Annotated in this window: 18 protein-coding genes (1 of these 18 only partly in view); 6 read left to right on the forward strand and 12 right to left on the reverse strand. The window is 56.2% G+C overall.

All coding sequences use genetic code 11. From position 1 onward, the window contains the following. The 6 genes from ABEA92_RS16140 to ABEA92_RS16165 form a co-directional block, all read right to left on the reverse strand. On the reverse strand, window positions 1-1,495 hold the 5' portion of the coding sequence (locus ABEA92_RS16140; RefSeq protein WP_345684873.1) for a methyl-accepting chemotaxis protein. It extends 1,016 nt beyond the left edge of the window; only the first 1,495 of its 2,511 coding nucleotides appear in the window; it begins with the start codon at window positions 1,493-1,495; its stop codon lies off the left edge, out of view. 347 nt (window positions 1,496-1,842) lie between these two features. Beyond that, window positions 1,843-3,372, reverse strand: coding sequence for a Y4yA family PLP-dependent enzyme (locus ABEA92_RS16145; RefSeq protein ID WP_345684874.1), 1,530 nt, complete (start codon window positions 3,370-3,372; stop codon window positions 1,843-1,845). Continuing rightward, window positions 3,372-5,114 carry an FAD/NAD(P)-binding protein gene (locus ABEA92_RS16150; protein ID WP_345684875.1) on the reverse strand — a complete coding sequence of 581 codons (1,743 nt, stop codon included), beginning with the start codon at window positions 5,112-5,114 and terminating at the stop codon, window positions 3,372-3,374. Before ABEA92_RS16150 ends, ABEA92_RS16145 begins: the two co-directional genes overlap by 1 nt. Then, the gene (sbnA, locus tag ABEA92_RS16155) at window positions 5,111-6,136 is read right to left on the reverse strand and encodes a 2,3-diaminopropionate biosynthesis protein SbnA (protein WP_345684876.1); all 1,026 of its coding nucleotides are present in this window, start codon (window positions 6,134-6,136) and stop codon (window positions 5,111-5,113) included. Before sbnA ends, ABEA92_RS16150 begins: the two co-directional genes overlap by 4 nt. 965 nt (window positions 6,137-7,101) lie before the next feature. Continuing rightward, the gene (locus ABEA92_RS16160; protein WP_345684877.1) at window positions 7,102-7,992 is read right to left on the reverse strand and encodes an SDR family oxidoreductase; all 891 of its coding nucleotides are present in this window, start codon (window positions 7,990-7,992) and stop codon (window positions 7,102-7,104) included. Between the two features lie 45 nt (window positions 7,993-8,037). After that, on the reverse strand, window positions 8,038-9,537 hold the full coding sequence (locus ABEA92_RS16165; RefSeq protein ID WP_345684878.1) for an FAD-dependent oxidoreductase: 1,500 nt from the start codon (window positions 9,535-9,537) through the stop codon (window positions 8,038-8,040). A 413-nt stretch (window positions 9,538-9,950) separates the two neighbouring features. Here ABEA92_RS16165 and ABEA92_RS16170 point away from each other — a divergent pair, with 413 nt between their 5' ends. Continuing rightward, on the forward strand, window positions 9,951-12,866 hold the full coding sequence (locus ABEA92_RS16170; protein ID WP_345684879.1) for a DUF1592 domain-containing protein: 2,916 nt from the start codon (window positions 9,951-9,953) through the stop codon (window positions 12,864-12,866). Then, window positions 12,866-14,248 carry a DUF1552 domain-containing protein gene (locus tag ABEA92_RS16175; RefSeq protein ID WP_425572445.1) on the forward strand — a complete coding sequence of 461 codons (1,383 nt, stop codon included), beginning with the start codon at window positions 12,866-12,868 and terminating at the stop codon, window positions 14,246-14,248. Before ABEA92_RS16170 ends, ABEA92_RS16175 begins: the two co-directional genes overlap by 1 nt. A gap of 211 nt (window positions 14,249-14,459) precedes the next feature. On the opposite strand, the gene ABEA92_RS16180 is transcribed toward ABEA92_RS16175, so the two are convergent. After that, entirely contained in the window at window positions 14,460-15,206 is a 747-nt protein-coding gene (locus ABEA92_RS16180; RefSeq protein WP_345684880.1) for a hypothetical protein, read from the reverse strand. 124 nt (window positions 15,207-15,330) lie between these two features. Next, window positions 15,331-17,994, reverse strand: coding sequence for a dockerin type I domain-containing protein (locus ABEA92_RS16185; RefSeq protein ID WP_345684881.1), 2,664 nt, complete (start codon window positions 17,992-17,994; stop codon window positions 15,331-15,333). Between the two features lie 307 nt (window positions 17,995-18,301). Here ABEA92_RS16185 and ABEA92_RS16190 point away from each other — a divergent pair, with 307 nt between their 5' ends. Both ABEA92_RS16190 and ABEA92_RS16195 read left to right on the forward strand, forming a co-directional pair. Further along, on the forward strand, window positions 18,302-20,488 hold the full coding sequence (locus ABEA92_RS16190; protein WP_345684882.1) for a hypothetical protein: 2,187 nt from the start codon (window positions 18,302-18,304) through the stop codon (window positions 20,486-20,488). A gap of 38 nt (window positions 20,489-20,526) precedes the next feature. Next, a complete protein-coding gene (locus ABEA92_RS16195) occupies window positions 20,527-24,747 on the forward strand; it encodes a hypothetical protein (protein ID WP_345684883.1) in 4,221 nt (1,406 codons plus the stop codon). 763 nt (window positions 24,748-25,510) lie between these two features. Here the strand turns inward: ABEA92_RS16195 and ABEA92_RS16200 are convergent. Further along, a complete protein-coding gene (locus tag ABEA92_RS16200) occupies window positions 25,511-27,394 on the reverse strand; it encodes an adenylate/guanylate cyclase domain-containing protein (protein ID WP_345684884.1) in 1,884 nt (627 codons plus the stop codon). A 166-nt stretch (window positions 27,395-27,560) separates the two neighbouring features. Here ABEA92_RS16200 and ABEA92_RS16205 point away from each other — a divergent pair, with 166 nt between their 5' ends. Further along, window positions 27,561-31,970 (forward strand): FG-GAP-like repeat-containing protein, encoded by a 4,410-nt coding sequence (locus ABEA92_RS16205; RefSeq protein WP_345684885.1) that lies wholly within the window; start codon window positions 27,561-27,563, stop codon window positions 31,968-31,970. Between the two features lie 9 nt (window positions 31,971-31,979). Here the strand turns inward: ABEA92_RS16205 and ABEA92_RS16210 are convergent, their stop codons facing one another. The 3 genes from ABEA92_RS16210 to ABEA92_RS16220 form a co-directional block, all read right to left on the reverse strand. Then, the gene (locus tag ABEA92_RS16210) at window positions 31,980-33,695 is read right to left on the reverse strand and encodes a hypothetical protein (RefSeq protein ID WP_345684886.1); all 1,716 of its coding nucleotides are present in this window, start codon (window positions 33,693-33,695) and stop codon (window positions 31,980-31,982) included. A 129-nt stretch (window positions 33,696-33,824) separates the two neighbouring features. Then, window positions 33,825-35,507: a hypothetical protein gene (locus ABEA92_RS16215; RefSeq protein WP_345684887.1), complete on the reverse strand. Its 1,683-nt coding sequence runs from the start codon at window positions 35,505-35,507 to the stop codon at window positions 33,825-33,827. A gap of 360 nt (window positions 35,508-35,867) precedes the next feature. Continuing rightward, window positions 35,868-39,587, reverse strand: a complete 3,720-nt coding sequence (locus ABEA92_RS16220) for a caspase family protein (RefSeq protein WP_345684888.1) — start codon at window positions 39,585-39,587, stop codon at window positions 35,868-35,870. Between the two features lie 178 nt (window positions 39,588-39,765). Here ABEA92_RS16220 and ABEA92_RS16225 point away from each other — a divergent pair, with 178 nt between their 5' ends. Beyond that, window positions 39,766-41,907, forward strand: a complete 2,142-nt coding sequence (locus tag ABEA92_RS16225) for a VWA domain-containing protein (protein WP_345684889.1) — start codon at window positions 39,766-39,768, stop codon at window positions 41,905-41,907. Window positions 41,908-42,390: the final 483 nt, after the last annotated feature.

The following is a 42,390-nucleotide window of genomic DNA, read 5'->3' on the forward strand; positions in this document are numbered from 1 at the left end:
AGTTCCCACCGCCGAGCAAGTCATTTGCGGCGTTACTGAGGTCCGAGGCGGCCGAGGACTCGTCGCGATCGCGGCCTGGCAGTCGCAAGCTTCCACGGGCATCCGCATTCGCTTGGGCATTGGCGTTGCTATTGTTGCCGTCGACGTTTGCGTCGGTATTGACCGAAGCATCCGCATTGGCAGAGGAGCCTTCGAGATTCAGACGGTCACGGCTGAGTTCTCGTAGCGGGTCAAGCGACTGACGAATACGGTCAATCTCGTTGTTATCGATTCGTCGCAGATTCAGATCCGAATTTTGGTTATTCGCCAGAACGTCGAGCGATTCGCCGAGCGAGGTCAGACGCAGTACAGTGGAATCGATCTCCGTATTTTGATTCGATCGCAGGAAATTGCGTTGATCGGCAATCGTGCGTGCAGGGCGATAGCGATCGTTTCTAGCAAATACCTGGTATTGGTTGGTGATCCAGCCCAACAGGTTGTTGCTGCCACCACGTCCGTTGCGGTTGTGGAAACTGGCATAAAACGGATCGTAGTACTGGTAGCCTTGGTAGCGTGTTGCCCATGGGTAATAGTTGTTCGAATATCGCGATCCGTAGTAGTCACCAAAGTAGTAATGGCGGTGACTTGGGCGGACGAACAGATGGACGAACAAGCCAACGCTCGTATCGATCGTGTAGCGTGGTCGATACGAATAGCCTGCGTTTCGGTAGACCGGTTGCGAGTAGTAGACCGGAGTAAACAAGACGCCGCGATGGGCAACATCATGGTCCCAGTAACCGGCTTGGTAAACGCATCCGCGTGGCGTCCAAACGTATTGTGCGGGGACCCAGACCCAGTCGGCATGGGCTGCGGACCAGAATCCTGGTTGCCACTGGTAGTCGTTGTTTTCGTAGACCCAGTTGCCTGGGACGTAGAAGTGGTCTTCGCCGGGTGCGGGAGACGAAGGGCCTTGTTCGAGCGATTTAGGAGGTTCGGGCAAGTACTGGACTTCCGACACATCGTTGCTGGTCCAGAACCCTCCGATGTAACGGTATCCATCGTTCGCGCGGTCCCAATAACCAGGAACCCATTGTTGACCAGGCGGCAGGTCACGCCACACGCCACTGACCCAAATGAAATCTTCGCGTTCGTCGTCCCAAGACCAATAACCTGGGATCCAGGTCACATTTTTACCATCCGGCCGATACTCTGGCGGCATTTCGTCGATCGGTTCGGGTGGTTGCTGTTGCACCACTGGACTCGGTTCCGGGTTCGCGTCGTACGGTTCGGCGAAGGCTTCGTGCAAAGGGCCACGTGTCAAATATTCGACGCCTTCGGCTTGGTCGTCCAATGAACGATCCGACGTTTGTTCGTTCGTGGTTGAACGATTGTCAATCACTTCAGAACGTGGATTGGGGGGCTGCGAAAACGCTGTATTGGCCATCGCAAGCGGAACGATCAAACCCGTTGCCGACGCCGTGATCCGCCAATAGCGGCTCAGTTTTGTGTATCTCATGCTGCATCCGTCACTGTTTTAGAGAGGGGGAATTGGGTCCGCCATTACAAGTTGCAAAACCCAGTCATCATGGGCGGATTTACGATGCAAAGCCTGTGCCCGCGCGGGGGCAGGCAATCTGTTGGCATGCAATGAATGCATTTAGAAACGGACGTGCTCACGCCCAACGTCACCAGCGGTGCAAAACAACCCCTGACGTAGTGGATCTTGCTAAAGATCCCACCCACGACTGGAAGCACGCGATATCATTTTCTCGTGGCTACGTTCGCCAGAAGGTGGTGATTCGTGTTGACCGGCAACCGTCCACGCTCTGGTGAGCGTAGCTGCTAATAACCCTCGCCACACCGCTACAAGACGGACGTTTGCTCAGCGTCGATTTTGTCCAGCATCCATGGCGTTTGCGAACGCGAGTCGTAGACAAGGTTTTTGGCAAGCGGAAATTGATGCGAACGACTTTCTAGAAAGTGCATCAAATAGCCGGCTGTGTTAGGGAACGCGACCAAGTCGCCTCGACGGATTCCCGCGGGGAATCGCAGTTTACGCAAGCAAATCAGCTCGGACTCGGTACAGTAGGCGCCGACCAAAAAGCCTTCCATCGGCTCGGTTTTGTGCTCATTGGGGCGACCGTCTTCCGAATAGTCGGTCTGGGGAATCACGATCGGGTCGACTAAAAAATCATCGCTGCTGGTTCGGCACTGAGTCCGGTTCATCGACAATCCGATCAACCAATCACCCTCCGCATTTTGTTTGCGAAACTCAACTCGGGCAATCGTCATCCCACAGCCATCCAAGATGCTGCGTCCTGGTTCGCAGCGAAGTTGCAGGTTGTGGTCACGGACTTGGTCCGCAACCGTGCTGTCGGCAACCGGCGAATCCAAAATCTGGGCCAACCAAGCGGAACGCGTGGGCGTTTGGTAGTAGGGATAGCTGTTCGGTTGACCAACGATCTTGTCATCCACCGCCATCAAACCGAGGCCATGCCCTCGATAGGTCAACGGCGGTCGCTGCTGCAGTAACCCGCGACGATGCTCGTTCCAAAATGTTTCCCACTGCTCGCCGCTGGACAGGTAGCTGATCGGAAACCCACCACCGATGTCGAGGAATTCAATTGGATGCCCCTGTTGCCTTAACGGTGGCACGACCGCCAATGACTGAGCGATCGCGGAGACGCGTTGCTGTCCGCAATAACCGTCAAGATGGAAATGCAAACCGGTGACGCGAGCATGGTCGGCCGCGATTCCTTTGGCAAACGACTCGCAGTGCTCGATGTCGACACCAAACCGCGAGTGCAATTTGTTGCCACCATGAATAAATCCGCTCAACCGAATCGCAACGAAAGCAGGTTTCGCTAGCTTCTTGGCGGTGTGGGTGATCAACGACAACTCGTCGTCGTTGTCGATCGTCAGTGTGATTTCATTGCGAACGCAAACCTCGACTAGGTTCGCGTTCTTTATTGCCGCAGTGCAGATGATGTCGTTTGAGGTGATACCGGATTGGAGTGTTTGCTCAAGCTCATTCAGACTGGCGACGTCAATTCCTGAGCCCGCCAGCGGTGCGGCGTTGACGAACGTCAAGCACTTGTTCGCTTTGCGGGCAAAGAAAACGCGGAAGTCCAACGATCGTGCCTCCGCGACTGCATTCAGTTCTCGAACGTTGCCCAGCATCGGGTCTGCAGTCACCACGTTTAGCGGCGATCCATATTGCTGCAGCAGCGATCCCAACGCGGGATCATGCAGCAGCGAATTCATCCACGGTTCGCGTCGAGCGGTCAACGGTGTGACCCCGACACAGCCGCGATCAAGTGAACCGGATGACGGTAGTTGTCGTCGGACGTCAGCACTCAAATCGACGGTCGTTCCATTTGGCGACCCCGTCATCAAGCTGCCGTCCTTGATCTCGATCGGACCAGACTTTCGGTCCAGCGATCCAGATGAGTGTGAAGGGTGCGGCTGAGCGTGTCGTTGCCGAGCACACTGCCTTCGGTGACCCGGCCAAACACGGCGATGCCTGGCAATGCTTTGCTGTTTCGCTGTACCAGCCGGCCAGAATCGTTGACACACAGCCCGGTATTGTTGTGATGCACGAATGCATCGCTGGCCAATCGATCGAGAATGCCTCCTTGTTCATTCTGATGCGGACCCGGAATGGTGGCGTCAATGATGCGGTCGACTTCGATCACACGGTGACCACACTGCAGCGTTTTGCGGCCATCTGCGTCGCGATTCGGGGTTCCATCGGCGAGAAAACGCAAGTCGATCAATCCAGCATCGTAAATGGCCAAAATGCGGCCGATATTTTCCGCTGGCGGACCAAAGGCAATGCGTTCCATCTCAGTAGCAATTCGCTGGAACCCGTCGACGCTCTCGGCGGCGAGTCCACCTTGGCTGACCAGTTCCACCAGCGCGGGGTAGAGTTGACGCCACGCCAACCCCAATGCCCAGGCTTCGTCGACGGGTTTGCGGTCGGTCGCAACGTCGTAGGAGTGTCGCAATTGGGCGATGACTTCCTTGTCCACCACTCGCCAACGCGACCAGTCACGGAACCATTGGCGGACGTTAAACCGTTCCACCTCTGGCCGAAGCTTGTGCAGGGCGTCGGTGGCTGCGTTGATGATGATCGGCCAAGCATCGCTGCGAAAATTCGGCTTCTCATTTTCATCTTCGCTGGTGCGAGTGAGTTTGGCGGTAGAAGCGAGAATCCGCAGCTGTTTGGTATAGCGATTCCAGATCGGAGCCAATTGCTGTTGGTGGATGTCAGCCGATTTCGGCAACATCGGTCGTCCCGAACGCGAAAACGGCACGATTGCTTTGGGTTCGAGGCCCGATCGTTGATAGCTCCAGCGGCCATCGACCTCTGTAAACTTGCCACCGCGACCTTCGGTCAATGAAAGGGCGGCATCGATCCACGTCAATCCGAAACCTCGAATCGCGACCACCGAATCCGCTGGCACCGCGTCGGTCGACAGTCGTGTTTCGGTTGGGAACACGCATGGGATATCGGCGATCACGTCACCAATGCGATACGATTCGGCCGATCGCCATCCCTCATGTCCCACCGCTAAAACCACTTCGTCGTAAGTCGCGTCGTCATCCGCTGTGCTCAAGATCCAGCGGTCGTCGGCGTATTCGATATCAACGACTTTCGCCGGATACAGATTGACTGTGGCCAGCGGCCGCAACCGTTTGAGGACTTGCTGAAAACAGTCGTGCAAATATTCACCCACGATGGCTCGCGGTGCATAGCCGTCGGGCTCGGACCACTGTGGACGATTGCGTTTAGCCCACTCGAGAAACGACATCGAGATGACGTTGTGACTCGATACAGGGTGATTGCGCTGGTCGGGATGCCGTGTATCAATCTGACGGCTGGTGAAATTCATTCTTAGATGTTCCGGTTGGCGTGGATCGTAGACCATGCCTGCGCCGGGATAAGCCGCTGGTTCGTAGATGTCAATCTGAACGGGACCGTTAAGTTTTTGTTGTTCGATCGCATGCGTGAGACGCTCGAGACAATACATTCCCCGTGGTCCACAACCCACAATGGCCAATCGAAACGTCGAGTCCACCGACGAATCTGCTGACGTTGTAAAACGTTCGCTTGATTTAAATCCAATGCTCATGACATCACCGCCTTTTTCTCCGTTGCGTTTGTGATTCCCGCCAATTGGCGAAGGGCATCAGGGCCACAGTCAAGTTCGTTTGCGACCCAATCATCATTAAAAATGGTTTCTAAGTAGCGTGTTCCTGAATCGTGCAGGATTGCGACGCATGTTTTGTGTTCGAGTTGGTGTTGCATTCGACGCACTGTTTCGAGAACGCCGCCTGCCGATCCGCCCACCAACAAGGCTTCGCGGTCCGCCATCCGTCGACATCCGACGACGCAGTCGAGGTCGCGAACGCGAGCGACGTGGTCAAAGGTTTGGTTGCGTGCCAGCGGGGGCACCCGGCCGGCGCCGAGTCCAGGGATCTGCCGCGGTCCGGCGGTGCCGCCAAACAGAACGCTGCCTTCCGAGTCGACTGCCACAACCTTGGTCGAGCGATTCATCGAACGTAGATAATTGCGACATCCTTGCGCCGCGCCGGTGCTACTGGTAGCGACAAAAAGATAGTCCAATTCTCCATCAAGAGCTTGATCGATCTCGCGGATGGTGCCGTTGCAATGGGAGGACGGATTGGCGGGGTTGGAGTACTGGTTGGGCCAATAGGAATTGGCCGTGGTTTCGAGCAAGTAGCAAACGCGAGCCAGACGAGCGGATAGAAAGTCGCCTTCCAGTGGTTGGTCCACCTGATCAATCTCGGCCCCCAACGCTTTCATGATCGCGATATTCTGTGATTGGGCTCGAGGATCGACGACACAGATAAACCGCATTCCATAGTAGCGACACACCTGCGCCAACCCAATTCCCATGTTGCCCGACGAGGATTCGATGATCGTCGTGTTGGCATCGATTTCACCTCGGTCGATGGCTTGTCGGATCATCTCATGGGCTGGTCGATCCTTGGCGCTGCCGCCTGGATTGCCGGATTCAAGCTTGGCGAACAATTTGACGTTGGGGGTGTCCAAGTAGCGATTCAGTTGAATCAATGGCGTATTGCCAATCGCATCAAGCACATTTTTAGCAGGTTTAACAACCGGATACACGAATGGACACTCCAGGGGGCGGCTGGCACTTTGCCAACCTGCTTTTTCGCAGACGGCCATTTGGGAATCGCACGTTCTGCTGCTAGTGTTGGTAGGGATTTGATATTGAAAGGAATTCTGTAAGCATTCGTCGTGCCAAAACCGCACAGTGCGGCTTCTTTGGCGATGCTGTGCTGGCCATCGCGAAGCACGATTCTGCAGTCGATTCCGCGAGCAATTCATCCGTCCATCACACGCGATGACGCGAGAATTTGGGCATGATCATTGATGGAGTGGTGAGGGGAGTGCGTGGGAAAAACCTGCAAATTGCTAGTGAAAACTTGCTCCAATCGTCCGGTTTGCTGGCAAGCATGCTGATCAAATTGAAGTCAGATGCTGCAAAGAATCGTAGAGCGATTGTCGCACGGCTTTCCAAGCCGTTAGCGTGCGTCAGTTTCGGACGTCGCTCTTGCGTCACGGCGTCGAGGCGAGAGCGACAGCGGTCAGTCGGATCACAAATTCACCGAAACGGTTCCAGCTTGGAAAGCTGGCCTACAATGCTTTGCAAGCCGTTAACGTGCGTCGCGGTTCGACGTTGCCTTGCTTCACAGCGTCGAGGCGAGAGCGACAGCGATCGGTCGGATCACGAATCCACCGAAACGGCTCCAGCTTGGAAAGCTGGCCGACAATGTCTTCCAAGCCGTTGGCGTGCGTCGCGGTTCGGCGTTGCCTTGCTTCACGGCGTCAAGGCGAGAACGACAGTGGTCAGTCGGATCACGAATCCACCGAAACGGCTCCAGCTTGGAAAGCTGGCCGACAATGCTTTCCAAGCCGTTGGCGTGCGTCGAGTTTCGGACGTCGCCTTGTTTCACGGCGTCAAGGCGAGAACGATAGTGATCGGTCGGATCACGAATCCACCGAAACGGCTCCAGCTTGGAAAGCTGGCCGACAATGCTTTGCAAGCCGTTAACGTGCGTCGCGGTTGATTAACCGTTGATGACTTCGCCACCGTTGGGATGCAGCACCTGGCCGGTGATGTAAGAAGCATCCTGCGAAGCAAGAAAAACGTAACAGCTGCCGCATTCATCAGGCTGTCCCGCCCGACCCATTGGCGTGTCGTTGCCAAACTTGCTGACCTTCTCTTTGTCAAAGGTCGCGGGGATCAGCGGAGTCCAGATTGGCCCTGGTGCGACCGCGTTGACGCGAATCCCGTCATCCACCAATTTCTGTGATAGCGAACGAGTGTAGGCCACGATGGCGCCTTTGGTGGCAGCGTAGTCCAACAGTCCCGGGCTGCCGCGATACGCGGTTACCGAGGTCGTGTTGATGATCGAGCTTCCGGCATGCTTTTTCAAATGCGGCAGCGCCGCTTGGGTCAAGTAGAACATCGGAAAGACGTTGGTGCGGAAGGTCGCGAGCAGTTGTTTTTCGGTGATCGCGTCAATATCCTCTTGCGGGTGTTGTTCCGCCGCATTGTTGACCAGGATATCGAGGCGACCAAACTTTTTGATCGTCTTCTCAACCGCGGATGTACATGAAGCGGCCTTGCCGATGTCAGCCTTGATGGGCAAACAGCTTCGCCCTTCGGCCTCGACTAGCGACCGCGTTTGTTCGGCGTCTTCTTTTTCATTCAGATAAACAAAGGCGATGTCCGCACCTTCGCGAGCGAACATCACGGCGACGGATCGACCAATCCCGCTGTCGCCCCCGGTGATCAATGCAACCTTGTCTTTCAATTTGCCACTGCCAACGTAATCCTCGCGGATCGTACGTGGCTGCGGTTCCATTTCAGCCTGGATGCCGGGTTGTCGATCTTGCGATTGCGGTGGTCGACTTTTTTTCGAGTTGGCGTTTCCCCGTGTCTTTGATTTGTTCATGCAATCGATCCTCAGGCGATTTTCTCAGTGCGTTTTTAAAAGGGTTTATTGCTTTCCTGTTTTGGGTGATTGCAAGTCTTGTTCCGGGGGGCCGTAAAGCCGTTTCCCGCAGTTGGTAAATCGGCCGCCATGCACGGGGCAGTCCCATGTTTGTTCGGCTTCGTTCCACGAAACCGTGCCGCCCATATGAGTGCAAACGGGATCACATCGATGCAGCACGCCGCTTTTGTCGCGGCAAATTGCGGTATGAACGCCGTCGACGTCACCTACCGCACCTTCGCCAGGCCGCAGGGTGACAGGATCGATCTTTTTCGCGGGTAGGATTCGCTGAGCCATCCCTTTGACCGGAGCTGCCATCTCGGTGACCGCTCCGGTGATCGCCGAAACGCTTAGTCGCGAGGGTGACAAGGCATCTTGCAGCGTCGATGATCCGCGAAAAATTTGGTCGGCAATCAACCATCCCGCCGCCGTGCCCCACGTCAATCCAACGCCGCTCAATCCGGTCGCGATCCAGGCGTTTTTCTTGCCAGGAACCTTGCCAATCATCGGCAATCCGTCGGTCGGTTCAAACAGCTCGGCGCTCCATCGCGACTCGATCGAGCGGACGTCAAAGCGTTGGCGAACATATTCTTCGAGATCTGCTTGCGCTTGTTTGGTGTCGCCATCGCCAGTGCGGTGGTCACAGCCGCCCACGATGATTTTATTCGGCGACGCACTTCCCCAGCGGCGTGTGTAGAAATAGGGATCCGAGTTGTCCCAGAACAATCCATCCTCTGGCGGATTGGTCACTTCGGCCAGTAGTGCATAGGATTGATACGCCGGTGTCTCGATGTCCAACAGCATCGAATCGGATTTGTTGCAGTGGGCTGCCAGCACCAAATGGTCAAAGTGGGCGGTCCCGTCGCCGACGGACAGCTCGCGAGTTTCTTCTTCGAGCGAGACGCGAGCGATCGATTTTTCGAAAATCTTACCCCCGGCTTCGACCACCAAATCTGTCAATCGTCGCAAGTAGGCCATCGAGTCCATTCGGGCCATCGAGTCGATGCGAAAGCCGACGGTTGCGAATCGTAGCGGAGGCTTGTCACACCATTCGACCGGCAACCCTAGCTGGGCAGCGGCCTCGCATTCGTCGCGAAGCGATGAGGCATCGTCGGCATGTTCGGAATAGTAGTAGCCTGGGACGCGAGTGAAATCGCAATAGTTGGCCGCTCGGTGTTCAATCGCGGCGATCGCGGCTTGGCGAAGTTGTACGTACGCGCGGCTTGCCGTTTCACCCAATTTCGAAAGCAACTCGCCGCAGCCGATTTCCGGATGCGCGTCCAGGTGCCCGGTGCTGCCGCCGGTGGTTCCTCCGCCGATAATCGCTGCCTCGTAAACCGCCACACTGAATCCGCGATGCAGTAATTCCAAGGCCGTCGAAAGTCCGGTGATTCCGCCGCCCACCACGGCAACGTCGCTGGTGTGGGTGGATGACAATCGATCAAATCGCTGTGTCAGCGGATTGGAATGAACCCAACACGAATGATGAATCGCGTTTGCATTCATGATGAACCTCGGGGGATGAATGTTTTGGTAGCTTTTGGGATCAACAAGCACACCGTGTGCCGTTGGTTCGGTTTGCGACCTCGTCAAAAACAACTTTGCAAACGACCGGAAATCCGGCAGCTGGCGTCGCCAAGATTTCCGAAGAAGCGGTACCGCCGGGGGAACTCATCGATCAATTCGCTCTCGAGAGCCGATTTTCCTGCTCAATTCCGGTTTTCTCGCCTGGCGGGACGAATTCAGGTGACCATCATCAGGGGATAGTCTGTAGACTGTGGTGGCATTCTCGATGCATCGTTCCTTTCCCACCTGGCTGCCTTTTTTAGCCCCCCTGCCCTGCCCCGCATTGGTCCAACGCACCTATGAAAACGTTGCGTTTTGTTGTTGCTTGCTTGTTCGTAATAGATACGGTCACCGTGATCGCTGAACAACCATTGGCGGTCACGTTTCGTGACACCGTCACGCCGCTGCTGCAGTCGCACTGTGCCGATTGTCATAACGACGTGACTCGCGAAGGCGACTTGGATCTAAGCGTTGACCAGGACGTGGCATCGGTCGTCAAGAATTTTCGCCGCTGGATGGTCGTGCTCGAGCGACTCGAGGCGGGCGACATGCCTCCCGAGGATGCGGACGAGCAGCCGACACAGCAGCAGCGGGAATCGGTAGTCCGCTGGATCAAAGCGGTCCGCGACGCCGAAGCCGAACGCACCGCTGGGGATCCCGGCGTCGTGTTGGCCCGTCGGCTGAGCAATGCCGAGTACAACTACACGATTCGTGATTTGACGGGCGTGGATATCCAACCGGCCAACGCGTTTCCGATTGATCCGGCCAACGAAGCGGGATTCGACAACTCGGGGGAATCGCTGACGATGTCCCCTGCCCTGTTGAAAAAATACCTCGCGGCCGCTCGGTTCGTGTCAGAGCATTTGGCGTTAACACCGACGGGATTCGAATTCGCGCCCCATCCAGTGATCACCCCTACCGATCGCGACAAGTTTTGTGTCAATCGAATCATCGATTTCTACAAGCGGCAACGGACGGATTACGACGCCTACTTCGTACTGCTTTGGCAGTTTCGAAATCGAGACGCGCTGGGACGCTCGGGCGTAACGCTGGCGGAGCTGGCTCGCCAGCAAGGTTTGAGTGCTCGCTATGCCGAGACGTTGTGGACCATGTTGACGGGCGACGCGGAATCGGTGGGCGTGATCGCCGCGCTACAAGCGATGTGGCGTGAGTTGCCAGCCGGAGCGACGGAGCAACATCAGGCCGATGCGATGACGCAGTGCAAGCAGATGGCTGAGTTTGTCACGACGCTACGCGAAAGCTTGGTTCCCGATGTACCAAACTTGACCTCACCCGAAATGAACAATGGCTCGCAACCATTGGTGCTGTGGAAGAACCGGCAATTTGTAGAGAATCGTCGACGTTACTCGGGCACGCCATTGCCCGAAGGGGATCTCCGTTTGCCCGAGGGATCGTCCGCCGCCAAGGCAATGACGGTATCGGAGGATGCGGAACAGGAACTCATGCACGAATCGCTTGAGCGGTTCTGCAGCATTTTTCCCGACGCCTTTTACATCTCCGAACGTGCTCGAGTGTACCTGGATGCGAAATCGGAAAAGAAGTTGACGGGACGATTTCTGAGCGCGGGATTCCATAGCCAAATGGGATACTTTCGCGATGATGCCCCGCTTTATGATTTGATGCTCGATGAATCGCAGCAGCGGCAGATCGATCGATTGTGGACCGAGCTTGATTTCGTCACCTCCGCACCGATGCGGCAATACAGTGGATTCATTTGGTTTGATCGCACAGATTCGAAGTTCATGCGAGACCGTGAATTCGACCGTTATCGTGCCGAGGACAAAGATGCGACATCCGCTGAAAAAGTCCAAGGACTGGCAGAGGTTTACATTGCCAAAGCCCGCCGATTGGGATCGAGCGAGCGGGCATTGACGGCGATTCGCCGCTACTTTGACGATATGTCCGCGACATTCCGGCGACTGGAGCAGCTGCAAATTCAGTCCGAACCGGTCCACGTTCAGGCGTTAGTCGAATTCACCGAGCGTGCCTTTCGCCGCCCGCTGTCGAGTCAAGAACGTGACGACGTGGTCGCGTTTTATGAAACGCTGCGTGACGTCGATGGGCTGAGTCACGAAGATGCGATCCGCGACAGCGTGATTCGCGTGTTGATGTCACCTCACTTTTGTTATCGCGTCGATCTGCCCGGTGACGGCGGTGGCGAAACGATTGCGTCGCAGCGAACGCCGGGCGTGCAGCCGCTCGCTGATGTGGCGCTGGCGAACCGGCTGAGCTATTTTTTATGGTCCAGCATGCCCGATTCGGCGTTGATGGAACTTGCCACATCGGGGCGTTTGCACGATCCCGGCGTGCTGGTCGAACAAGTTCGCCGCATGCTGCGGGACGAACGGGGGCATGGATTGGCGACGGAGTTTACAGGCAACTGGCTCGATTTCCGGCGGTTCGAACAGCACAACGGAGTCGATCGCGGCCGTTTCCCTCAGTTCACTGACGAGCTGCGGCAAGCCATGTACGAGGAACCCATTCGCTTCTTCTTGGACTTGATCGCTCGCGACGCCTCGGTGCTTGAGTGTTTGTATGCGGACTACACGTTTGTGAATCACGAGTTGGCGAGCCATTATGGCGTGCCCGCCGAACCGATTGCGGATTCCATTGAAGGTTGGAGCAAACTCGAACAGGCAAGTCGCTGGGGACGAGGCGGAATGTTGCCGATGGCTGTCTTTTTGACGTACAACTCGCCGGGACTGCGTACCAGTCCGGTCAAACGCGGCAATTGGGTGGTCAAACGGATGCTCGGCGAGAATGTACCCGCGCCGCCGGCGACCGTTCCCGAATTGCCCGAGGACGAATCGAAACTCGGTGATCTGACACTTCGCGAGGCCTTGGCGCGTCATCGTGCCGATTCCAGTTGTGCTGGCTGTCACGAGCGAATCGACTCGTTTGGTTTAGCGTTCGAAGGCTATGGACCGGTGGGCGAATCACGCGATGCCGATCTCGGCGGCCGCGCCGTGGATGACACCGCGGTGTTTCCGGACAAGAGCGAAGGCAGCGGACTGGCGGGGCTGCTGCAATACATTCGCAACCAACGACAAGACGACTTTGTTGACAATTTGTGCCGCAATCTGTTGGCGTATGGACTTGGGCGAACACTGCAGCTTTCCGACGAGGCAACGATTGCTCAAATGCGGTCAACGCTGGCGGAACAGGATTACCGTTTCAGCAGCATGATCGAAGTGGTTGTGACGAGCCCGGCGTTTCTAAATAAACGAACCCAATTGGAACTCGAGTGATGAAGACTAGCATGGATCGATCTCAACAAAAAACACCTGCCGCGGCCTCTTCGTCTGCGGCTTCCCATCGGTTGTCTCGCCGCACGCTGCTGCGAGGAACCGGTGTCGCGATGGCGCTGCCGTGGTTGGAATCGATTCCGGTTTGGGGAAGCGAAACCGTGGCCGGCAACGATCCCACCGATTCCCCCAAACGTTTTGCAGCCGTCTTTATGGGGTGCGGGATCAACAGCAACCATTGGTGGGCCAAGGGAAGTGGCGACCAGATGGAATTGGGCAAAAGTTTGCAGCCGATGGAACCACTGAAACACAAGATGAATTTTATCACCGGGCTGTTCAACGAAAATGCAACGGGCGTTGGCATTCACCCAGGGCAAACCGGGAACATCTTGTCAGGGGCACCCCTGCAAAAGGGATCCGAGCTGCGTGGCGACATCAGCATGGATCAAAAGCTGGCGAACCATTTTCAAGAGCAGACGGCGGTCCCCAGTATGGTTTTGGGCTGTGAGCAACCGGTGACCGGTTATCACGAAACCAATTTTTCGATGGCCTACAGTTCGCACATTTCTTGGCAAAACTCGACGTCCCCGGTGCCGATGGAGGTCTATCCGTCGCTCGCCTTTGACGCGTTGTTTGACAATCACGGCAGCCGTCGCAACGAGAGCATCCTGGACCGTGTTCGCGAAGACGCCGTGTCGCTGAGTCACCGCGTCAGCTCGGCGGACAAAGCCAAGCTCGAAGAGTACTTGAGCAGCGTTCGTGAAGTCGAAAAGCGAGCCGCGTCGATGCGAGCAGCTCGCGACAAGGCCGCATCGCGGGCCAAGGATCATGGCAAAACGATCGCGATGATGAAACGGCCCGACGATGGATTGCCCGAAGACATTCGCGAACACATGCGGTTGATGTGCGACATCGTCGCGCTCGGTTTCCAGACCGACAAATCTCGCGTCGCCACGCTGTTATTAAACCGTGACCTGTCAGGATTGTTTTATCCGTTTCTGGATGTGCAAAGCACGCATCACTCGGCATCTCACCGCGACAAGTCGGACGAGTATGAACGGATCTCGCGGTACTACTGCAGCCAATACGCTTACTTGGCCAGCAAGTTGGATGCGATGCCCGAGGGGGACGGCACGGTGCTGGACCATTCATGTTTGCTGTTCATTTCGAGCATGTGGTCGGGCAACGCCCACGATTCCAACAAGGTGCCGGTGTTGTTGACTGGCGGTTTATCGGGCCGACTGAAAACCGGCCGCGTGCTCGATTACCTAGACAAAGGGGATGAGCAGCGAAAGCTGTGCAGCATGTACCTTTCGATCATGGATCGCATGGACGTCAAGCTGGATCACTTTGGTGACGCGGAAAAACGGCTCGCCGATCTGTAATCCGAATCGTAGTGGACGAGGCAACGAGTCCCTCAAGAATCGTAGTGGACGAGGCAACAAGTCCCTCACCGAAGACTCAATCCCACGGGACTCGTTGCCTCGTCCACTACAAAGAAAACACTTCCCGCGTGATTTGTAACATAACTGGAATCACGACGTTATTTCCGAACAGTATCTTACCGTCGCCAATCCAGCGATCACCGCAAAATCGCTAGTGATGTCCGTGGTCGTGTTCGAACAGCGATTTGACGCGTGCGATGACTTTCGGTTCGCCATCGGTTCGGTACGCTCCCTCGCCGCCTTGTTTTCGGCCACAGGTGTATTTCAGCCACACGTTGGCGTGACCGAACAAGCCGCTGTAATCCATTCCCCAAGTGCCTTCGCCGTAGCCATGGTCGGCATTGGTTTTACGATCGCGGCCTCGGTGCAATAGACCTGGATGCAGATCGGGGACCTTTGAAAATGCGGCTCCACCGCCGACGAACCACGCACTGTACTTTTTGTTGGGGCTGCACTTGGCCCACGGGGCGACGCAATGAGGATTGCCCGCTCGAGCACAATCGTCCATCCGATAACGCTTCGGGGGACAATCGCCGCGATTGATGTCGCCCGGTTGATCGTGTTTGGGTTTGCGAGGATGGCCGGGATCAAGGCAAATGCCGTGGTGCGAAGTGTGGAACTCTTCGTGGCCGTGCTCGGCAGGATGCTCTGACGCATGCTCGTGCACGTCGGCATGATCCTGCACGATCTCGTAATCGTTGATTTCGCCGTGAGGCATTTCGTCGTCAGACCCCTCGTAATAAGGCATCTCGTTGTCGACGATCTCACTTCCCTGGTAATACAACGCGTCGTCGTAGTAGCGGGGAGATTGGGCAACGCTGCCCGAAGCGGTCGCCAGACTCATCGCGACGCCAAGTGACACCGTAGCGATCGATCGAAGTCGATTCGAGATATTCATCGTCCATCCGTTTGGCAAGAAAACAAAACGCCTTGCCAAAAGGATCGGCACAATCGCACCACCTTGACGCGGGGAATCGAATCATCCATCACAGCTAGAACAACCGGCAAGGTTTATCGCGGTGCTAGCTAGCAAACGGGTTGCGATTGAATTTCTGGAATGGCAGCCGCACGCCACCGACAACGTATTGATCGACGCGGATCGAGGCGTTGGGATCAAATCCCTGTTGCCCGGCAAAGGTGACCACGTCGTCTTGATCGACCCCGTCACCGCTGACACCAAATCCGCCAACGAGCGTCGTTTGCGAGTTGCCGATGTAAAGCGGAGTGCTGCCGGGGAAGAAAACGACCCCGTTTTGGTTTGCTAGCGGTTGCACTTCATCGGTGCCAGCCACGACGACGGCGTCACCTGGGTCGCGGAAGTTGCGGCTTGGGTTGAAGGCATCAAACGCCAAGAAGCTATTGGTGGTTGCACTGCCATAGACGTCAAAGTCCAGCGGTTGGTCGTTGACGATGTTCTCTGCGGTGACCGGATTGATTCCCGCGGTTCGCAGAATACTGTGCGGTGCAATTTGCTGGCATGGTCCTGGTTTCTGGTCACATAGATCTGCGGCCGAGTCGTTTTGCAAACCGCCACCCAGTGACGGGTCGACGTTGGAACCGGTTGGATAGCGAGGTTCGACAATGAAACGGAAGGTGCGGTTGGTCAGTGCGGTGCCCAGCGGCACGGTGTCACCCGAAGGGTTTTCCAGGGACTGGGTAATCGGTCCAAACACGTCGTCGCCGTTGAAGTCGATGCGGTCGACCGCTTGCAGTGCGTCGGCGTCGGCATAGTAGGCGGTGTTGCGAGCCTTGGCGATCGAGACATCAATCGAAAAGACGGTCGCGTCGGGCATTCGGTACAGCCCCAACAGTTCGCCGTTGGTATCCGCGACGGCTAGTACCATGCGTGTTTTCGCACCAGGACGGAAGTTATTGTCGATGTCCAATCGAATCGCCGCCCGCGTGCGGTCCGCTTCGTTCACGCCAGTGAGGATAATCTGCTCGACTCGTTCGGCGGTCAATTCGGTATCGACGGCCGAATCATGCGGTGCCACCAACCAGCCTTCGGGGACCGATTGTCCGGCGAGCGATGTGTCGCCGTCTCCGTTGACGACTTTGTTTTCACCCGAATCGCTGCCTCGACCGAGCGAACGTCCGACTTGGATCAGACGATCGATACCCGGTTGGCGAAATGATTGATCGGGGTGCGGTCCATAGATTTCCAGCGTGATGCCGACGAGGTCAATTCGACCCGTAGGCAAGAAGAAATCGGGAAGCGATGGCAAGGCGTTATTGAATTCGCTCAAGTCACGAACGAATGCCGAAGGGCCCACCAATCCTGTGCCGGCGGCGGCAACCAATGCCGTGAACTCGGCTTCGAGCACCTTCGATGCATTGGTGCGTTCTTTCTCGGTTTGAGCCGAGCCACCTCGCTCGCTGGCGTGCTGGAACCCTTGTTCGTGTGTGGCAAAGCCGTCTTCGCCGGGAAAGAAGACGCCGATTCCGCCAACCAAGTTGAACGATTCGCTCAGCGGGACGTTGGGCGTCGAGCCGTCGGGGTTGGTGACTACTTTGTAGAGCGGAATCCCGCCGGGCAACGTTGCGACGCCTCGTGATTGGCTGTCCAGAAACGTTTCGGTTGCGACGCCGTAGGACTCGGGCCATGTTTGAAAGAATTCGTCGGCGTTTCGCGGGACGTACGCAGGATCGGCGTTGAATCGCGAACCCAGGGCAAAGTCGTCGCCTGCGATGGTGATTTCGGTTTGGTCGTCCTTCGTTTCGACCGTCGACTGGGTGATCCCGTCAGCACCGGCATGCAGCTGGCTGTCGCGGCTTTGATGTTCGATCGCGAACAAGTCGACTTGCGGGGTAAAGTTCACCTCGGGTGGAAAGTGTCCGCCAACCCCGATCGGTGCGACAAACCCGGGGCCACGATAGGCGGGATCGTCATTGATCGGCGACGATTCGACCTCGCGCTGAGTGACCGTCGATTGGCTGATGAAGCGAACGGTGCGGCTGGTCAGCGGAGCGGCGTTGCTGCTAAAGAATGCTGCGGTGCGAGCTTTGGCAACGGCGCCATCGATTGCGAACGCCAGTTGTTCGGGATCGTTCATCAAATCGGCATTAACGCCGTCTTCGACTCGGACGCCGAGGATTCGACCATTGCGATCGACCACCGCAATGATCGCATCGTTGCTGCTGGTGGCCATCGAAGCACGCTGCAGCAGCGTTTGGACATCACTTGCTTCGAGCAGGTTTTGGTCACCGAGACTTTCGGCGGCATTGAGCGATGCGAAGAATTCGTCACTCGCGGCTTGGAATACCCCATCGCTATCGACCTGGCTGGCTTTAGCGATATTCGCGAAGTCGGCCGTCGGCAACTCGGCGAGCGCAGTCGCTTCACCGATGCCCATGCGATTGAGATGATTGATCACGACAAGCGCGTCGAGCGCGCTAACGTGACCATTGTTATCGACGTCGACCATCGATTGCGATGTCGCGACCGCTTCGGTTTCTGCGACGCCAGTTTGCTCGCTCGCCTCGTTGTCGCCCGCGAATCGCTGCAGATAGTTGACCACCACCAAGGCATCGAGGGTGGACACATGCCCATCAAGATTCACATCGGCTGGCAATTGGTCGTTGTGTAGCCCCAGCACATCGCCGCCGGCCATCAGGTGCCGCGACTCGAGTCGCTCGGCCAACAGACGCCGTTTGGATTGGCGGCGACCAAGGGATGAAACTGTCATACGATTCACGATTACTCGCCGCAAAAAACGGGGGAAAGCGAACAGGATGGATGAGGGCACGTGCGAAGGGCTATCAAATGCTGCCTCCCCCCTCATCTTACTTCGGATGGCAGGCGAAACGAGGCAGATTGCGATTTTGCTTTCCCTGACAACCCGAATAATCCGCACGATTTCACCAAACGGCACAAAGCGAACCCCCACTTTCGGCCGATAACTTTAGCGAGCGAGTTGGGTGAAGGGGGCAGACACAACCTGGTAGCACCCTCCGAAAATCATTGCTGAGGCGAGTGAAGACGACTGAACAAACATGATGGAACTTCGGGGAATCACGATCGCCATCGCTTTGGCCCTCGTTGGGGGCGGAGTCAGTTTGCGCGCTGACGATGGCGACGATTCTCCTGCCATCACCCAAATGACGCTGCGAGAATTGTTGAATTCCGGCGGAAACGACGCGGCCACGCCGGCGGGCGGTACGGTCCAGTTCGAGGTTGTGCCAGATCCACAGGCTGCGGCTCTGCAGCAAACCGAGAAGCAGCCTGCCCCGATGCCAGAGCAGGGTGAGCCGAATTCGCCACGTTCGTTTCGCGATTTGCTGAGCAATACGATCCGCCAGACGTCCGATTCGATCATCAAGGAAATTCGGCCCGATGCGGGCGGAAGCGACATCGACTCGTTTCAGCACGTCGACCCATTCCAGGATGACGTGGAATTGGATGCAAAAATCCGTCCCGAAGTGCTGCGTGATCCGCTTGAACCCGCAGACGAACTGCCGCGGATCAACCTGGACCGGCTCGACGATACCAATCCATTGTACGTCGCACCGCGTGATGCACCCTACGGCTTTACGGGCCCCAGCGGCGTGTTGCCGACCGAGTATCAAACCAGCAGCCATTTTATTCCGGTCGAGGATCGTTGGCGGTTGGGGCAACCCGATGCCGACCGCTACGGCAAAGGCCATCCGGTCAACGATGACTACTTAGGCGTCGAAGGCGCGTTTTGGGATCCCTACAACCAGAACGTGCTCAAGGGTGACTATCCGATCATCGGTCAGCACACGTTTTTGAAGCTGCAAGGCAAGAGTTTAACGCTGCTCGAAGGCCGTCAATTGCCGACCCCGACGACGCCGTTCGAGGCGACTCGCAATCCAGGCGCGTTTGGATTTTTTGGAGATCCCGACTCGTTTCTGGCGGCTCAGTACACCTCGTTTGCGATCGATTTGTTTCACGGCAACACGTCGTTTAAACCCAACGATTGGCGAGTTCGATTGAACTTGGTCCACAACGTGAACCATTTGGTTGCCGATGAGCTTGGCGTTGTCAGCCCCGATGTTCGTGACGGAACGAGTCGTCATCGCGACGATTTCGCGTTGGAAGAATGGTTCTTTGAATCCAAAATTTCGGACCTCAGCCCCTATTACGACTTTGCCTCGGTCCGCGTCGGCAGCCAGCCGTTTGTCAGCGATTTCCGCGGCTTCATTTTCGCGGATATCAACCGCGGTGTCCGGCTATTCGGAACGCGGCATAGCAATCGCGATCAGTTCAATTTGATGTGGTTTGATCAAACCGAGAAAGAGACCAACAGCTTGCTAAACGTCATCGATGACGATCGCAACCAAAATACCTGGATCGCCAACTACTATCGCCAAGACTTTCTGTACCCCGGCAACACCGCGAGCGTTTCGTTTCATGCCAACCATGACCGGGCCTCGTTCGAGTTCGACAAGAACAATTTTCTAGTTCGTCCCGATCCAGTCGGTGTTTTCCAGCCGCACGATGTTCGCTCGTACTACTTCGGTGCGGCGAACAATGGTCACATGGAGCGGATCAACGTCAGCAGCGCGTTTTATTACGTGTTCGGCCGCGACGATTTGAATCCGATCGCTGGACGTGAAGTCGACATCAGCGCCTACATGGCTGCGATCGAATTGTCGTATGACCGCGACTGGGTTCGTTTCCGCGCGTCCTACCTGTTCAATTCCGGCGACAGCGACACCAACGATGACAAAGCGACCGGATTCGATGCGATCTTTCCCAATCCAAACTTTGCCGGAAATGAATTTAGCTATTGGGGACGCCAAGGCATCCGGCTGTTCGGCGTCGAGCTGACCAACCGGCTGAGTTTGAATCCGAGCATGCGGCAGAGCAAATTCCAAGGCCAAACCAACTTCGTGAATCCCGGTTTGCATCTGTTCAATCTAGGGTTGGACGCCGACATCACCCCGCGGCTGAAAACCATCAACAACTGCAACTTCTTGTGGTTCGAAGACACCTCGTCACTGGAAACCTATCTCTTCACAGGAGAGGTCGACAAATTCATCGGCACCGATATTAGCACTGGCCTTGAATACCGTCCGCTGCTAAATAATAACATTCTGTTATTGGGTGGGCTCGCGACACTCATTGGCGGCAATGGATTGGAAGACCTATACCAGAATTTCAACGGAGAGCTCCGCAACCACGTGGCGGGCTTCCTCGAACTGGTCCTAGAGTTCTAGCTAGCAAATACGCTGGCAGTGATTGGGTGAATGGATTGATGAACTGCCGACGTATCTTTCAGCTGACCTTTCTCGTGTGTCTGGCATCGTCGTCGGCGGGATGGGCTCAATCGCCTCAGCAGCGAATTGCAACGCTGCGTGATTTTCTGAACGCGAACCGTCAAGCGGAATCCGAGCGTCCCACGGCGGACCGACCTGTGGTTCAAGTGGCCGCGACGGATTCGCATGCTGCGCCGATCGTGACCGCGGCTCCACCCAACATTCCGCCCGAAAACATTCCCGCACAGAAAATTCCTTTTCCCTCGGGAAGCTACCACGGCAAAGCACGTGTTGCCGGAGCGAGTGAGCCCGGGATTGGACGTCGCGGCGAGGATCCCTGGGATTTAGCACGCCGGCTTGGGATCGCGGATAACGCGTCTTATCCGATTCCCGAAGATCTACGCTTTGACGATCTCGCTCGTCAGTCTGCTGCCGATGCCCATGCGAAAAGCGTCGGATGTATCCATTGTCACACCGATGTCGGGCACATGCATCCGGTGAACTCGATCCAAATCGGGTGCACCGATTGCCACGGCGGCGATGCCACGTCGACCGATATCAAAACCGCCCATGTTTGGCCTCAATACGGACCGGCCTGGAAAGACTCGGCCAATCCGGTTCGCAGTTACACGATTTTGAATCACGAATCACCCGAGTTCATTCGGTTTATGAACCCGGGTGATTTACGAGTCGCCCACATCGCATGCGGCCAATGTCACGCGAACGAAGTGCTACAGCTTCGCAAGAGCATGATGACCAACGGATGTATGTTGTGGGGCGCTGCTCTGTACAACAACGGTGCCACGGGGAACAAGCGACCTCAGCACGGCGAATCGTACAGCATGAATGGCAAACCGCAGATCATGCAAACCGTACCGCCGCCGACGGAATACGAAATGCGACACAAAGGCGTGCTGGCGTCGCTGAACCCGTTGATCCCGTATCAAGTCAGCCAGCCCGGTAACGTATTGCGGATCTTTGAACGCGGTGGTCGTTTCCGGCCCGAGATCGGGATTCCCGAACGACTCGAAGAACCCGGTCGCCCACGCGAACGTTTGAGTCTGCGAGGTTTGGGAACTGAAAACCGGACTGACCCGGTTTACATCGGCTTGGCGAAAACACGGCTGCTCGATCCGACGCTGAACTTCCTCGGCACCAATGATCACCCCGGCGATTATCGCAGCAGCGGTTGTAGCGCGTGTCACGTTTTGTACGCAAACGATCGCAGTCCAACCGCCAGCGGATTCTTGGCCAAATACGGCAACAACGGCACCGCGGCGGCGGAGCGAGATGAATGGGTCAAATACATCGACCCGACCATTCGCAAGGATCAACCCGGCCATCCGATCCAGCACAAATTCGAACTGCGAATGCCGACAAGCCAGTGTATGGTGTGTCACATTCATCCAGGCACGAACGTGTTGAACAGTTATCTCGGTTACATGTGGTGGGATAACGAAACCGATGGCGAGTTGATGTATCCGGAAGAACAAAAGGAGTTGACCGCCGAAGAATACATGCGGGCAACCGAGTCCAACCCGAACGAAGCGGCCGCACGCGGGCATTGGAGTGATCCCGAATTCCTGGCCAACGTCAGCGACTTGAATCCTCATTTACGGCACACGCAGTTCGCGGATTTCCACGGTCACGGTTGGGTCTACCGAGCGGTGTTCAAGAAAGACCGTCACGGCACGTTGTTGGATTGGAAGAACGATCCGCTACCCGAGGTGTCGACCGAACAACTTCAAGAGGCGGTCAAACCGTCCACGCCGACTGAACAACAAGTTGGCAGGTGTCGTCCCGATGCTCCGGTTCACATGCAAGACATCCACATGGAAAAAGGGATGCACTGCGTCGATTGCCATTTCTATCAAGACAGTCATGGCAATACGAAATTGTATGGCGAAGTCCGCGCGGCGATCGAGATTCAGTGTATCGATTGCCACGGCACGGCCGAAGAATCGCTGGTCGAAAAGGTCGACAAACAACTCGAGGCCGGCGAAGTGGCACGGTTGCCCACCAGTGGTCCGGCGGCGCCCGAAGGCGGCACGAATCTGTTGACGCTCGGCACCACCTTTGACAAACCACGCTTCGAGATCCTGCGTGAACCCGGAAAAGCACCCCGGTTGATCCAACGCAGCACCGTCGAACCGGATCTGTTTTGGGAAGTCAAACAAACCGCCGACACCGTTCGCCCCGACCATCCCGACTACAACGCACGTTCGCATGCCGCCAAAACGGTGCGAATGGGCGCCGACGGACGTCCAACGTGGGGCGGAACGAGCACTAATGATCTATTGGCGTGTGCTCATCGCAACGAAAATATGTCGTGCATCGCTTGCCATAGCTCGTGGAATCCGAGCTGTTTCGGTTGCCATTTGCCACAGCGAGCGAACATCAAGTCACCGGAACTACACAACGAAGGCGACGTCACGCGGAACCGAACCAGCTACAATTTTCAAACGCTACGCGACGATGTCTTTATGCTTGCTCGCGATGGTACAGTGACGGGGAATCGAATTGGTCCTGCACGCAGCAGTTGTGCGATTCACGTGACCAGCTACAACGCCAACCGCGAGGCGATCTACACGCAGCAACAAACGATCAGCGGCGATGGCATGAGCGGCATTGCGTTCAGCACCAATGTGCCTCACACCGTTCGCGGTGGTGCCGGGTTAATCAACGAAACCGATCCCGGCCACGGCGGCGTTTACGAAACCAAAAGCTGTACTGATTGCCATCTTTCGGTCAATAACGACAACAACGCGATCATGACCCAGTTGTTGATGCAAGGAACGGGGTACACCAATTTTATTGGCAAGTACTGTTACGTTGCTGCCGGTGAACATGGTTTCGAAGCGGTCGTGGTGACCGAGAACACCGAGCCACAAGCGGTGATCGGCAGCTCGCTGCATCAGCTTGCCTATCCGGAAAATTACGAAGAGCATCTCGAGCATGACCGCGAACTCGAACACAGTCACGAGCATCCCGGTCGCGACATTTTAGAGACACTCTCGCTGCGTTACCGCAAACCAGAGATTTTGGACCTGCAACACCGTGGCGAGTACATCTATGCGGCTTGTGGTGAAGGTGGCTTCCGCGTTTTCGACATCGCGTTCATCGATCACAAGGCATTTAGTGAGCGGATCACGACCGCACCGGTCTCGCCGCTCGGGCAACGTTTCTATGTCCGAACCAAACATGCCACCGGCGTCGCCGCACCGAGCACGATCGCGCCCGATCCGACTCGCAAACAGGACCCTGCGAATGAAGAGTCCGCGATTCATCCGCTGTACGCCTACATCTATGTGACCGACAAAGAAGAAGGTTTGATCTTGGTCGGTGCCGGTACCTTGCTTGACGGCAATCCGCTGAATAATTTCTTGGAACGCGCGTTGACGTTCAATCCAGACGGCATACTCGATGGAGCCGAATCGATCTCGATCGTCGGGACGTATGCCTACATCTGTTGCGAAGAAGGCCTGGTGGTGGTCGATTTAGATGACCCCATGAAACCGAAAATCACCAGCGTGGTGGGGCACCACGAGCTCGATCACCCGCACCGTGTCGCGGTTCAGTTCCGTTATGGATTTGTTACCGATAAAGAGGGCGTGAAGGTGCTTGATTGCACCGATCTTGCGCATCCGCACGTGGTTCATCATGTGCCATTGGAAGATGCACATGGCATCTACGTCGCACGAACTTATGCGTATGTTGCTGCTGGAAAACACGGGCTTGCCATTTTGGATGTCGAAAATCCGCTACGAGCTCATGTGGATCAGATCTATGACGCGAACGGTTGCATCAATGATGCTCATGATGTCCAGTTAGGGATCACCAACGTCAGCCAATTCGCCTACGTCGCCGATGGCAAAAATGGACTGCGGGTGATCCAGTTGACCAGTCCCGAGGTGCATGGAAACGATGGCTTTAGTCCTCGTCCACAGCCGTATTTGGTTGCCAGCTACAAGTTGCCCAAAAACGGGCATGCGTTGGCAATTAGCCGTGGGATCGACCGTGACCGTGCGGTTGATGAAAGTGGAAATCAGATCGCGGTCTTTGGCCGCATCGGTGCACGTCCGCTAAATAAGGCCGAGGCCGAAAAGATGTATCGGCGTCCGGATGGCACACCATGGTTCACCAGCGACGATATCTTCGACTCCAAAGTCTTCGATTATCCCCAAGACCTCGGTGGCGTCCGTTTCCGAATCTCGGACTAGGTTCTGTCTGAAAGCCGTAGCGGAAGTCGCGGGCAGCTTGTTGTTTTAGTCGTACGATGGACTTCCTAGTCCGTCGAATCCACCATTGACGGACTAGGAAGTCCATCATACGCCCTTGCCGCAGGAAATTTTACTAAATCAACAAGCCTGCAAGCGTTTCGGAGGGGTACTCGTCGTGGAACGAAAGTCGTCAACGGCTTGTTGTTTTAGTCGTACGATGGACTTCCTAGTCCGTCGAATCCATCATTGACGGACTAGGAAGTCCATCATACGCCCTTGCCGCAGGAAACTTCACTAAATCAACAAACCTGCAAGCGTTTTGGAGGGGCACTCGTCGCGGAACGAAAGTCGCGGGCGGCTTGTTGTTTTAGTCGTACGATGGACTTTCTAGTCCGTCGAATCCACCATTGACGGACTAGGAAGTCCATCATACGCCCTTGCCGCAGGAAATTTTACTAGATCAACAAGCCTGCAAGCGTTTTGGAGGGGTGCCCGTCGTGGAACGAAAGTCGTCAACGGCTTGTTGTTTTAGTCGTACGATGGACTTCCTAGTCCGTCGAATCCACCATTGACGGACTAGAAAGTCCATCATACGCCCTTGCCGCAGGAAACTTTACTAGATCAACAAGCCTGCAAGCGTTTTGGAGGGGTGCCCGTCGTGGAACGAAAGTCTTGACGACTTCCGCTACGGCACACTTTCGCAAAAAACGGTCGCATCACGTTTGCGCAGACGACTTGGGCACTGCAGCGTCTTCCGCGTTCATCACTTGTGTTCAAATACGAACACGGGATCGACGATGGTTTTCTTGTGCGTCAACGCGTCGACCACGCGGCCCAATAACAACACACTCGGTGTATCGTCGGCATTCTTGTAGACCAGTGACGCGAGTTCCTTGGCGGCTCCGGCAAGGTCGCTTTTGTGATAACAGTCCAGCGCCCGTTCGTAACTCAGCCGCATCTGTTGCCAATTTGGGTTGGCGTCGGGATTCAATTCAAACAGCGTGACAACTTCGTTGATCCCCAGCGGTTTGACGTCGGCCAAGTGACGCGTCTGCAGCACAATCTCACTCGCTGCTCCTTGGCACTTCTCGACTTCACTGAGTGTCGAAGAGGTCAGCAGGACTCGCACTCCAAATGCCTTGGTCATCCCTTGCACGCGGCTAGCCACATTGACGGTGTTGCCGAGCGGTCCGTATTTAAATTTGACCTTCGATCCGGTGTTACCGACCTGGGCCACCCCCGTGTTGATTCCAATCCCAAAGCCGAACTGGTCGCTGGTGATGTCGCTCCATTTTTGGCGGAGGGGCTCGATCTGTTCCAGCATCAAACTCGCAGTTCGACAAGCACGCAGGGCATGATCGGGTTGTTGCGCCGGAGCTCCCCACATCGCCATCAATTCATCGCCGATGTAATCGACCAAAACGCCGTCGGTTTCAATCACACACTGGCTCAGTTCCGTCATCACATCGTTGATCCATTCGATCGTGCGTGCGGGGCCGACCCGTTTCGATACCGCACTGAAGCCGCGGATGTCACAAAACAACACGGTGACTTCGGCGTCTCGGCCAAGCAGCAGGTTTTCGTTTTTCTCGAGTCGATCGGTCACCGCGGGCGAGAAGAATTGAGTCAACGAAGCTCGCAGCGATTCTTCGTGTTGGCGTGCCAGCCCCGAGGCCACGGCGCTGGCCATGACTTCTAATAACGCGGCTTCCAGTTCTCCGATCGGTTCGTTGCTTCGTTCGTCCACCACGCGGCGGTCGCCATAGACGACTCCAATCACGTCGCCTCGTTTGTCGAACATTGGTGCAGCGACGGCACGATCCAGGCTGATCATCGACGAGCCCGCGGTCTGCAGATAGCTGTCGGGTTCGTAGATCACCGTTTTCTTGGTTTGCAGTACGTTATCCAACAATCGAGTGCTGCCCGAAGGTAGCGGTTCGACCGTTTTGCTGTCGGTGAAATTGATTGACGAATCCGATTCGAACGAAAACATCGAGCGAACGGTCCAGTGTTCTTTTTCAAACAGAATCACATACGCACGATCGAGTTCAATCATGTTGGCAACCGCACGGACTGCCGCTTCGAAGAATTCGTTCGACCCGGCGGCCTTTTGCACCACGGTCAACGCTTGTCGGACCAAGCTGACCGCGACCGCGGCGGGATTCTTGTCGCTGGCTTCGTTTTTAAGTTGCCCAAGCCGAGCGTCTTGGTTGCCGAGCGTCATACTCGATTCGACCGCGTCGAGTGTCCGCATCGTGCGGTCGAATTCGACCGGCGCCTTCATCGATTTCAGCGTGAAGCTCAGGATCAATTGCTGAGGCAATTGGACGGTGACGTTGCCTGGGACTGAAAAGGATTGCCCGGGGCCGACGCTCAAGTTTTCGTCGCTAATTTGGAAACTGTTGGTCGAGTGGATGTTGACCAATCGCAGCCCCCCCTCGCCATTGTCTTCGATTCGCAACGAACGCCGCGAAACGCCAATCATATCAATCGGTGCGACGGCCAGGCGGAAGTTGCCATTGCCGACGTTCTGAGTACGCAGCAATTCCTCGCCATGGTCCATCCGGCCGATCTCTAAGGGCAAATTCGCCTTGTAGACGTGGTTGGTCTCGTTACCCAATTTGACAATCACGTCAACAAAGTTCACTACAGGATCCTCACCGGAATTTTCAAATACGAAGTCATTAACAAGGAAATGAGGCCATCCGAATAGGGACACACGCAATTTACTTGCAGCATCTTACCGGACCAATTAGCTTCACAATAGCGTTATACCCTATCCTAACGGGAACTCCTTAGCCCTGAGACAACCCATGCCCCGTTTTTCTATGCGTCGCGGTTTGCGAACTGCTCGTCGTTCCCGTCGCTGTTTGTCGGTCGAGGCGCTGGAAAGCCGCCGCGTGTTGGCGACGTTTGTGGTCGATACCGTCGCCGATAACGATCCGCAAGCCGGTGTCTGTGTCGCCGCGCCCGCACCCGGAAATGGGACCTGCTCGATTCGTACCGCGATCATCGCTGCGGACAACAATCCGGGGCTCGACCGTATCGAGATTCCCGCAGGGACTTACAACATCAATCCGAATTTCGGCAGTTTCGACTACGACTCGTCACAAGACATCGACTTTCTCGGTGTTGGCACCAACCCTGCGGATGTCGTGATCGATGGTGGTGGTGTTTCTCGCGGGTTTGATATTTTCAGCAGCGGTCCCCCCAACACTGTGACCATGGATAACTTTACGATCCAAAACGGTGTCGCAAGCGATGGTTCTGGTGGCGGTGCGATCAACATTTTTGGAAGTGCTTCGTTGGTATTGCGGAACATGGTTCTGCAAGACAATCGCGCCGATGAAGATCCGCTTTTTCCTGGCTTTACCTCATCCGGCGGCGCCGTACAGGCCGGAGTCGATGTGACAATCGAAAATTCAATCTTCCGCCGAAACATCGCAACTGAAAGTGGCGGTGCAATCGATTTTTCCACCACCGATCAACCTCGCACGTTGACCATCCGTAACTCGACGATCGAAAACAATGATACCGGCGATTCCGATGTCGATTTCGGGCTCGGCGGAGGCGTCAACGTCAGGGGATTCAATTCCAGTTTGATTTTGGACACCGTTGACATCGCCAACAACATGGCGGGTGACTCGGGAGGAGGCGTCTATTTCGAAGGTTCTTCGATCACCGTGACCGATTCCGATTTCACTTCCAATCAAGCGTTGGGATCCGATTCGGGTGGCGGCGGCTTGTATATCTTTGGCGACGGACAGAGCAATTTTGTGTTCGACGTCAGCGGCGGTCGGTTCGAATCAAACTCGGCAGTTGCCGGAGCCGGTGGTTTGGAATCGGTGGACTACAGCGGCACAATCGATGGTACGACATTCTTGCAAAACCAAGTGCTTGGCCAGGGCGACCAATTCGATCAAGGAGGCGGTGCGGTGGCACTGCTTGCCGATCCCGATAGCAACCGCGTGGTAACGATTCGTAACGCCGATATTCGGCAAAACGAAGCACCGACCGCAGGCGGGATCGCTCTGGTGAATATCGATCTAGTGCTTGAGGACTCGGTGCTCGATGGCAATCGAACCACCGCAGGCCAAAGCCCCGGCGCCGGAGGCATCGGCGCGGTGAGCAATTCGTTGACTCAGCAGATGACGATCAATTCGTCAACGATCACCAACAACACTTCGATGACCGAGGCGGGAGGCATTGGCGCGATCGATATTGATCTTGTGATCAACAACTCGACGATCTCGTCCAACACCGCGTCGGGCGGTCGAGCCGGCGGTATCGGACTGCTCGGCAATCTTCGCAATCCGATTTTGACCGCGTCAGCCGTCACGATTGCCAACAACCAATCCGGTTCGGACGGTGGCGGGATCGCGTTTGCCGACGCGGGTTTTGATTTGACCAATGTGACGATCACGGGAAACCAATCTGGATTACAAGGCGGTGGGATTGCGGTCGGAACGAGTGCCCCAGGGGTGCAACACTCGATCTTGTTCTCGACCGTTGCCGAGAATCAAGCGATCAGCTCGGGATCCAATATTGCCGCACAAGGTGAACCGATTTCGATCGCATCGAGTCTGTTTGCCGCAGGCGACGGGTTTGCGTTGCCCGGCACGTTTGTTTCGTTAGGCGGCAATCTGGATAGCGGAACAAGTATGGGGTTTAGCGACCCCAGTGATTTGAACAATACCGATCCGTTGCTCGGGCCGCTGCAAGACAATGGAGGTCCGGTGTTTACCCGCGCGCTAGCGGCACAAAGCCCCGCGATTGATGCGGCGCGAAATACACAAGTTCTCGTGGACGCACGCGGAACGGTGCGGCCACTAGACGGTGATGGCGACGGCCAGGCCTTTCCCGATATCGGCGCCTTTGAACGAGTCGCGGTGGTGATTGTCACGGCGGTGGATGATACGTTGAACATCGACGAAGACGATCCGTTGACCTTCGTCAATGTGCTGGCCAACGACTTGCCCGCCGGAGCGTTGACCGTCACGGCCGTCTCGGCGGCAAACCGTGGCGACGTGACGATCGCCCCGGGCGGAAACGGGATCAACTACGTGCCTCGCGCCAACGAATTTGGACAAGATGTCTTTACCTATACCGTTAGCAATTCGTTAGGCCAAACCGCATCGGCGACCGTGCGTGTCGATATCGCCGCCGTCAATGATCCACCGATCGCTGGGAATGATGTCGTCGACGTTGGCACGCGGCAAGCGTTCACGATTCAAGAATCGAGTTTGTTAGCAAACGATTTTGTCGGTGCGGCTAACGAATCGAACCAGACCTTGAGTATTTCGAGTCTGCCGGCGACGACGGTTGCCGGCGCGACGATCTCATCGCTCGCAGGTGTCATCACGATCACGCCCGATCCTAATTTTGCGGGGCTGAGTGATTCGTTCACTTACACGCTAAGCGATGGAATTGACACCGCCACGGGAACCGTCGTGTTAAACTTTTCGACGCGAGTCGGAGGTCATGTCTACTGTGACGCCAATGGCAACGGCAGCGAAGATAGCGGCGAAGCCGTGGTGGGAGGACGCGTGTTTATCGATGCCGATGGAGATCGCAGCTTTGACATCGGCGAACGAGAAACGCAGACCGATGTGATGGGAGACTATTTCTTTACCGGTTTGGTCAGCGGCCAAGCGGTGGTCGTGGCAGAAGTGCCTGCGAGTTGTCAAACGATTCCTGATAACCCGGGCGTCGTCCGCAGCCAATTGGATGCAGGGTTGCTCGCCCGATCGATCACCGCCGCGGACATGGACGGCAACGGCGACCTCGAGATGATCGTCGCCAGCGATCTATCGGGAACGCTCAGCGTGATTGATGTGGTTGGTGGAAACCTATCGCTGCAACGTGAAGTGACGCTAGACAATCGGCCTCAATCGGTCTTCGCCTACCCGCCAGCCTCGGCAAACCGTTCGGGCACGCCGTTGATCGCGGTTGCCGCCATCGGGCTGCCAAGCGAAGGAGGACAAGTCTACTTTGGTAACGATTCGTATGACTCGTTCCCGATCGCTGCGGGGGCGATCGATGTGGCAATCGACGATTTTGGCGACGGGTTGCCTACGGTGGTGGTCGCGTCGTTCCGGCAATCGGAATTGACGTTGTTTGCACCGGATGGACGATTCGCACCCCAAACATTACCAGTCAACGCCTCGCAAATCACATCGGTCTCGACCGGGGATGTTGATGGCGATGGCGACAACGATATTGTCGTGGTCGGAATCGGCTACGACACGACGTTTGAAAGTGGTGCGTCCAGTGGCGATAGCGGAAGCGAAATCAGCATTCTACTGAACAACGGCAATGGCAGTTTCTCGCCGCTGACCGACGGGCAATCCGATCCCAATCTGACCAGCAAGTATGTCGACGTGACGCTAGCGGATATCGATGGCGATGAGCAGCAAGAGATCCTGGCTCTGGATCAACGTCAAACGCTTCGAGTTCTGCGATTGGATGGCGGTCAAGTTCGTTTGGTTTCGAGTACCACGGTGACTGCCAAAGCGTCCACATTGGCTGTGGGGGATTTCAATCGCGATTCGCAGCTTGATGTTGTCGTCGCCAGTAACAGCAATGATGTGATCGAGATATTTGTGGGCGATGGCGGCGGAAATTTCCGCTTGGTCAAATCGATCCAGGATGTCTTGAATCCTATCGACTTGACCGTCGCTGATTTTGACCAAGATGGTGTCGACGAGATCGCGGTGGCGAACCTGTATCGCCGTTCACTCGGCGGCAATAATTCCGATCCATTGTTACCCAGCACGGTGACGGTGCTGAAATTGCAAGTCGCCGAAGCATCCGTTGTCATCGATCAAAGCTCGGTCAGCGTCGACTACACCTTCCCTCGCGTGGTGCCGGGTTTTGGCATCTCCTCACGAATGGACGTCAACGCCAACGGAGAGGTTACCGCAAACGATGCGTTGATGGTCATCAATCAGCTCAATCGGCAAGGCGGTGGTCAAGGCGAATCATTGGCCCACGAATCATTGGCCCACGAATCATTGGCACGTGTACGAGCAGCCACCGATATCAATTTGGATGGTGCCACTTCGCCACTTGATGCGTTGTTGGTGATCAATCACTTGAACGAAAATCGCGGCTCAGCCAACGACACTACGGAAGGCGAACAAAGCCTATGGTTTGATGCGGATGATGACGACAAGGGCTTCGCCGTCGCGGCCGACGAAGTGTTTGCGGCAGGGTTGTTTTGAACGTGATCTCTAGGGCATGAAGTTGATCTGCAGCATCGCTTCGTAATCAAATTGTTCGTCCAATCCATCACGAAGTGGAATCGAGATCGCCGGCGTCACCACCCATTTTTCGTTGACCAACAGATGAAATCCTGCGGTTGCGTTGACGATGTTGAAATGATTGGCCAAATTGGTGTAACGCAGCGTGCCCGCCGAAACCATGTCCGAATCTTGCAGCGTCGCGGTGTAATGCAGTTCGGTATTGAACAGGGCTTGTTGGATAATGCCCTCGCCACGCTTTGGGTTGCGATAGATCGATCGTGTGGCGGCGACATCAAGATGCATCAACGTCGAATCCGTGAACTTGCCGATCACCGGCAGCGCGTCGTTGACGCGATTCGCACGGATCGGGTCGCCGTTGGCGGCGATATCGAGCTGCAGGTAGGTTTGAAACGTGGTGTCTGGGTTGACACGGTATAGCAGTCCTGAAAACGGCAACAGATGGACGCTTTGGTTTTCAACCACTAACAAGTCGCGACCGCTGTGGTCGCGCAGACGAGTGTCATCCGCGGTGGGGACGCTGACGCCAAGCCCTGCACTCCAGATGTAATGTTCGTTAAAGCTCAACACCGCTTTGGGAATGATCGTCAGATTTCCGATCTCAAAGTTGCGGTCTTGCCGTGTTCCCAACGTTTGAGTGCTGCCATAAGTCGCAGCGGTGGGCAGCCGAAATTCGATCGAGACTAGATCCTCAAACAAAACCTTCTCGACCCCGAGCGTGTAGCGGCTGATATCCCCCAGTCCTCCGAAGGCATCATTGAAAAAGCTGTAGTTCAAATAAACACGATGGCGGATTGCAGGAGAAAAGTTCTCGGCGACCTTGACGCGTCGCGTGGAAACGCCAGGACCGGGAACGGGAATCGATGCCGTGCCGGTTCCACCGACTTCGCCGGTGTAACTGTAGGTGACGAACCACTTGTCGCCGTCAAAGTAAAGGGCTGGTGAATCATTCTGCGAAGGCGGGTTCGCCGCGCCGGCACTATGAACGGCCGTGGCAGTGCTGGGGTCGAACACAAACCCGGGCCCCGGCGAGGTTGGGGCGTCCGAGGTGGGTAACGGTTCGGCCAGAAAGAACGTGTCGATACTGCCGTTTCCAGAGCTATCGAATCCGGTACCCGTGGTGAAAAGGTCATTGTGCGGAATGTCGTTGCCGAATTCGAACGCGATCGTCGAATTGGGCGATCCCGCACCGCCACCGGGCAAGATCGTGCCTGGCAACAAATGAGAAAACGTTACGGTTTGCGTTCCCGCAAAACTCGAAAAACCACCGCCAAAAAAATCGCCGATCACGGTGGGGGTCGACGAGAACGACCCATGCGTCGCACCGTACTCGGAATAGCTCGGGTCGGTATTGAATTGCGTCGAATCAAAATCGCCTGTGGCAGCAGTTCCAAAGTTCGGCAGCGGATCGAGCGGTCTCTGCAACTCAGAGATAGGGGACGCCGCATCCTCGCCAACGTCCGTCGTCAACGGCTCGAGCGGAGACGGGCTGAATGGGGACGAATCGAGTTGGGACGGATCGAACGTCAATGGTTCGAGCGTCAATGGATCTCGCAGGGACGGTGCTTGGGCGATCAGCGACGGCGGCGAGCAAACACTTCCCACGGCACACACAACCGCGATCGGCAAGGCGATCCAGAGTGACTCATTGCGTCGACGGTTGGCAGACGAACAGAACAGGAGCATTGGCGCGATGGGGTGGAGGCCAGGTGGTTGCGAGTGATACCGTGCGACTACGTCGTCCGTGCGTTCCACCTTCCTCAGGCGAGAGCCATCAAACTTTTAATGCACCGCCGCGAACAGGTTGGTGACGTGCTAAGGCAGATAATTGATTTGGACCATCGCTTCGTAGTCAAACTGTTCATCCAAACCATCTCGCAGCGGAATCGACATCGCGGGCGTCACCACTAATTTGTCGCTTAGCACCAGGTGCAAACCGGTCGTGGCGTTGAGAATATTGAAGTTGCTGGCCAAATTGGCGTAGCGAAGTCCACCGGCGGAAACCACATCGGTATCTTGCAGCGTCGCGGTGTAATGAAGCTCGGTGTTCAACAGAGCTTGTTGAATCAAACCCGAGTTGCGATTTGGGTTTCGGTAGATCGACTTGGTTGCCGCCACGTCCAAGTGCATCAAGGTGGAATCGTTAAATTTGCCAAGCACTGGAAGTGTGTCACCGACTCGGTTTCCGCGGATCGGATCGCCATTGGCTGCGATGTCCAATTGCACGTAACTTTGGAAACTAAGGTCGTCGCTGTAGCGATACATCAATCCGGTAAACGGCAGCAAGTGAACGCTTTCGTTTTCGACCACCAACAAGTCTTGTCCGTTGCTCTGCAGCCGTGTGTCATCGGCGGTGGGGACACTAACGCCAACGCCCGCACTCCAGATGTAATGACGGTCATACAGCAGCACCGCTTTGGGGATGATCGTGAAATTTCCAATCTCAAAGTTGCGATCTTGACGTGTTCCAAGTGTCTGGGTGCTGCCGTAGGTGGCAGCGGTCGGCAATCGGAACTCGACCGAGATCAAATCTTCCAGCAAAACATGTTCGATCCCCAACGTGTAACGGCTGATGTCGCCGAGGCCGCCAAAGGCGTCGTTGAAGAAGTTGTAGTTCAGGTAGGCTCGATGGCGGACCGCCGGCGAAAAGTTCTCGGCGACTTTGACTCGTCGTGTGGAAACGCCCGGCCCAGGAACGGGGATCGACTCGGTGTGAGGTCCACCCACCGCGCCATCGTATTGGTAGGTGACAAACCAGTTGTCGCCATCGGTGTAGATGATCGGCGTTCCAGGCGGAGGGTTGGCGGCACCTCCGGCATGAACCGCAGTCGCAGTGCTGGGGTTGAAAACGAAACCGGGGCCAGGCGACGTGGGAGCGTCCGACGAAGGTAGCGGCTCGGCCAAAAAGAACGTGTCGATGCTGCCGTTGCCCGAGCTGTCGAAGCCGGTGCCAGTCGTAAAAATATCGTCGTGAGGAAAGTCGCCGCCGACTTCGAATGCGATGATCGAGTTGGGCGAGCCAGCGAAGCCCGATTGAATGTCGCCAGACAGCAGTTGGTTGAAGGTGACCGTTTGTGTGCCTTGGAAACTCGAGAAACCGCCGCCAAAGAAGTCGCCAATGATCGTGGGATCGAACGAATACGAACCTCGCGTGGCTCCAAAGTCCGAGAATCCTGGATTGCTGTCAAACTGGGATGCATCAAAATCGCCCGCAGTAGGACCACCAAAATTTTGCAACGGATCGAGCGGTGGAGCGGCTCCGAGAGGCGTATCGCCAGCAAAACCTCCCGCTCCCGTGCCTTGAGGGCCTACGCCTTGGGGACCAACGCCTTGGGCGGCTGGACTTTGCGGGAACGGACTCGTCGACGGCTGTGGGACTTGCCCGAGGCTAGGACTGACGCCGCATGCAATCCAGATCGTGCACACCCCGATCCAACGCAACGCGATCGAAAACGTTGTATTGGGGTGGCGTTTTAGGAGATTTAGGGGCGCAGTCATGTTTTTGTATCGTTACATCAAAGGTGGTTCGGTGTGGTCCGAGCGACCGGATTTCCCTCGCGCGACATCGAATGTAGGTCTGGCGGCTCTTCGGCGTCGACACGGAGCCGCCGCACCCCCCTTTCGATACGTTTAGAACAAATCGTCCAATTGATGCAATTGGAATCATCCAACCACGAAATGCAGGAACAGACGCCCTATCTTGCCTAGGTTGGCATTCTTGTAGCGGAACGGCGCAAGCGGCTTGTTGATTTAATGAAGTCTCCTGCAACAAGGGGTGTACGATGGACTTCCTAGTCCGTCGATGTTGTATTGGACGGACTAGGAAGTCCGTCGTGCGCCGCACAACTTTGAAGCGCCCTATCGTTTCACCGCACTCAGCGGCAAGCGAATATGGTCCAGCAAGTACGGCGGACTGGCCGTTGGGTGTTGTGACATCCCTTCGGCTTGGCTTTCTTCGGCAACTGTCCGTGAAACATACGCGATCGTTTCGTCGAGCGTGACGACGCCGTCGCCATCGGCATCAGCAGCTCCCTCGATCGCTTCGATCAAGCGGGTGGTAAATCGGCCCAATCGCGACTCGACCACTTCGGCCGCTTCTTCGTCCCCTTCGCTGGCCGTGATCGTGATCACGACATCGTTTTGCAACCAACGAAGCGCACTCTTTAGATCGTCCACTCGCATCGCCGATTGCACCGCACCGCTGTGACACGAATCGAGAATCGCAAGCTTGCGGCATGGCAGCGCCGACAAGAGTGACAGATCCTCGAACGACAAACAATTGGCGTATTGGTCGTTCATCAATTCCCGATAATCGGCATCGTGCGTGACGAAGTACCATTGGTCGTTCCGCCGATCATGCAGCCCGTGCCCACATAAATACATCACCACCAAATCGTCGGGCGAAATCGTCTCGGATAATTGCTGGACCGCCTCGGATGCGTAAATTTTCCAGAGCGGCCGAGTCGCCTGGTCATCGACCAATTGTTCCGTGGTGACGTTGTACAGTGATCCCGCCGCGGTTCGCAGCGTGTCGGCGACGGCAGTGGTGGCTCCGGCAGCAAAATCAAGCGATTGAATTTGCGGGTCACTGTAGTCACCCACGCCAATGGCCAGCAGATGCATTTGCGGTTTTCGCTGCGGTGGATCAATGCGTTCATGAGGCAGCCGAACCAACACGCGATCGATCGCATCGGTGTCGGTGGCCGCAATCACCTCGAGCTGCAACAGCGGGTCACTCGGCACACGAAAGGTCCACTGGTAACCCAAGCTGCGAATCCCACTGGCTTCGTCGACTTGATCCGACACTTGCTGCTTCGCGGTGGCAGGGACACCACTGATGAACGCCTTGGGATCGACAAGACGAGTCCCCAGCGGAATACGGATGTCGGCGCGAACGACAAGTTCATCGCCTTGGACAAGCTCACCAGCTTGCGGCGAAATCAATTCGATGTGAGGTTTCGTCAGATATTGGTTTACGATCGAAGCGTCGCCGACGGGCGGGTCGATGCGGCTGAGCGAGCGACGCATCGCCGCAGGCAGACTGCCGGTTTCCAACAATCGCCGAATCACATCAGGCCGCTCGAGTGTTTTGCGGAACTGGGCGGCACGAAAGAAATCGGGCAATTGCTGCACGCCGCGATTGACCTGCCAACCAAATCGTTGGTGTCCATTGAACGAGGCATCGTAATAACCCGCCGGTGTCCACATCGCCCATTCGCGGTCTCGGTCGACAAGTAGCGTCGCGAGCGGACGCCACGCGGGAAAGCTTGAGACGGTTTCCAAGGCACGTCCTAAACGAGCAAACCGAAATTGGACCAAAGTGTCAAACGGCACTGATAACAATGCCGCTCGGACTTCGGCAGCATCCGATGTTTCTTGCACATCACCCACCGCATCGGCCCATCCAATCGACGATAACGTGTCTCCTTCGCGAACACCACGAAAGTACAGCGGTCCTGCCTCACGCACCGACGTGGCGATCAGTTTTCCATCTTCGATTTCAAATTCGGCACCCCAGCGGTTAATGCTTTCTGAATCGGTGAACAAATTCTCGAGATTCCATATTCCAATCGTTGCGTCGTCCGAAGCGGTGGCCAGGAATCGTGTATCCGCGGACGCCGAGATTGATCGCACACGGCCGGAGTGTCCACGAAACTGACGAATCAATCGCGGTGGATCCGATTCATCACACGCGTAAACGTACAAATTGTTTCGCCCTTTTGTGCCGACCACGACTGCCGTGCCCGCCTGTTTTGCATCAATCGTGCTGATCTCAGAAAACGCCCCGTGGGTATCGGGTATCAGCGGCAACATGCCTAACGGTTGCTCATCGCGATACAGGCGATAACGAAGCTCTCCGTTCTGCTGGTCTTCGGTGCGCACGGTCCAGCGGTTGGGGAGACGTTGGTTGGGAAGGTAATGGTCCGGATTGATCTCCGCGTCGCCTTTCAGCGAAATTCCCGACAAATCAAACACATCAGTGAAATCTTTCGAGTCGCCCCGCGTCAAGGCAATCGTGTAGCGCGATGTTTCTTTGGCGAATGCAACGTGCGAAATTGGCATCGCAGGCGAATCCAACACTTCGCCAGGCTCCGCAGCAATGCGTCCTTCGTCGTCGATGTCGTAAAGATGGATTTCGCTGTTCACCGCGACGATGGCTTGGTTTTTCGGAACGTCGATTCGACCGGTGGGGATTGCGGTGGGGGGATAGGTTTCCGAGCGAAGGATCAGGGTGTCGCCGCTGAGATCCCAAAGCTGCAGTCGCGATACCGCTTGGTCTTTTCGCATTCCTGCGAAGTCCGTGCCCACCAAGAGGCGTTGATGTGAAACATCAAGGTCGACAAACAGAGGTCGACCGCCAATTTTGATATGACGATGCCGTGTTACCGCCTGTTTGTCATCGAAATCCCAAACCGCGAGTGTACCATCGGCACCCGCAGCCACCAGCAAACTGCCATCGGGTGCAGCGGCAATACAGCGGACGTGATAGGCGAACGTGGTTTGGTCCAACAAACTTGTTTTGCCAGAGAAAAGGTCCATACGTTGCAGTTGCCAAGTAGGAGCAACGATTTCTTTTTCGGTTTCGGTGAGGCCTGTGAAGTGGGCCACCACCAATTCGTTGTCACCACGAAACGTCACGGGCACAAAGCCGCGTGAGCTACGAATTTGGCTAGCGATTTCCGCACCATAGGCAATCGAATCTGGCTGGATCACCGTTTTCCCCGACCACAATCCAGTGTCCTGATCGGATTGCCATGTCATCACTCGGCCTTCGACATCTTGCGATGCCAACACAGCCGATTTCGTTTCGGCTGAGTCAGCGTCGACATTGCCCGGTGACCAAGCGAGCGAGGCCACGACTTGGCGATGGCCTGCGTTGAAATCCACCAGCGGTCGCACCAATTTTCCGCTGATGGCATCGACGATCCAAATTTCGCCTAGCGATCCCATCGCACCGTGCCCGGCCATCGCAATTTGGTTGCCGTTGGCGGCCAAGGCGTAGATGCGGCCGCGAGGGCCTCGTTGAACCTGCCACCGAATCGTGCGATGATGTTTCCAGGGATGATCTCCTAACGGCGAGCGACGCCAAACGTGCAAGTCTTTGTCTTCACCCGCAGTGAGCAGTGTTTGGTCATTTGACGCGTTGGTTTCGCCCGCTTTGTTCTTTGCGGTGTCACTGTTTGCGGTATCACTGGCCGCGATCGGCGAATTTGCCAATTCGATCGCTCGAATGCCTCCGCTGTGACCGTTGTAATCGAGTCGCAAAATTGGCTGGATTCCGCCGGGAAGGGCGTTGCCGCCATCGATTGCTTTGGGGGCCGAGGCTTGCGGATCGGCCGCGATTCCTGGCAATTGGTTTTCACTTGGCAATTGGCCTGGCAATGGGCCGAGTACTGCTGGACCGCTGGGCGTAGTACCGGGCAACGTGGATTCCGCCGGCAATTCGGTCGACTGCGTCCCTTTTCCTGGCAGCGACTGCTCGCTGGGCAATTGCGCAGACGTGGGCACGCCGCTGTAGATCCAGAGCAATAGCAATGCACCCCAACGGATGCCAATTTTACGCGGTACGCTTGTCATTAATTTTTACTCTCTCGCTCGACCCCGCCCAAGATGGCTGTGGACTATCATGATAACGGGTGGCGAACTTTGTTGCCTTGCATTGACTCGGAAAACGAAGCCACCCAAACGGTGGCTTCAAAAAACAGAAGCTGCAGTACACGGCAGCTTCCGAATCGGCGACTCGGGATAACGAGCCATGAATAAATCGAAAAGGATAGGGATGAAGCTTTCGCGTGGATTTTTCGCAGTCGTTTACGCGTGGTTGTCGCTTGTGGTGATGTGTGTTGCTGGTCCCGCGTCGGCGCAACCGCCCTCCCCTGCCCCGTCCAGTGCCCCGTCCAGTACCACGACGCCGACGACATCCACGCCAGCCTCGTTAGCAATTTCGACGATGTTTTCGCCGCTGGATGTGCCTCAGCGGAAGACGATGGGATTGCTGCAACGCAATTTTTTAGAGATGGCGGGCGGCGACGAAGGCGAGTTGGAGGTGGCATTGGTCATTGACGGCACCAATTCGATGTCCGCAGAACTCGCCGGAGTGCGAGGGTCGATCGACCGCATGCTCGAAGACTTGCGGCGTTTTCGCAAAGGCCAAGTGCGGGCTTCGATCGTCGTTTATCGTGATTATGGTTCTCCGTCGGGCGAAGTCAGTATCGTTTTACCAACGTTCACAGCGGACAAGGCGACCATTGATAAGGCGGTCGAGTCGCTGCAGCCCGAATCGGGCGAGCCCTTTTTCCACGAGCTTCCCGATGTGGGGCTGCACACTGCGATCACTCAATTGCCGTGGTCGGACAGCCCTGATGTGGTCAAGTGGGTGATGTTGTTCGCTGACGCGCCCCCCTATTCGGTAACCTTTCGCGATGCAAAGTTTCCGGGAGCCCACCGCCGCTTTACCAACGAACTGTTGGTCTCACTGGCTCGCAAGCGTGGAATCCAGATCAATTGTATTCTTTGCACCAGCAGCGACGACAACGTCCAACCGTATCAGCAAGTGGTGGATCAGACACGTGAATTCATGAGTGAACTTGCGTCGCAATCCAGTGGTGTGATGTTGGATTTGTCGTATCCGGCGATCCAAACCGCATTGATCGAAGCGGGCAAACGGCCTGAGATCCAGTATGCCAAATTGGCTCCGATCAATGAATTTGATCTCGCGGCGGCACGCCGTGCCGATTCGCCGGTGGCCGCGACCGATGACGGTTCGGCTGCGGCTCCCACGAACGTCAGCATCGCGGTGGTGCCTCACGAGCCCATCGAAGGAATTCGATTCGATCCCGATCGATCGTCAGTCCAAGTCGCCACCGCGATCCGGCACCGTTTTGCCCGTTTGCCCGGCGTCCGTGTGGTCAGCACGGTGGATATTCAGCGTCAATTGCGTCGATTGCGTGCCGAAGGGATGACCGAGACGCAAGCGATTCGCGGACTCGCTGGACGCCTTCGCGCAGACTATGTCGTGTGGGGATCGGTTGTGCCGCAGACTCAGCAGGTGCAAACGGCTGCTTATCGGCGTCGTGATGGCGAAGCGGTGATTCAAGTTGCCTTTGATGGCGACTATGGCCAGGTCGCCAATGTGATTTTGACGGCGGCCAGCAAGGATCCTTCTCGTGACCCCGTGCTGACTCGATTAGCAAACCTTGCGATCGGCAGTGCGTCCAAAGCGATGTTGCAATCTCCGATCGCCGAAACGGCCGCCACGTCGTCCGAGTTGTTAGCGGCGCTCGAATCGCTCGAGCAATCGTTGGCGTTCGCAGGCGACAGTGACGAGTCGATCCAGTTATTGAAAACCGCCGAAGCATCGGCCCGGGCGGCGGTGGAAGCTGAGCCGCGAAATCCACTTGGGCATTGGCTGTTATCCAACGTCGCGTTCAATCAAGCGATGCGGGACTACCAGCGAGGCGCACTCGACGAAGCCAAGGCACGGATGGCTCAGATGAAGTCGTCGTTGCGACGAGCGTACCGTGATCGAGCGGCGATCCAGGCAACCAGTTTGGTCGAAGAAATTGCGGGCGACCATGCATTGCTGGTCGATCGTAACGTCGAGGATGCGATCTCGCACTACAAGCAGTTGATCGATTTGGCAATGCCGTCCGCATCGCAACTGCGAGGTCACTGGATGCTGGCCGGTATCTACGCGGGTGATTGGGGCGTCCCGGATGCGTTTGCGGATTTGGACCAGTCACGGCGTCACGTGATCGAGATCCTCGCGAACTGGCCCGATTCACCCGAAGGGCAACAGTTAAAGCAGTGGTTGCGATGGGACGACGCCAGCGGCCGGACCGAGCATGACTATCTGCCGACGATCCACGTGCAGATGAGCAAGTGGGACGAGGTCTAGAAGCGAGAGGCAGGGATACCAACACAAGGGTCACCGGTCGCCACCTCCATCAGCCACCTCTCCCGAGCGCAGCACGGGAGAGGTCGGACGGGCCCTTCGTCGGCGCACCTCGCATCAATTCCGCGCCCGATCCGCCTCACCCCACCCTCCGTAGTGGATCTTGCTAAAGATCCCGCCCCAAAACGACCGTCACCCCCTCGCCGCCGCCCCCATTCAATCACAACTCCGAATCTCGGCAGGTGTTCTCTCTCGTAGACCAAAAGGCCGATTGCTCGGACAATTTGAACAGGAGCAAGCAGAGGCAACAGAGTTAAAAGTCACGTATTCTCCACAAGCCACCTCTCCCGAGCGCAGCACATTGGTATCTACACATCTCAGATTGGTATTTTGAATGGGAGGGCATTGGCGGCGATGTTTTTGAGTTGGCCGATATCAACATCCACTTGACTCAGCAGATCGTTCATCGACAACACAGCCATGTAG

It is taken from the genome of Novipirellula caenicola (assembly GCF_039545035.1).
GTDB classification, from domain to species: domain Bacteria; phylum Planctomycetota; class Planctomycetia; order Pirellulales; family Pirellulaceae; genus Novipirellula; species Novipirellula caenicola.

Excerpts from the sequence above, each read along its gene's own strand:
- ABEA92_RS16145 (WP_345684874.1), bottom strand. The coding sequence starts at position 3,372 with ATGACGGGGTCGCCAAATGGAACGACCGTCGATTTGAGTGCTGACGTC.
- ABEA92_RS16150 (WP_345684875.1), bottom strand. The coding sequence starts at position 5,114 with ATGAGCATTGGATTTAAATCAAGCGAACGTTTTACAACGTCAGCAGAT.
- ABEA92_RS16160 (WP_345684877.1), bottom strand. The coding sequence starts at position 7,992 with ATGAACAAATCAAAGACACGGGGAAACGCCAACTCGAAAAAAAGTCGA.
- ABEA92_RS16165 (WP_345684878.1), bottom strand. The coding sequence starts at position 9,537 with ATGAATGCAAACGCGATTCATCATTCGTGTTGGGTTCATTCCAATCCG.
- ABEA92_RS16175 (WP_425572445.1), top strand. The coding sequence starts at position 12,866 with ATGAAGACTAGCATGGATCGATCTCAACAAAAAACACCTGCCGCGGCC.
- ABEA92_RS16180 (WP_345684880.1), bottom strand. The coding sequence starts at position 15,206 with ATGAATATCTCGAATCGACTTCGATCGATCGCTACGGTGTCACTTGGC.
- ABEA92_RS16185 (WP_345684881.1), bottom strand. The coding sequence starts at position 17,994 with ATGACAGTTTCATCCCTTGGTCGCCGCCAATCCAAACGGCGTCTGTTG.
- ABEA92_RS16190 (WP_345684882.1), top strand. The coding sequence starts at position 18,302 with ATGATGGAACTTCGGGGAATCACGATCGCCATCGCTTTGGCCCTCGTT.
- ABEA92_RS16195 (WP_345684883.1), top strand. The coding sequence starts at position 20,527 with ATGAACTGCCGACGTATCTTTCAGCTGACCTTTCTCGTGTGTCTGGCA.
- ABEA92_RS16205 (WP_345684885.1), top strand. The coding sequence starts at position 27,561 with ATGCCCCGTTTTTCTATGCGTCGCGGTTTGCGAACTGCTCGTCGTTCC.
- ABEA92_RS16210 (WP_345684886.1), bottom strand. The coding sequence starts at position 33,695 with ATGCTCCTGTTCTGTTCGTCTGCCAACCGTCGACGCAATGAGTCACTC.
- ABEA92_RS16215 (WP_345684887.1), bottom strand. The coding sequence starts at position 35,507 with ATGACTGCGCCCCTAAATCTCCTAAAACGCCACCCCAATACAACGTTT.
- ABEA92_RS16220 (WP_345684888.1), bottom strand. The coding sequence starts at position 39,587 with ATGACAAGCGTACCGCGTAAAATTGGCATCCGTTGGGGTGCATTGCTA.
- ABEA92_RS16225 (WP_345684889.1), top strand. The coding sequence starts at position 39,766 with ATGAATAAATCGAAAAGGATAGGGATGAAGCTTTCGCGTGGATTTTTC.